Origin of the sequence: Hyphomonas sp. BRH_c22 (assembly GCF_000961795.1) — a bacterium.
In the GTDB taxonomy this organism is placed as follows: domain Bacteria; phylum Pseudomonadota; class Alphaproteobacteria; order Caulobacterales; family Hyphomonadaceae; genus Hyphomonas.
The window spans coordinates 55,579-110,067 of the sequence record NZ_LADU01000090.1; the positions used below are offsets into that span (position 1 = coordinate 55,579).

The following is a 54,489-nucleotide window of genomic DNA, read 5'->3' on the forward strand; positions in this document are numbered from 1 at the left end:
GGATACTCAGTCGCGACATGCTGACCTCGGAGCTTGGCGAAGGCACGATCATGAATGCCTGGCGCTTCCTGATGCGCTGGTTCGTGCCGCCATTCATCGCGGTCATCCTGGTGTTCGGTTTCATGGACAAGATCCAGGACCAGTATCACGTGCCACTGCCAGGCGTGTTGACCATGCTGCTGGGCCCCAACTGGGTGCCGCCTGCCGAATAACCCGTGTCCGGCCCCCGGCATCAGCCGGGGGTCACGCCTTTACAGCAGGCAGGAACTGGTCGGCCATTTCGTCCGTGGCCTGAATCAATTTGTCGACAATGCCCGGCTCCATGGACGAGTGACCTGCATCCGGAATGATGTGCAGGTCCGCCCTGGGCCATACTTTTGACAGCGCCCAGGCGGTCGATATCGGCGTCACCACGTCGTAGCGGCCGTGAACGATCACGCCTGGCACATCCTGCAGGGTGCGCTCGGCCTCTTCGAGCAGCCAGGAATCGTGGGCAAAGAAGCCGCGATTGACGAAGTAATGGCATTCGATCCGCGCGAAGGCATCGACGAAATCATCCTCGTTGAAACGCGGCGGCGTGGTCACCGGTCCCTTGATCGACAAGGTCTCGCCTTCCCAGCGGGCCCAGGCCCGGGCCGCCTCGATCCGCGCTGTCTTGTCTGCGCCGATCAGGCGCCGATGGAACGCGGTCAGCAAGTCTCCGCGCTCGTCCTCGGGAATGGGCGCGACGTAGCGGTCATAGGAATCCGGGAACAGGCGGCTGGCGCCTGACTGGTAGAACCAGCTGATCTCGGCCTTCGACACAAGGAACACGCCGCGCAGGATGATGCCCAGCACACGTTCGGTATGGGTCACTGCATAGGCCAGCGACAAGGTCGAGCCCCACGATCCGCCAAAAACCACCCATTGGTCGACGCCAACATGCTCGCGCAGCGTTTCCATGTCGTCGACCAGGTCCCAGGTCGTGTTCTCGCGAAGTTCCGAGTGCGGAGTCGAGCGGCCGCAGCCGCGCTGGTCGAACAGGAAGATGCGATAGCGGGCCGGATCAAAAAACCGTCGCATTTCAGGGTTGGATCCCCCGCCGGGGCCGCCATGCAGCGCGACAACCGGAACGCCGTCAGGATTGCCTGATTCTTCCCAATAGATTTCGTGCAGTTCGGAGACGCGCAAGCGGCCGCTGCGCCGGGATTCGTGCCTCTGGTACAATGTGCGGCGGGTTTGGCGTTTATTCATGCGTTCTTCACTATTTGTCAGCCAGTCTGGGAACTAATACTGGACTTGGCTTATTACCATTCGTAAGGATTATTACGGGTGGGGACCCGATCAGGTGTTTAGGTGGCCATTGATGCGTAGCGTTCTACTGACTGTATCCCTATGCCTTCTTGGCGGTTGTGCAACGGTATCCATGGTGCCGGGCGAAGCAACTGTCGTGAGCGGCCTCTCGCACAATCAGTCGGTCCTGCGCAAGGTTTCCAGTGAATATAGTGACGCCGTTGTCGAAGCTGGCTGGGTTCAGGCTTCCGGCGGCCTTGCAGGCCTTGCTGACACGCTGATCAATGGCCGCGGTGACGCGGTGGAAGATTATGCCGCGCGCATTGGCGCCGGCAAGAACGCACCGTCGCTGGTTCTCTCGCGTATTTCGGCCGACACGCAATCGGCCCGTACGGGCCTGTCCGGTGTCTCGAATGAGGCCATCGCCGTCCTGAAGGATTCGGGCGATGCGACTGCCACCCGTTCAGACGTGATGAGCTATGAGCGCGCGCTCGTGCGTGCCCAGATGGCTTACCGCAATTTCCAGAGTGCGCTCAGCACCGTGGCTTCGCGTCCCGACATGGACATTGACACGGCGCCGGTCGATGCGGAGCTCGCCGATTTTGCAGACACGATTGATGCGGCCCGCAAGACGGCTGACGAACTCGCCGACAAATATGCGTCGCTGAACTCCAAATCGTCCTAACGCCGCGCCGCGCCCGCCGCGACCAGAATCCAGCCTGCCAGGAATGACACGCCGCCAAGCGGTACGACGGCGCCAAGCCAGCGCGGCGCGCCAATCGCCATCGCATAGAGGCAGCCGGAAAACACGGCCGCGCCAAGCAGAAAGGCCCATCCGCCCCGCCGCACAAGCCCGGTGCGGTCTGACAGGGCAATCGCCAGCGCAGCTGCGGCATGGACCAGCGCATACAGCGTCGCTGTATGCCACCAGTCCAGCGCCTTGGCGCCAAGGTCCAGCCCGTGTGCTCCGAACGCGCCCAGCGCCACGCCGGCGAATCCGGTGATGGCGGCGGCAAATGCGAGCCGGTTCATCGTGCGGCCTCCGGCTTGCGGGGCAGGGCATAAGTCACGACTGCGTGGCTCGACGGTTTCTCCGCGCCTTCAATCCGCACGTCCACATCCATGACAGCCAGTGCCTGGCCAATCTTCATCACGCGTGCCTCAGCCACCACGACATCGCCGATGCATGGCCGCAGGAAATTGATGCTGAGATTGCTGGTCACCGTCATCGGCTCGTGACCGGTCAGCGTCATCACCGCCATATAGGCAACCGAATCGACCAGACTCATCTGCGTCGGGCCGGAAATGTATCCGCCGGGCCGCAAATGCGTTTCATCGGCGACCAGACGCATCTTCGCGCGGCCTTCCTCCATCAGGACAACCTCGCTCCGGTTGCCGCTGTTCGGGAAGGCCGCAGCGAGGAATGTATTGGCCTCGTCGGCCGTCAGGCGTGTTGTCATTCGAACGGGCTCCCTTCGCGTCACCCCTTGCTGGGTGCGCCTGCTTCGTCCACCCTAAGCCTGACTGATCACCCGCCAAGAGGTGACGCCAAGGAAGGATATCCCATGCTCAGCGCCGGTGACGAATACCCGATCCACCAGACACCCGAACCCGTTGCCTTTTCCGGCTCCGACCGCAATTTCTACGACCGCTATTTCTTCAATGGCTACAGCGCCGACGGTTCGACATTCTTTGCGGCGGCCATGGGTGTTTACCCGGCGCTAAACATTATCGACGGCGCTGTTTCCATCCTGCGCAATGGCAAGCAGTCGAGTGTCTATCTCTCGCGTCCGCTGAACATGGAGCGCATGGACACGCATGTCGGTCCGCTCTCGGTCGAGGTTGTCGAGCCGCTCAAGAAGATCCGGCTGCGCCTTGAGGAAACCGAGGGCCTCGCGCTCGACGTGGAATTCGAGGGCAGGGCTTTCCCGATCGAGGAGCCTCGCTTCACGCGCCGTCTCGGCTCGCGCATGATGATGGACCTCACCCGCATGACGCAGAACGGCCGATGGACCGGCAGCCTGCGGGTCGATGACACGCGCGTCGAGATCAAGCCGGACGATTTCACCGGTACGCGCGACCGCTCATGGGGTGTCCGCCCGATTGGCGCGCCGGATCCGCAACCGCTGATCCCCGCGCCGGTGCCGCAATTCTACTGGATATGGACGCCGACCAATTTCCCGAACCTGTCCATGTTCTACCATGTCAATCATGATGAGCATGGCATGCCCTGGAACACCCGCGCGGTGATCGTTCCGGATGGTGTCGCGCAGGGCGAAGGCATCCATCTCTCCGATGCGAAGATGAACATCACCTACGCGCCAGGAACCCGCCGCATGGCCAGCGCCCGTCTCGACATGATTGATCCGCAGGGCCGCGCCCACACGGTCTCCTTCGAGCCGATGGGCACATTCCTGATGAAGGGCATCGGCTACGGCCACGACAAGTATCGTCATGGTGCCTTCCGCGGCGACCAGCTCGCCATTGCCCGCGAGGATTTCGAGCCGTCGAAAATGCCATGGCAGGTTCCTGAAAACCTGCACATCCAGGAAATCGTCCGTGCAAGGCATGAAGGACCGGACGGTCTCGGCTCTGAAGGCATCGGCACCTTCGAACAGCTTTTCATGGGCCATCACGCGCCGAGCGGATTCAAGGAACTGCTCGACGGCGCCAAATAGAAAGCGCTTCGCTTAGGCCATCAGGCCGGGCATCGCCTGCATGGCCAGGCTGATTGCCCGCATGTCGCCTGTCGTCGTGCCTTCCATCCGGTTCATCGCATAGGACATCGTCGTGTGAGCCTGCATGTCGATCAGTGCGATGGAGCCGCCATAGCCGCCCCAGAACATGGAATGCTCGTTCAGCGCAGGCGACATCGGCCCTGACAGGCCGAAGCCAAGTCCGTAGCGTACCGGGATGCCGAGAATCAGGTCCGTGCCCTCGATCTGCGGTTCCAGCGCCTTGCGGCAACCGGCCTCGCTCAGGAACTGCTTGCCGCCCGCGGCACCGCCATTGGCCAGGATCGCATGGATCATCGCCACCGCGCGTGCATTGCCCGTGCCGCCTGCAGCCGGAATCTCGGCGCCGCGCCACTCGCGCGTGCGTGTTGCGCTGACATCAATCACCGGATTGGTCAGCGTCAGCTTCTTGGTTTCCGTCATGGTGGGATCGGCCGAAATGCTGCCATCTGGCGGCGGCTTCAATTCGGCCACGCGATTGTCTTCCGCCGCCGGCAGGCCGATATGGAAGTCTGCGGCCATCGGCTCGGCAATCTCTTCACGGAATACGGTGCCGAGCGATTTGCCGGCAATGCGCCGCACAACCTCGCCAACCAGATAGCCTTGCGTGATGGCGTGATAGCCGGCCTGCTTGCCCGGTTCCCATAAGGGCGCCTGCGCCGCCAGCAGGCTCGTCGCTTTTTCCCAGTCATACAAGTCCTCGGTCGTGAACGGCTCACGCCAGCCTGACAGGCCAGCTGAGTGGCTCATCAGATGACTGACTTTCACGTCTGCCTTGCCGCTCGCCGCAAACTCCGGCCAGTATTTGGCAACAGGCGCATCAAAATCCAGTTCGCCCCGGTCGGCCAGCAACAGGGCAGTCAGCGCCGTCATCGTCTTGGTCGTCGAATAGACGTTGACGATCGTGTCCTTCTCCCAGGGCCGTGTGCCGGCGACATCGGCATAGCCGCCCCATAGGTCGACCACGGTTTCGCCATCCTTGGTGACGCAGAAGGAGGCCCCGATATCGGCGCCTGTGTCCAGGTGCGTCTGGAACTGGTTTCGTACGCCCTCAAACTTGTCGCTTGCAACACCCTGCACTTTGGCCTGAATCATCGTCCATCCTCCCGGCTTGTCTTTCGTGCGGGGATCCTATGGGTGCCTCGCGCGCCTAGCAACGCCTGACGGTGGGGCAGGGGTCTGTGTCACCGGGAGGTCAGTTGGTCCGGCAATGGTGCGCGCGCGGAGCCGCCAAATATACTCGGCCGCAGCCAGTCCTTGATGTTCCGCGTCAGGGCAGGATCGCCTTGTACATACAGGTCGCCGGATTTGATGGCGTCACGATAGGTCCGCTCGCCCATCCATACATCATGCATGGTCCGCACCGTGCAGGTGAAATAGACATCCACGTCCTTGCCGGGATTCTTCAAGCAAAGATCAACATTGTCGTCGCGGACCAGCAGCCAGTAATCGCTCTGCTCGACAAGATCTGTAAACTTGAACTGGATCACGCTCTCACTGCCGATAAGTTTGGACGGATCGATACTGCGTTCGAGGTAGAGCATCAGGAAGTCCACATCGAAGTCTTCGTCGAGCACGTTGTGCCTTGCCCAGCACAGGCCCCATTCGCCCATGGCCACCAGAACTGGCAAAAGGGCCTGGCACGCTTCTGTCGGGAAGTATTCGTATCCCTTCTGACCGGTGATCTTGCGGCGGACAATCATGCCTTGTTGCTCAAGGGATTTCAGGCGTCCTGTAAGCAAGGCGGGCGAAATATCCCCTAGTCCGCGCTGCACGACATTGAATCGGGTGGCGCCCATCAGGATTTCACGGATGATAAGGATCGTCCATTTTTCTCCAAGGATTTCCGTTGCCTTTGCGATGGGACAAAACTGGCCGTATTGCATGAGACGCTCCCGAGGCGCTGAAAGACCGGCTGTATGGCTTTTGAAGCTGCTTACTTTACATTCTGAAGTGCTTTGGTTCAATGTCTGAACTATGGCGGCAGGCGAATTGCGCGCATGGATCTCCCGTCACCGGACAATCCGGTTACAATTCAAACAGGAGAATATCAATGCCACTCGTCACGATTGATCTTATCAAGGACGTTTTCTCGCCGGCCCAGAAGGCGGACATTATCAGCAAGGTTACCGAAACCATGGTGGCCATCGAGGGCGAAGCCCTGCGCTCGGTCACCTGGGTCCGTATCAATGAAGTGGAACAGGGCGACTGGGGCATTGGCGGCCAGTTGCTGCGGGCCGCGGATGTGCACGCCATGGCCGCAGCTGGCCAGAAGATCGCCGAGACGGCCTGACACGCAAGAGGGGGCGCCGTAATGTGCGGTGTCCCCGGTTTTGATCCATGGGAGATGAAGATGCCGTTTGATATGATCCTGCAGGATACCGCCGACACGCTCGGGGCCGACTTCGCCTCCCGGTCAGCAGGGTTTGAATGCCGTGATGCTTTCGTCCATGAAAACTATGCTGCGCTAAAAGCCCGCAAGGTCTTTTCGGCGCAGGTGCCGGAAGAGCTCGGTGGCGGAGGCGTCTCGCACGGTGAGATGTGCGCCTTCCTGCGCCGCCTCGCGCATGACTGTCCTTCCACCGCGCTGGCCGTGTCAATGCACCAGCACCTTGTCGCCGCCGCGCGCAAGAACGATCAGGACGGCAAGGCCGGGAAGGCCCTGCTGGAAAAGGTTGCAGGCGGGGAACTCGTCCTCGTCAGCACTGGCGCCAATGACTGGCTCGAATCCAATGGCGAGGCACGCAAGACCGACGGCGGCTATGTAATCAATGCCGTGAAGCCCTTCGCCAGCGGTTCGCCTTGCGGCGACATTGCCATCACATCCTGCGCCTGTGATTGCCCGGATGACGGCCCGTCTGTGCTGCACTTCCCTGTCTCACTGAAGACCGAAGGCGTGGAATTGCTCGGTGACTGGGAGGCGATGGGCATGCGCGCCACGGGTTCCCAGACGCTCCGGTTCAATGACGTTTTCGTGCCCGAAGAGGCCGTCGGCCTCAAGCGCCCGCGTGGTCCCTTCCATGGCGCCTTCAGCGTCATTGTCACCGTCGCCATGCCGCTCATCATGTCAGTCTATACCGGCGTGGCGGAATCCGCAGCAGCCATCGCGCTCGAAAAGGCCAGGGCCCGCTCCGGTGATCCGGTCACGGTCCTGCAGGTCGGCGAGATGGAAAACCTTCTCGTCACCGCGCAGATCGCCCTGGAGTCCATGATCGCGCTGTGCGACGACTTGGCTTTCACGCCCAGTGAGGCCCTCGCCAGCCAGGTCCTTGCCCGCAAGACCATCTGTGCCAATGCCGTGATCGCCGTCACGGAAAAGGCGCTCGAAATCTGCGGCGGCGCCGGCTTCATGCGCAAGGCGGGGATTGAGCGCCTGCTGCGCGATGCACATGCCAGCCAGTTCCACCCGCTGCCCGAAAAGCGCCAGCAAATGTTCACCGGCCGCGTCTCTCTCGGCCTTCCGCCGGTGGCTGCCTGACGCGCTCCCGGCTGCCTGCAATGTCAGGCGGCTGGGAGTTCATCCCCAAAGGCCGGGCAGGGGCGGCTCGACCCAGCCGTCGCGATAGACGAGGCCGCCTTCGACGTCCTCGGCCAGCCAGAGCGGCCCGTCGAGGTCGGCTGCGTCGCAAAGGCCCGCCAGCAGCACGGCTGGCGCCATCGAGATCGACCCGGCCACCATGCACCCCACCATCACGCCCATGCCGCTCGCCTTCGCCGCACGCACCATGGCCAGCGCCTCGGTCAGCCCGCCCGTCTTGTCGAGCTTCACGTTCACCGCGTCATAGCGCCGGGCAAGGTCCTGGATATCGCTCGAAGTATGCGCGCTTTCATCGGCGCAGATGGCAACCGGCCCCGGCCGGCGCTCCAGCGCGGCATCGTTGTCAGCGGGGAAGGGCTGTTCGATCAGCACGACGCCGAGGTCAGCAGCGGCCCTCGAGATCGCCGGAAACTCTGCAGGCACAAGGCCTTCATTGGCGTCGACGATCAGCCGCGCATCCGGACGTGCCAGATGCACGGCCTCTATCCGCTTCAGGTCGTCTGCCCCGCCGAGTTTCAGTTTCAGCAAACAGCCCTGAATGGCCCGTGCCGCCTCGGCCATCGCCTCAGGCGCATCGAGGCTGACGGTCACGGCGGTCTCGATCGGCTTCGGTTCCGGCAGGCCGGCCAGTTGCCAGACGGGCGTACCGCTCAGCTTGGCTTCGAGGTCCCATAGCGCACAATCGACCGCGCAGCGGGCGGCGCCTGCGGGCATGCGGATTTGCAGCTCCTCCCGCGTCAAGCCGCCCTCTATTGCATCGCGTATCGCCTCGATCGAGGCAGTGACAGTCTCCACCGTCTCGCCATACAACCCATAGGGCACACACTCACCCCACCCCGTGCCACCCCCTTGCTGCACCCTCACCCGCACCGTGTCGGCACGTGTCTTGGCGCCCCGCGATATCGCAAAGACGGCCCTCAGCGGCGTGGAAACGGGGGTGATGTCGATTCGCCGGGTGCCCATGCTCTATCCTGATAGGTGAAATTTGTTCCATTCCGGTGCCCATGCCTTAAGCATGTTTTGCTAGGCAAGTCAGGTAGTTACACACTGATGGCAGAAACAGCTTCCCCCGAATTCGCACTTGATGAAAGTGACGAACGCTCGGTTCTCCGGCTTACCGGGGACTGGACCGTCGCGCATGTGCAGGATGTCGACGAAGCCCTGCGGGAGATCCTGCCGCAATTCCCGCTCAGCATTGATGTGTCCGGCCTCGGACAGCTTGATACGGCGGGGGCTTTCGTGCTCGACCGCACGCTGCGCGCCGCCGGTTCTGTCGAGGACGGCGTGCCGGATATCATTGGGGATCATCCCACCGCGCGGCGCCTGATTGCGCAGGTCCACGCCGTTTCCGCCCCCCTTCCTCCGCCCGCCGTGCCGGACCACGGTGTCTACGCCCTTCTGGAGCGCACCGGCGAAGGTTTCATGGACCTCCTTTCCGAGACCGTCGAGACGCTGGCTTTTCTGGGTGAGACCCTCGTCACCTGCGGGCGCCTTCTCCTGCAGCCGTGGAAGCTGCGCTGGACCAGTATCGTCGCCGTGATGGAAGAAGCCGGCCTCGATGCCCTGCCCATCATCGCCTTCCTCTCCTTCTTCGTCGGCATGGTCGTCGCCTATATCGGCGCGACAACGCTCAGCGATTTTGATCTGGAAATCTACACGGTCGAACTGATCGGCTATTCGGAACTGCGCGAATTCGGCGTGGTCCTCACGGGCATCGTTCTGGCCGGCCGGACCAATTCGTCCTTCACGGCGCAGATCGGCACGATGAAGATGCGCCAGGAAATCGATGCCATGACCACGCTGGGCCTCAAGCCCATGGAAGTGATTGTCGCGCCGCGCGTCATCGCCATGGTCCTGATCACACCCGTGCTCGCCTTCGTTGCCACGCTGGCGGGGATCTCCGGCGGTATTATTGTCGGCTGGCTGTCGCTTGACATCAATCCGGCTGTCTTCATCGATCGCCTGCGCAATTCGGTGCCGATCGACCAGTTCTGGGTCGGCATGTCCAAAGCGCCGGTCTTCGGCCTGGTCTGTGTGCTCATTGCCTGCCGTCAGGGCCTGAATGTCGGCGGCAGCGTCCAGTCGCTCGGCAAGGCCACCACGACCTCCGTTGTGCAGGCCCTGTTCGCAATCATCGCCCTCGATGCCCTGTTTGCGATCTTCTACATGGAACTCGGCATATGACCGCCGAGCCCATCATCCGCATTCGCGACCTCAAGACAGCCTATGGCAGCCATGTCGTGCACGAGCATCTCGATCTCGATATTTACCGCGGCGAAATCATCGGCATTATCGGGCCGTCAGGGTGCGGCAAATCCGTGTTGCTGCGCGCCATTGTCGGCCTGAAAGAACCGGCTGCAGGCAGTATTGAAGTGTTCGGCAGCCGTCTGGAAACGCTCGACCCCGACGAACGCCGCGCAATAGAGCGCCGCTGGGGCGTGATGTTCCAGGATGGCGCCCTGTTTTCGAATCTCACGGTGCGCGAGAATGTCATGGTGCCCATGAAGGAGCACTCGGACATCAGCCCCCGGTTGCGGACCGAACTGGCCGACATGAAGATCCGCCTTGCCGGGCTTGAGCCCGAGGCAGGTGACAAATACCCGTCCGATCTGTCCGGCGGCATGCGCAAGCGCGCAGCCCTCGCCCGCGCGCTCGCACTCGATCCTGAACTGCTCTTCCTTGACGAACCGACCGCCGGCCTCGACCCGATCACTGCCGCAGGCTTTGACACTCTGGTGCGACAGCTGCAACAGGCGCTGGGTCTCACGGTCTTTCTTGTGACGCATGATGTCGATACGCTGCACGCGACCTGCGACAGGATTGCCGTGCTGGGAGAAAGACATGTGCTGGCGGTTGGCACGATTGATGAACTGCGAAAGTTCGACCACCCCTGGGTGCAGGAATACTTTGGCGGCCCGCGTGGCCGTGCCGCCACCGGACACTAGAATGGAGACCGGACATGGAAACGCGCGCTAATTATGCCCTCATCGGAGCATTCGTGCTGATTGCGGCTTTCGCAATCGCAGGCTTCGTCATGTGGCTCGGCCAGTCGCAATTCCGGCAGGATTTCAAGGTCTATGACATCGTGTTCCAGGGGCCTGTCTCGCTCGAGGAAGGGGCCGCTGTCCGCTATATCGGCATCAAGGTGGGGGAAGTCTCGACCGTGCGCATCGACCGCGCGGATCCATCGAAAGTCCGCGCCCGTATCCGCATCGACCGTGAGACACCCATCAAGGAAGATTCGACCGCCTCGATCCAGCTTGCCGGCATTACCGGCATCACCTTCGTACAGCTGACAGCAGGCACCGGCAAGGCGCTCGAAGCCCGCCCCGGAGAGCCTGTGCCCGTCATCCGGGCCGAACGGACGCAGCTCGACCAGCTCTTCTCAGGCGGGACCGAAGTGCTCGGCAACGCCAACCAAGCGATCCAGCGCGTCAACCTGATCCTGACGGATGAGAATATAGATGCACTGGCAGCATCCCTCAAGAACATCGAGACGATCAGCACCAAGCTTGCCGCCCAGGATGGCCTTGTCGACCAGGCTTCGGCCACGCTGTCCGACATGTCGAGCGCCAGCACCCGTTTCGAGGCCGCTTCGGCGTCACTGGAAAAGGCCGGCAAGACTGCAGACACACGCATAGCGGACTTTGCCGACCAGATGGACCTGCTTGTCGGTGATGTGCGGAGCGTTGCGCAGTCTGCGCGTGATACGATTTCAACGAGCAACCGCGCCGTATCGGCGGCTGCCGATGCCATCGAGGGCCCTGCGACGGAAGCCATCCAGGACGCTCGCCTCGCCAGCCAGGACCTGCGCGTCCTGATCAACCGGCTTGACCGCATCGCTCGTGAGGTCGAACAGAACCCTCAGGGCTTCGTCGTCGGCGATCCCATTCCTTATGAAGGAGGCCGTCGATGATCCGACGTTTCACCCTGATACTCGCTGCGGCCGGCCTCTCGGCCTGTGTTTCCGTCCTGCCGGAGCAGAAGGTGCCAGAGGGCCTCTACCGCTTTGGTCCGATGGAAGCGCTGCACATGATCGACGCGTCGGTTGTCATCCGAGAACCGGAAGCCTCGCGCCTGTTTGGCGGACGTGCGATTGCGGCCGAAGATTCGTCCGGTGCCTTGCGTCTGGTAAACGGCGTGGAATGGTCCGACAGTGCAACGCGCATGATGCAGGTCGCTTTGCTTGATACGCTCGGCGGCATCAATGGCGGCGTGGCCGTTGCCTCGGACACCGGCGCGCCGACCGATTACGAACTGGCCTGGCGGATTTCGGACTTTACGCTTTCAGGAACCACGGCCCGTTGCCGGATCGAAGCGACGCTCCTGGAGGGGCGTTCCCGCAAGGTGCTCGCCCAGACTAATGTGTCGACAACGGCCATTGCGCTCGATTCAAAGAACGCCGCACGTGCAAAGGCCCTGACCGATGCGGGCAGGGCCTGTGTCAGTGATATTGCGGCCTTTGTCGCCGAAAGGGCCGTCGCGCCAGAACCGAAATCCTGACGCGAAGGCTTCAGCCCGCTTTCATCTCGTCGAATGGCAGGTCCTTGTCGACGCGCACATCCTGAGGCAGGCCCAGCACGCGCTCTGCGATGATGTTCTTCAGGATTTCGTCCGTACCGCCGGCAATCCGCAGGCCGGGGGCCCACATGAAGCTTTGCTGGAAGATGCCGTCGCCCGGCATCGTCTCGGTATCGTTGATGATGCCGTAATGGTCCTGCATCTCGATCGCCGAGTTGCAGATATCCTGCAAATGGTTGGCCGTGATGATCTTGCCGATCGAGTTTTCCGGTCCGGGCGTCTGGCCGCGCGAAAGGGCCGTCTGTGTACGGAACTTGGTCAGCTTGTAACCCTGTGCCGCGACATACCAGTCGGCCAGCTTCTCGCGGAAAGCCTGGTCGGTCATCGCGCCGGACGTCTTGGCATAGTCCATGATCTCGCCCCAGTCCGGGCCGGGCGAACCGCCCACTGCCAGGCGCTCGTTCATCAGGGTCACGAGGGCCACTTTCCAGCCGGCGCCAACTTCGCCAAGGCGGTCAGAATCCGGAATGCGCACATCGGTGAAATACACTTCGTTGAATTCCCGGCCACCGGATGCCTGGTGGATCGGGCGAACGTCAACGCCCTTCTGCTTCATGTTCACGATGAACATGGTCAGGCCCTTGTGCTTGGGCACTTTCGGATCGGTCCGCACCAGAACGATGCCGAAATCCGAATAGTGCGCGCCGCTGGTCCAGACTTTCTGGCCATTGATGACCCACTCGTCGCCGTCTTTCACGGCGCGGGTCTTCAGGCCTGCAACATCCGATCCTGCCGAAGGTTCGGAGAACAGCTGGCACCAGATTTCCTCGCCCATCAGGGCTTTCTGAACGTAACGCTCCTTGTGGGCGTCAGAGCCAAACGCAATGACGGTCGGCACGCACATGCCAAGGCCGATGGCGAACGGGCCGGTCGGCGCGTCATACTTGCTCTCTTCCTGTCCCCAGATGACGGCCTGCATCGACGTGCCGCCGCGGCCGCCCCATTCCTCGGGCCAGGTGATCTGGGCAAACTTGTTCTCGGCCTTGATCTTCTGCCAGTCCTTGGCGCGTTGCAGCGCATCCTTGCCAGATCCGGGACGCGGGCGGGCCCCCGTCTTGGGCTCCAGGTGCTTGTCCAGGAACGCGCGTGCCTCGGCGCGGAATTCGGCTTCTTCCTTGGTATCGTTGAAGTCCATGTGTCTGATCCTTCCTTACGCTGCGTTCTTTGTTTCGATGGCGCGGACAAGTTTTTCTTTCCACACCTTGGGGCTGCCAGCCTGCACGGCGAGCAGCTTTGCCCGGCGATAGAAGAGGTGGCAGTCAACTTCCCACGTAAAGCCCATGCCGCCATGCGTCTGGATGTTCTCCTTCGAGGCAAACCAGAACGCTTCCGACGCGGCGACGCGTGCAGCTGCGGCCGCTTCAGGCAGTTCGGCCGCATCGGTCGATACGGCCCACGCGCCATAGAAGCAGTTGGAACGGGCCACTTCGTTCTTCACATACATTTCGGCCAGCTTGTGCTTGATCGCCTGGTTGCCGCCAATCGGCCGCCCGAAGGCATAGCGCTCCATGGCATAATCCTTGGCCATCTCGAGGCAGCGGGAGGCACCGCCCAGCTGTTCGAAGGCCAGAAGGACGGCCACCCGGTCCAGCAGGGCATCGTTCAGGCGGTCGCCGTCGCCGGCCTTGCCGAGGCGCGTTGCCGGCACCTTGTTGAAGGTCAGTTCGGCATGGCTGCGCGTCGGGTCGAGCGTCGAAAGCACCTTCTTGCTCACACCCTTTTCCGACAGGTCGACCAGAACGAGGCTCGCGCCCGCGCCTTCCTTGACCAGAACCACGGCGTGGGTGGCAATATCACCGTCCGTGACCGGCACTTTAAGGCCGCTCAGCGTCTTGCCGTCAAAGCTGGTTTTCAGCGATCCGGCATCCGGGTTGCCGGGCCCTTCGCTGGCCGCATAGCAACCGACGACTTCGCCGGAAACGATCCTGGGGAACAGGTCGGCCTGCTGCGCTGCCGACCCGGCGAGCTTGAGCGCTTCAGTAAAGAAATAGGCGGTGGAGGCGAACGGAACCGGCGCCAGGACGCGGCCCATCTCTTCGGCCAGCACACACATTTCCAGCATGCCAAGGCCGAGGCCTCCATGTTCTTCCGGGATGGCCGTGCCCAGCCAGCCCATCTCGACAACCTTCTTCCAGACGCCTTCATTGAAGGCCTTGGCGTCATCATTCAGCACAGCGCGGACTTCGGCCATGCTGCACTGGCTCTCCAGAAACTTCCGCGCCTCATTGGCGAGAAATTTCTGATCCTCTGAAAAATCGAAATTCATGTCTCATCGCTCCCTGGCTTCCGCGTGGAAGCTCGTCTTGTGCTTGGACCGCAAGATAGCGCCCTTTACGTGCGCGGAAAGCCGTGACCCAGCGGAAATTGCGATCTATGGCGCGACGTCAACCGGGGTCCGTCAAATTTCATTGATCCGCTTCAGCCGAATTAAAGCAGATTACGGCATGATGCAGCCTCAAGTTTTGGGGTTTGAGAGCATGGCCAAAGCAGTCTTCCATAAGGCTCAGCGCGTTTTCGTGAAGCCTGTCGGTACGTGGGCCCTAATCGAGCAGGTCATCCCCCATTGGGTGAAGGACGTCGATGAGCCGCTGCGCATTACCTATGACTGTGGTCTGGGCCGCCGGTTCGAGGCCTTTGAACTCGTTTCCGAGCAGGTGATGCACAAGCATCACCGCCCTGAGGACGAGGACGATGATTTCCTGTTCGAACGCTGGCGGATCGACCGCAAGATTATCAAGTGGCGCGTCGATACAACGACAGGCATGGATCCCAATCCCGGCACTTTCCCCGTTGTGGTCACCGATGATGGCGACTGGGGCGGCTGGCGTGTCACGGGCAGCGAGTATGATCGCGACTCGCGCCGCATCGAGCATCAGGCCCGGATGATCGTCCACACGCCCGAACTGATGCGCATCGCCCGGAAACTGGCGGATGCCGCCAGCGAAAGCCCGGACGAACTGCCAGCCGAATTCGCGCAACTGGCGCAGCGATGTGCCCTGATCCTGCGCCATGTCTACCAGACGGATGAAGTCAGCCTGGAGACGGCGGCCGAATAGCCCCCGATCACTGCCTGCGCGATAACCCCGCCACGATCATGGCCAGGCCCGCTCCAAGACAGGCGCCCAACAGGTTTGCCCCGCCATCCAGCAGGGACGGCGTGCGCCCGGTCCCGGCAAGCGCCTGAGCGATCTCGAGTATCACGCCATAGCTCACCGTCATCAGGATTCCGGCGAGCAGCCTCTGCCGGCCAAGCCAGAAGCAGACGCATGCTGAAAGGGCCGCGTAGGCGATCACATGCTGGATCTTGTCGCTGAGGTGAACCTCCGGCAGGTCTTCGCCCGGCAGGACCGACAAGACGGCAATTACGGCGGCGACCAGCAGGGCGGCGGCGCTGGCAAGGCGCCGGGCGAGAACAGTATTCAATCCGGACAGTATCCACGTCATGCGGCGCTCATTCCCTGTATTACCTGCAGGCATGCCTCCGTCTGCCCCTTGGAAAGGCGCGCGTCCATCCCGATCTGGATAGGCCAGACCCTCGACGCGGCCCGTTCCAGCCCGTATCGATACATCTTCCCGTTCCCGCTTCCCGGAGACATCATGCGCACTGAAACCCCCGTTGCCGTCAAACTTGCTGACTACACGCCTTATCCCTTCGACATCGAACATGTCGACCTGGCGTTTGACCTTGATCCAGACACAACCAGGGTCACGGCGACGCTCAAGGTGTCGCGCAAGGGGAAAGGCAGTGCGCCCCTCGTCCTCGATGGTGAGGCGCTGAAACTGGTCTCCATCGAAATCGACGGCCGGGCGCTCACGCCATCCGACTATGCCTTGACCGACCATGACCTGACCTTGCCTGACGTGCCGGACACGTTCGAACTCAGGACACAGGTCGAGATCGCGCCGTCTAAGAACACCGCCCTTTCGGGGCTTTACATGTCCGGCGGCCGCTTCTGTTCGCAATGCGAGTCCGTCGGCTTCCGCCGCATCACCTATTATCCCGATCGTCCTGACGTGATGAGCCGTTACTTCGTCACCATCACGGCTGACAAGGCCGCCTGTCCGATCATGCTGTCGAACGGCACACCGGGCGAGGTCACCGATGCGGGCAATGGGCGCCACATGGCGACCTGGGATGATCCCCACAAGAAACCGTCCTACCTCTTTGCCCTCTGCGCAGGCGACTATGACGTCTATCGCGACAGCTTCACGACGATGAGCGGCAAGCGCATCGACCTGGCAATCCATGTCGACAAGGGCGACGCGCCCCGCGCTGCCTGGGCCATGGACAGCCTGAAACGCTCGATGACCTGGGACGAGGGAACCTATGGCCGGGAATACGATCTCGGCGTGTTCAACATCGTGGCCGTGCGAGACTTCAATTTCGGCGCCATGGAAAACAAGGGCCTCAACGTCTTCAACTCGGCCTATGTCCTGGCCGACGAGGATTCGGCTACCGATGCCGATTTCGAAGCGATCGAGAGCATCGTTGCCCATGAATACTTCCACAACTGGACCGGCAACCGCATCACCTGCCGTGACTGGTTCCAGCTCTGCCTGAAGGAAGGCCTGACCGTCTTCCGCGACCAGAATTTTTCTGCCGACATGCGTTCACGCCCGGTCCAGCGGATCAAGGACGTCATCCGCCTGCGCGCCCGCCAGTTTGCCGAAGACGCAGGGCCTCTGGCTCACCCGGTCCGCCCCGCCAATTATGGCGCAATCGACAATCTCTATACTGCCACCGTATATGAAAAGGGCGCCGAGCTGATCGGCATGCTCCGCCGCATGATCGGACCGGACGCCTATCGCAAGGGGATGGACCTGTATTTCGACCGCCATGACGGACAGGCCGTTACGATCGAGGATTTCTACGCCTGCTTCGCCGAGGTGACGGGCAAGGATTTCGGCCCCTTCCTGGTTTGGTACGCGCAGGCCGGCACGCCGCAGGTCACGGTCGAGGAAAGCTGGAACGACGCTGCCGGGGAACTCACCATCAGGCTGGCCCAGGCCACGCCTGCCACGCCGGGCCAGCCCACCAAGCAGCCTGTCCCGATCCCGCTCGAACTTGCCCTGCTCGATGGCAAGGGCGGAACGGATGCATGGATGACCGTGCTCGACACCGCAGAGACGACAATCACGCGCAAGGCCGATGGCGGCCGCCCGCTGCTCTCGGTCAATCGCGATTTCAGCGCCCCGATCCGGGTTGAGCGCGATCTCACCCGCGACCAGCGCCTGGCGCTAGTTGTTGCCGAAACCGATCCCTTCAACCAGTGGGAAGGTGTCCAGACCCTCGTCACCGAGGAGATCCTGAAACTGTCCGAGGGCAGCCAGGCCAAGCCTGACAGCGATCTTGTCGCCGCCGTGGCCGAAGCCATCCGCAATGCATCGGGCGATCCGGCTTTTGCCGCATTGCTGACCCGTCTGCCGGAAGTCGGTGAGCTCTTCCTCGAGCGGACGCCGGCAGACCCCGTTGCGCTCCATTCGGGCCGCAAGCGCCTCCAGGCCGCCCTCGCCGCCACCCTTGCGCCCACCATTGCCACCACGCTCGCCGCCCCTTCACCCACCCCGTATCGCCCCTCCGCCGAACAGGCCGGGGTGCGGGCCCTGCGCGGCGCCTACATCCACCTCTTGGGCGCATCGGACGATGCAGATGCCCCGCAAACACTGCTCTCGCTCTACAGGAACGCCACCAACATGACCGAGCGCCTCGCCGCGATGCGCGCGCTGACCATGAAAGGCCCGTCAGCCGAACGTGACGAAGCGCTCGCTGACTTCGAGCAGAGCTGGAAGCATAATCCCATCGTGATGGACAAGTGGTTTGCTGTTCAGGCGGGGCAGGGAACTGCAGCAACCGTTGCAGAACTGGCGTCTCGCCCGGATTTCGACCTGAAGAACCCGAACCGCGTTCGCGCCGTCGTTGGCGTCTTTTCGACCGCCAATCTTGCTGCCTTCCACGCCCCTGACGGATCCGGCTACCGCGCCGTCGAAGACATCATCCTCAAGGCCGACGCGGCCAATCCGGCCCTCGCGGCCCGGCTTCTGGCTGCGTTCGAGCAATGGCGGATGCTGGAACCCAGGGCGGGCGCCGCGGCCAAGGCGACCCTGCAGCGACTACAGGATGCGAAGCTTTCCCCCAACTCGGCCGACATTGTCGGCCGCGCACTGGGGTAATCGCCGGTACGTAGTTAACGGTTTCGTCATGATCGTTAACATTTGTGCAAGGATTCCGCCTGAGAACCATAATCGGGTACATGTGCCGAATGCGCAGAGAGTGGAGCCCCCTTGGCAGGTCAACGGGTCAATGCTGAAGGACTGACCACTGCAGACCGGGCGTCTGCAACCGCGGCGGCACGACTGAAATGGACAATTCTTGGCATCATCCTGCTGATGGCCGGCGCGCTTGGCCTCAAGGGCTGGGAAGAGCGCCAGAGCGCCGACATTGCGACCCTCGCAGCCATCGAAGCTGACACGCGAGCCATCGCAGCGCGGATTGAGGGTCGTGTCGAAATGGCCGATGCCATCATTCGCCTCGTTGCGGAAACCGGCGCATCCCGCTCCGCCGTTGCAGGTGAAATCCCGGGAATTGATGCTGTCCTGACGGTAGGTGACGCCGATCAGTCGCCAGCGGGAAGCCGTCTTAATGAGGCCACCCGGGCGGCCACGCGCCTGCTTGCAAACAATCATCGCTTCGGCATTTCCAGTCAGGGCGACATCGTGATCGTCTCGAAACCGGCGACGGGTCCGCCGATAATGGCGATTGCGCCGTCGGGCACCTGGCTGCCTGCCAGGGAGTCCGGGCGAAGCATGTCGCTTGTCTTGAGCGAGGGCGCCGAACTGGGGCGGCCCAGCCTGAGCATGACGGACGGCTTCCAACGGACCGCAACTGCCTGCACACCGCTGAACGGCAGCGAGGCCGTTCTGTGTGAATCTGCCCTGCATCCGCTGTTCACGATCGACGACCTCATACACCTGCTTATCTTTGCCCTGTTGCTGGCGGCACCCGTGCTGGCGATCGTCGGATTGATGAACCGCCTGTCGCGCGAGGAGACAGCCACCATCATTGAGGAAACCCGCGATGATGAAGCCGACAGGATCATGGGCCTTGTGATGCGCGGCGCGCGGGCAGGCTATTGGGAATGGGCACCGGGCGCCTCGGCGGTCTATCTCAGCGAAGGCGCTTCGGAACTGCTCGGAACTGACCATGCAGGCCTGATCGATGCGCAGGAAATGCTCCTGCACGTTCATCCCGAGCATAAGGCGCGCATGATCGAGACCCTGGAAAAGGCCCGCGATATCGGCTGGATCCAGACGAGTTTCCTGACGGTTTCCCAGCCGCCGCGCTGGATCGAAATGCGCGGCAGCCTTTCCAATGATCCGAATGGCCAGCCCACGCTCTTCGGCGGTATCGTGCTCGATATTACCGAGCGCAAGCAGTCGGAAGATCGCGTCAAGGCGGCAGAGCGCCGGCTTCGGGCGGCCATTGAAGGCTTTGTCGGCCCTTTCGCGCTGTGGGACCACCGCAAGCGCCTCCTCTACTGGAACCGCGCATTTGCGCTTGATTTCGGGCTACAGGACATGCTGCGCCCGGGCATTGCCCACGATACGGTTATCATCGCGCGGGCCGTCGCGGTGCGCAGCGAAAAGCAATCGACGGAAGACCCGCGCACGACCCTAATCGAGTTGCAGTCCAATCGCTGGCTCAAGGTGGTCGAACGCCCGACCCCTGACGGCGGCCTGATCACGGTCGGCATCGACGTGACAGAGAACGTCCAGAATGAAGAGGCGCTTCGCCGCCAGAAGCAGAACATGCGCAAGGCCGTTCTGGATCTGGAACGGTCCGAAGGCCGGGCCGGCGAACTGGCGCGCCGCTATTCGGAAGAAAAGTCAAAGGCGGAACACGCTGCTCACACCAAGTCTGCTTTCCTCGCCAATATGAGCCACGAGCTGCGCACGCCGCTCAACGCGATCAACGGCTTCTCGGAAATCCTGGCGCATGAGCTCTACGGACCCCTCGGGGATGCCCGCTACAAGGGCTATGCCCACGACATCCTGACGTCCGGCCAGCACCTGCTCGACATGATCAATGACATTCTCGACATGGCGAAGATCGAGGCTGGCAAGATGACCATCAACCCGCAGCCGATTGACCCGGTCGATCCGGTCGATGCGGCGGTCCGGATGATAAGGCGCAAAGCCGAGGACAAGGGAATAGAGATCGTGCTCGATGCCCAGCCGGGCTTGCCGGACCTGGACGCTGACCATCGAGCCATTCGTCAGATGGTGCTCAACCTTCTGTCGAATGCGATCAAGTTCACAGACGCAGGCGGCAAGATCACGGCCACGGTCGAGCAGCGCGGCACGGATATCTATATCGGTGTCACAGACACCGGTATCGGCATTCCGATCGAGGATCTGCCGCGCCTCGCCAAACCGTTCGAGCAGGTCTCCGGATCGCGCGACCGCAACTATGAAGGCACCGGTCTCGGCCTGGCGCTGACCAAGTCATTTGCCGAAATGCATGGCGGGCAACTCAACTTGTCCTCGATCGAGGGTGAGGGGACGACCGTGTCGATCCTGCTGCCGATTTCCGGTGCCAGCGACCTTGTCGCCGCAGGCGATTCCCGCGAAGTCGCCTAGGCTTTCAGGGCCGCACATTCCAATCGAGAATGCACGTCTCAGTGCCTGAAATCTCAACCGTCCCCCACGCGCCGGTCTTGAGCTTGCGGTCCAGGTCAGCCGGTTTTTGCCCAACGACATCCGGCAGGAAGCGTGCAATGCCATTGCTGGTCACAACCAGCACGTTTGCCTCTGGCGTCAGGCTCGCCGCACGCGTCAGCAGGCTGGTCCAGGCAGATCGCAGCGCGTCCGGATCGACATGCCATCCCGGCGGAGGCGCTGCGTGCGTGTCCCATGCCGCAATGGCGTCGGCGCCGATACGCGCGATGACTGCCTCCTCGGTCTGGTTCTCATCCGGCCCGTAATCAATCTCGGTCAGAAACGGCAGGATCAGCAAGGCTGGCGCGCTGGCCTGCTGGTCCAGGATGGCGCGCGCCGTCTGCCGGGTACGTTGCAGGGGCGAACAGAAGGCAGCGGTAAACCGCGTGTCGCGAAAGTGCGTGGCCAATGCCTGCGCCTGTTGGTGTCCGGACGTCGACAGGGGGAGGTCGGTGCGGGCGCCGACGCGGGTTGGCGTATCGCCCGCATCGAACGTGTTGCCATGCCGTATAATGATCAGACGGGCCAGAACTCAGTCCTCCGCCGGGTCGCCGTATTCGGCAATCAGTCGCTCGGCGAGGGCGACGTCCTCCGGCGTATCTATGCCCGGAACGGCAATCCGGTCAGGCTCGACCTCCACACACTGGATCGACATGCCGTTCTCGAGCAGGCGCAGCTGCTCAAGCCCTTCAAGCTGTTCGTAGTAACCTTCCGGCAGGCTGACATAGCGGTGCAAGGCCTCGCGCTTGAACGCATATAGTCCGATATGGCGGCATACGGGCGACAATGGGCTGGCAGAGCGCAGGGCAGGTTCCTTGCGCATGGCAGGCAGGATGATCTTCGAAAACCACAGCGCCCGGCCGTTCACATCATGCGTCAGCGTGGTGCCGGAGAATGGCGTGTGCCGCTTGTGCTCCCGCAGCGCGTCGAGCGCTTCCCAGCTGAGCCGCACGTAGGGCGTGGCAGCGTCCGCGCTTGATGACGCAGCCGCTTCAGCCACCGCGATGATATGGGCGGGCGGCGTGAACGGTGAGTCGCCCTGCAGGTTGACGATAATCTCCGGCTCGGCCCCAAGGGCTTCAGCCGCTGCAAGCGCCCGGTCGCTGCCGGAGGGCAGGGCGGGGTCGGTCATCACAACCGGAACACCCCGCTCGCGGCAATGGGCTTCAATTCGCGAATCGTCTGTCGCCACAACGCATGCTGCGTCGGCCAGCGCCCCGGCGGCTTTCTGGGCCATGTTCGCGACACGGCTGACCATGGACCTGCCGGCAATCAGCTTCAGCGGCTTGCCGGGAAACCGGGTCGATCCATACCGGGCCGGAACAACAATGAGCGTCTTCATCTGTCAGCTACCTTGCGCGGCCTAGAGGTGGCGGGGTGCCGTCGTGTCGGCGTCACGCATGTCCTGCATCAGGCCGATCAGCGGGGCCACCCATTGCAGCGTTTCCTCGCCAACGCCCTCGTCGCGCAGGAATTCGGTGAATGCCGGCACCAGTTCGGCATCGCCGCACCGATCAAGGGCTGATTCAAGCTCCGGTACGACGATCGTCTGGAACGTGTCGGCAAATTTCCGGATCTGCTTGGTTTTTGACGCCAACTGTATGGCGACGAAAGGATCAATCTCGCCATCCTTGCCCTGAAGGCGGCGCAGGTCGTCGATCATGCCGCGATTGCTTTTGGCAAACTTGTTCAGGACCTTCTCGGTCTTGTAGTCGACCCATTCAGCGGTGCAGGGCTCTGGCTCCATCGAGGCGCAGGCTGCGAGGGCGGCAAGACCGAGGCTTGCGAGGGCAATTTTGGGAGTCATTTGGCGTGTCCATCCAGACCTGTACGAGAGCCACGCACACTAGAGGCCTCCCGTCCCGGCGCAAAGGGTGTAATGGCTGGCACACAGTATTCGGCCCCGGCGAGGTGGCTCGCCAGGGCCGTGAGGTCGAGCCGAAGGGGAAGGGCTCGTGCCTAGTGCTTGCTGATCTCGATCTTGTGCCTGGACGCCAGTTTGCTGGTGAAAGCCTGCTTTTCCTTGTCACAGAGAAGGTCGCTTTGCTTGATCGTGGCGAGCGTTTCAGGGGCGTGCAGGCGGGATTCGTCGCCTTCAACGCAGGCGACACGCAGGGTCTGCCCATTCGAGGTTTCGCTGCTCAGGATGCGGGTCTCACCCGGCGCCAGTTCGGCGTCGCGGCAAGACAATGCGAGAGTTTCGATCGACTGTGACACGTCTTCGAAATGGCTTTCCATCCCGTCGCCATAAGCCGCATCGACCTGCACATCGATTTCATTCGTCAGGGCGTCGATCCGCGCTTCGATCTCCCGGTTCGCGGCTTCGGTTTCTGCGCTGTATTTGACTTCCCAATGGGCCATTTGCGCATCGACAGTGTCTTGCCATTCGTCGGTCGATGCCTCGAACGCCTCGGCCCATGCTTCCCACTCGGCGGCGAATTTTTCGGCTTCCTCTTCATTATCCCCGAAGACGAAGACGTGCCTCTCGCCAGATTCGCCGCCGCTCAGCTCCATGTCGGCCGGCACAGGTGGCACGGCAGGCATGGGCGGTACGGGAGGCATCTCCGGCACAGGTGGCACCGGTGGAGGGACGCGCAGCTTGTGCGTTTCCGCCTCGATCAGTTTGGAGAGTTTTCGAATCTTGAGATCGGTTTCAGGGGCGACCGGACGGAAGGGCTCGCCCAGAAGCACGAACTGGCGGTCTTCCACCTTGTCGCCATCAATGAACAATGTGGAATTGTCGATCGTGATATTCGACGTCAGGCCCTTTTCCGGCTCGCCGGCGCTGGCCGAGACGGATGCCGTCGCAACCAGGGCGGCCGAGCCAAGTAAGGCTGACAGTCCGAGTCCGGCCAGACGGCGGCGTTTGGACGGGGCCGGATAGGTCATCAGCTTCATGCGTTCCTTGAGGGAGTGGGTCAGCGGAAGGCTCGCCGCAAGCGGCAGGCGCTCGGGAACCGAGATACGCACGGCTTTCAGCAGGGTGGCGCCATAGGCGTGCGGGCTGGCTGCGCCGCAGCGTAACACGTCGCTGTCGCATGCGGCTTCCTGGTCGGTTCGGAAGGCCTCGCGGGCAATATAGGCCAGCGGGTTGAACCAGAGACACGCGACAAATAATTCGGCCAGTTGCAGCGCCCACAGATCCCCGCGTTTGACATGCGTCAGCTCGTGGGCAAGCGCAGCGCGCTGTTGGGCATCGTCATAGTCGGCTTCGAACCAGGCCGGCAGCAGCACGATCGGGCGGAAGAGGCCGGTTACCAGCGGTCCGTTCGAAACCAGGCTCGTGGCGATCTGCGGTGTGCGCTTCAGGCCCACCTGCCGGGCAACCTGGTCAGCAATACCCTGAAGGCGCATGGACGGAGCGCGCCACTCGCGGCGGATGACGGCCATGAAGCTGTGCTGGGCCGCCGTGTTGCGTCCGACAACAATCAGCGCGCCGGCAAGCCAGACGCCGAGCAGGATCGTCAGCATGGCTGCGCTCATGTTGGCGCTGGCCAGGAATTCGGCCGGTGCGTCGACAGACGCCTGCGCTGCGCCAAACACGGCGCGTACGGCTTCGGTCTCGGGTGCCAGGGTCCCGACGGGGGCTTCCATGAACAGGGGCATTTCGGTGACTGCTGCCGGCGGCTCACCTGCCACTTTGGTCAGGGAAACGCTGGGAGCGAGGCCAAGCAGGCTGATCCATGACATGCCGTTTGGCAGCGGCGGAAGGACCAGCCGCGCCAACGGAATCAGCCAGAGCGCATAGGCGATGCCGGGGCCGAACTCGCGTGCCACCGCCTTGCGGGCCAGCAGAACCAGAACGATCAGGGCGGAGACCGCAAGAACGGTTTCGAAAACCGATTTCGGGTCGAGCGTGAGATAATCGGTAATCATTTCTTGAGGTCCCCTAGAAGTTTTTCAAGCTCTTCGATGTCTTGAGGTGTCAATCCGCGGCTGTCGGCCAAATATGCCACAAGCGGCGCTGCCCGGCCCGAAAAAACACGGTCGATAAACTGTCCCGCAGCCTTTGCCTTGTAGGCTTCTTCGTCGATCGCGGGGAAGTAGAGATAGCGCCGGCCATCCTCCTGCGTCATGGCCGCACCTTTTTCGACGAGGCGGGCCAGAAGGGTTTTGACCGTTCGGCTGGTCCAGTCCTTGTCGTTGGCCAGCGCGGTGTGCACATCAGTGGCGGCAATACCGGGCTGCTCCCACAGTATGCTGAGCACTTCGAGTTCTGCGGCTGATATTTTCATCCCGACTGTCTCCTCAGAATGGACTACAACCGTAGTCGTAATACAAGACTACAGATGTGGTCAAATGGTTTGTGATGACATGATGGTAAGGTACGGCTTTCATGCTGCAGCCATGTTCTTGTCCCTTCTATTCGCAGGGGGCGTCCTGTAGGGTCGCGGCAGGGTCAGGGGCAGGTAGTGGAGGAGAGGCTAATGAGGAAACTGATGTTCGGCGCACTGGCGCTGGCGGTCGTGCCGATGGGGTGCGAAACGACTGCCATTCCAGGCGATCTGGGCACGATCCTTGGTGGCGTCGCCGGTTCCACGGCTGGTCAGGGCGCCTTGTCCCAGGCTGAGATTGATGCCGGCCTTCGCGAAGCACTGACTGTCGGCACGAACATTGTCGCGGCCCGGCTTGGCAAGACCAACGGCTATTTCGGCGATCCGCGCATCCGCATTCCGCTTCCGAAAACCTATCGCGATATCCAGTCAAACCTGGCACGTGTCGGCGCAAGCGCACCGCTCGATGATCTTGAACTGCGTATGAACCGTGCGGCGGAAGCAGCCGTGCCTGAAGCCAGGAGCCTTATCCTTGGCGCCGTGCGGTCAATCACGATCGAGGACGCGCTCCAGATTCTGAATGGCGGCGACACGGCAGCGACCGATTTCCTGCGCGCCCGCACGCAGACTCAGTTGCGCGCGTCCTTCACGCCCTATGTGCGCCAGTCACTGGCGCAGTCGGGCGCGTTCACCTCGCTTGAGCAGGCAGCCAGCCAGTACGGGCTCGGCGGTGTGACCAGCAATCTGCAGGCTGACCTGACAAACCATGCCGTCGGTCTTGGCCTCGATGGCATCTTTCTTTACGTCGCCGAAGAAGAAAAGAAGATACGCGAGAACCCGGTGGCGCGTACCAGCGAGATCCTGCGCCGCGTGTTCGGGAACCGAACCTGATGCGAAGAATCAAGCGTGAATTGAAGTCCGGCGGCGAGATTGCCGGGATCGAATTCGGCGATCCTATCAAGCCGTATGCCGCCCTGTGGCTGCATGCGACCGGTTTCAATGCGATGACCTATCAGTCCCTGCTGGCGCCCCTTGGGTTGCGGGCCCGTGTCGCTGCGCTCGACATGCGCGGGCATGGCCGTTCCACGCTGCCGGCAAAGCCGCGTAGCCTGGCATCCTGGAAGCGCTATCGCGATGACGTCATAGAGTGGCTGGAAAAGGAAGCGCCGCAAGGCGTCGTGCTTGGTGGGCATTCCATGGGGGGGTGCGTAGCCCTCCTGGTGGCTGGCAAGCGGCCTGACCTGGTCAAGGGGCTCGTCCTTGTCGATCCGGTGATCCTGCCGCGCAAAGTCTATTTCTGGAACCACGTCTTCCCGCCGGTCTCGATGCTGATTGCGCGCAATGGCATGGCCAAGCAGGCCCGCAAGCGCAAACCTGTCTTCAAGTCATTCCGGGATGCGCTTGATTCCTATACCGGGCGGGGCGCCTTCAGCACCTGGCGCGAACCCTTCCTTGCCGACTATCTGCTCGACGGCATCGACCGGGTCGACCAGCAATCACAAGACAGCGCCGAGCAGACCTGGCGTCTCCTGTGTGAACCGACCTGGGAAGCCGCGACCTTCGCTGCCCAGCGTAACCGGCCCTGGGGCGCCATGCGCAAGGTCAGGAAGAACCGTATCCCGATCACGATCCTGCGTCCGAATACGGCATCCGTCATCAGTGGCAAGGTGCGGGCCCAACTGATCCAGATGCATCCGAACCTGATGATGAAGCAAGTGCGTGGTACCTCGCACTTCCTGCCAATGGAAGCGCCCTACGAAGTGCGCGACCAGCTGTCGGCATTCATCGCGCGTCTGTACGAAGGCTTCACGGTCGAGGAAGACGGCCCGGTCGCACGGTCGCTCTATGCCCGGCGCCGGCGGGTCAGCTAGTCCAAGCCTTTTGCATTAGAAAATCTGCATTATCGCTTGTGCCCCGGCAGCAAGAGACCCGTTGCGTGTGAACGCACTTCAGGTCTAATCGCAAGATATTCTGGAGCGCGTGCGCATGGTTGAGTTGCTGACATCTTCGCCGGTGCAGATCGGCGTGGTCCTGTTTCTGGTGGCGCTCGTATTTTTCGGCTTTGTCCGGGAGTCCCTGCCGGCAGACGTGATTGCCCTCCTGGCGATGGGAACGCTGATGCTGACGGGCATCATGAGCGTCAAGGAAACGCTGGGCGTCTTCTCCAACGCCGCCCCGCTTACGATCGCCGCCATGTTTGTCCTGTCAGCCGCACTGGACCGGACAGGCGTGATTGATCAGGCCGGGCGGTGGGTGACGCAGGCCACGAGGGGCTGGCCGCCCATCCTGGCCATCCTGGTCATGATGTTCGCAGTCATCTTCCTGTCGGCCTTCATCAACAACACGCCGGTTGTTGTCGTATTGATCCCTGTTGCGATCAGGCTCGCCAAGTCGCTGGATATCTCGCCATCGAAGCTGCTGATTCCCCTTTCCTTCGCGTCGATCTTTGGCGGGACGACAACGCTGATCGGTACATCCACCAACCTTCTGGTCGATGGCGTTGCCCAGAACGGGGGCCTTGCGCCGTTCGGCATGTTCGAGATCACGGCCGCAGGTTCGATCCTGGCGCTGGCGGGCATGATGTATTTCGTCGTGTTCGGGTGGTGGCTGCTGCCCAATCGCGACACGCTGGCCGGCATGCTGCCCGACCAGAAAGAGCGCCGCTTCATCGCGCAAATCCTGATTCCGATCGACTCGATTCTGATCGGACGGCCGCTTTCGGAGACGGGTTTTTCAGCCCAGCGCGGATTTTCGGTCATCGACGTGCTCCGTGAAGGCGTGTCTTTGAAGGCGTCTCTTGGCAAGCTGATTCTCCGGGGCGGCGACCGGATCGTCCTGCGCTCACCCGTTTCTGAAATGCTCAGCCTGAAGGAACTGGGCCATGTCGCCGTGGGCGCGGCGGCAGACGAAAGGGCGGCCTTCGAGCCGGTCCAGACCAGCGAAGTCATTATTGCAGAAGGTGTGATCGGTCCACAATCGCGCCTGATCGGGCGGCGCCTTCTCGGCCTCGGCCTCGCCCGCCTCTATGGTGTCTACGTGATCGCCGTGCACCGGCGGGGTGAGAACATGGCTGGGCGGCTGGACGAGATGCGGCTGGATGTCGGCGACACCGTCCTGGTCGAAGGCCCGGCCGCAGGCATGCGGCAAATGTTCGAGGATGGCGCACTGAACAATCTCACTGCGACGAGCGACCGGGCCGTGCGGCGGGACAAGGCCTGGATCGCGGTTGCGGCCCTGCTGCTCGTCATGGGTCTTGCGGCGGTGGAAGTGCTGCCGATTGCGGCGCTGGCCATCATCGGCGCAACGGCGGTTGTGGCGCTGGGCTGCCTCGATCATCAGGAGGCCTATCAGGCCATTCGCTGGGATATTCTGATGCTGATCTTCGGCATGCTGGCCCTGGGTCAGGCGATGGAAAAGACCGGCGCTGTCCAGCTCCTGATCGACGGCGTGGCCGGGCCGATGGGCCAGCTCGGGCCGCTCGCCCTGATGGCCGGGATATACCTGGTCACGTCCATGCTGACCGAGGTGATCAGCAATAATGCCGCCGCAGTGCTGCTGACGCCGATCGCCATCGGCTTCGGAACGCATCTGGGGATTGATCCGCGCCCGTTCGTGGTCGCCGTCATGTTTGCCGCCAGTGCCAGCTTTGCGACACCCATCGGCTACCAGACCAATACGCTGGTCTATACGGCAGGCGGTTACAGGTTTGCCGATTTTCTCCGGGTCGGCCTGCCGCTGAACATATTAATGTTCGCTGTGTCCATGTTCGTGATCCCGATATTCTGGCCTCTCAGCTGAGGCCTACCAGAGCGGGCGGTCTGGCTCTGACGTGCGTGCCAGCTTTTCCATCAGGCGCGCGAGCTGTTCCTGCTCGGCCGGGCTGAGCGTTGCGATCAGTTCGCGCTCGGCTTCAAGGGCAATCGGCACGATCTTGTCGTAAACGTCCTTGCCCTTGGCAGTGAGCGAGAGGATGGATCGCCGGCCATCAGCGGGAGATGCCTTGCGCGATACATGCCCGCTGTCGATCAGGCCGGAAACGGCCCGGCTGACGGCCACCTTGTCCATCGCCGTGACCTGGCCGATCTCCGTGGCCGTGATCCCGGCATTCTCGCCCAGCACGGCCATCACCCGCCACTGCCACACTGACAGGCCGAACTCGCGATCATACAGGTCCGCAATCTTGCCCGACACTGTGTTGGACAGCACCGACAGGCGATAGGGCAGGAACTCACGCAGGCGCAGTGTCGTTTTGGAAGGGTGTTCTGGCATTAATCGGGTCCGGTTCCGGGCTTGATTTTGACGGCAATATTAGTTACAAATGAAACTATATCAGTCTATCGCAAAGGAAATGAACCATGGCCGACCTGTTTGACAACCCCGCCGGGCTCGACGGTTTCGAGTTCATCGAGTTCTCGGCGCCCGAAAAAGGCCACCTTGAAAAGGTGTTCGAGACCATCGGCTTCACCAGGGTCGCGCGCCATCGCTCCAAGGATGTCGAGCTCTGGCGGCAGGGCGGCATCAACCTGATCACCAATTACGAGCCGAAATCCCCGGCCTGGTATTTCAGCCGCGAGCACGGCCCCTCGGCCTGCGGTATGGGTTTCCGCGTGCGCGATGCCCGCAAGGCCTATGACCATCTGCTGAAACAGGGCGGCGAGCCGGTCGAAGTGCGTACCGGCCCGATGGAGCTTCACATTCCCGGCATTCGCGGCATCGGCAATTCGATCATCTATCTCATCGACCGCTATGACACGGGCCAGAACGAACTGTCGATCTACGACATCGACTTCGACTACCTGCCGGGCGTTGACCGCAATCCCGTCGGCGCAGGCTTCAAGCTGATCGACCACCTGACCCACAATGTCTATGGCGGGCGGATGAAGTATTGGGCGGACTTCTACGAGAAGCTCTTCAACTTCCGCGAAATCCGCTATTTCGACATCAAGGGCGAATATACCGGTCTCACCTCCAAGGCGCTGACTGCGCCGGACGGCAAGATCCGTATTCCGCTTAATGAAGAGGGTGAAGGCGGCAAGGGCCAGATCGAGGAATTCCTGCGCGAGTTCAACGGTGAGGGCATCCAGCACATCGCCCTCATCTGTGACGATCTCATCGCCTGCTGGGACCGCCTCAAAGCCCTCGGCGTGCCCTTCATGACCGCGCCGCCGGCCGCCTATTACGACATGCTCGACGAACGCCTGCCGGGCCATGGCGAGCCAGTCGAAGAGCTGAAGATGCGCGGCATCCTGCTCGACGGCACGACCGAAGGCGGCGATCCCCGCCTCCTCCTGCAGATCTTCGCGCAGGCACAGGTCGGCCCGGTCTTCTTCGAATTCATCCAGCGCAAGGGTGACTACAAGGAAGGCTTCGGCGAGGGCAATTTCAAGGCCCTCTTCGAAAGCATGGAGCGCGACCAGGTCCAGCGCGGCGTGCTGAAAGTCGAGGAGAAGGTCTGATGGACGCGCCAAACCTCCAGGGCGTCCACCACGTCGCCTACCGCTGCAAGGACGCCCGGGAAACGGTCGAATTCTACCGGGATGTGCTCGGCATGGATTTCCAGCTCGCCATCGCGGAAGATCATGTGCCCTCGACCGGCGCCTATGACCCCTACATGCACATCTTCCTCGATGCCGGAAATGGCAACGTGCTCGCCTTCTTCGAACTGCCCGAGCAGCCCGACATGGGCCGCGACGAGAACACGCCCCAATGGGTCCAGCATATCGCCTTCAAGGTTGCCACGATGGACGACCTCCATGCCGCCAAAGCGCGCGCCGAGGAACATGGGCTCGACGTGATCGGGCCAACCAATCACGGCATCTTCCGCTCGATCTATTTCTTCGATCCCAACGGCCACCGCCTCGAACTTGCCTGCAATACCGGCACGCCGGAACAGATGGCCGAGCTCAAGCGCGTCGCGCCCGAGATGCTGGAAGAGTGGAGCCGCACGAAGAAAGCCCCGCGTCACGCCGCCTGGCTGCACGAGAAGATCGAGACGGAAAGCCACTAGAGCGCCTGTCATCCCGGACGCGAAGCGATCCGGGATCCTGCTTGAAGTTCGTGCGTGATGCGCTCAAGGTCCCGGCTCGGCGTCGCTGCGCGACTTGGCCGGGATGACTGTTTTAAAGGAACCCCACATGAAACTCGCCACCCTCAAGAACGGTGCCCGTGATGGCCGCCTCGTCGTCGTCTCGAAAGACCTCACGAAATGCACCGATGCGGCGCGCATTGTGCCTACGCTGCAGGCTGCGCTCGATAACTGGGCCGTCTATGCGCCGAAGCTCGCCGAACTGGCCGAGCAGGTCGAGATCGGCTCTGTCCCTACATTCCGTTTCCACGAGCATGATTGCGAAAGCCCGCTGCCGCGTGCCTATCAATGGGCTGATGGCTCGGCCTATATAAACCATGTCGAGCTCGTCCGCGCTGCCCGCGGCGCAGAGGTGCCGGAAAGCTTCTACGATGATCCGCTGATGTACCAGGGAGGCTCGGACGCCTTCCTCGGCCCGCGCGACGATATCCCGCTCGCCGACCAGAGCTGGGGCTGTGACATGGAAGGCGAGATTGCCGTCATCACAGACGACGTGCCTGCAGGCGTGTCGGAGAAAGACGCGGCCGGCCACATCAAGCTCATCCTCCTCTGCAATGATGTCTCCCTGCGCGGGCTGATCCCCGGGGAACTCGCCAAAGGTTTCGGCTTCTTCCAGTCGAAGCCGCCGAGTGCCTTCAGTCCCGTTGCCGTCACCCCTGATGAACTGGGCGATGCCTGGAAGGACAGCCTCGTCCACCTGCCGCTGCGTGTCGACTATAATGGCGAGCCCTTCGGCCGCGCCGAAGCCGGGCAGGACGCCACGTTCAGCCTCGCGCGCCTTGTTTCCCATGCGGCGAAAACCCGCCCGCTCAGCGCCGGAACGATCATCGGCTCGGGCACCGTGTCCAACAAGGATGCCGATGGTGGCGCAGGCAAGCCGGTCAGCGAGGGCGGGCGCGGCTATTCCTGCATCGCGGAAATCCGCATGATTCAACAATTGTTGAAAAAATCCGATCTGACCCCCTTCATGTCGCCGGGCGATGTGGTACGCATCGAAATGCTGGATGGCGAAGGCCATTCAATTTTCGGCGCAATCGAGCAGAAAGTGATACCGGCCTGATGGCAAGCAAGGTCTACAAGAACGCAAGTGAAGCCCTTGCGGGCCTCACGTTTGACGGCATGATAGTGATGTGCGGCGGCTTTGGCCTGTGCGGCATTCCGGAAAACCTGATCGCGGCCCTGCGCGACAGTGGCGCCAAGGACATTACCGCGATTTCGAACAATGCCGGCGTTGATGGCTTCGGCCTCGGCCTGCTGCTCGAAACGCGCCAGATCAGGAAGATGATTTCGTCCTATGTCGGCGAGAACAAGGAGTTCGAGCGCCAGTATCTCTCCGGCGAACTCGAGCTTGAATTCAACCCGCAAGGCACGCTGGCCGAACGCTGCCGCGCAGGGGGCGCAGGCATTCCCGGCTTCTACACAAAGACGGGCGTCGGCACGCTGGTCGCCGAGGGCAAGGAACACCGCGAGTTTGGCGGCGAGACCTATATCCTCGAAACCGGCCTCGTGGCGGATGTCTCGCTCGTGAAGGCCGAAAAGGCCGACACGCAAGGCAACCTGATCTTCAACAAGACCGCGCGCAACTTCAATCCTCCCATGGCCATGGCGGGCAAGGTGACGATCGCCGAAGTCGAGGAGATCGTCCCCACGGGCGATCTCGACCCGGACACGATCCACGTGCCCGGTGTCTTCGTGCAGCGCATCTTCAAGGGCAGCTTCGAAAAGCGGATTGAACAGCGCACCGTGCGCAAGCGGGAGAGCTTCTGATGCCCTGGACACGTGATGAAATGGCGGCCCGCGCCGCGAAAGAACTCCACGACGGTTACTATGTGAACCTCGGCATCGGCATCCCGACCATGGTGGCCAACCACATCCCGGACGGCGTCGACGTCACGCTGCAATCGGAAAACGGCATGCTCGGCATGGGCCCGTTCCCCTGGGAGGGCGAGGAAGACGCCGACCTCATCAATGCCGGCAAGCAGACGATCACCACGCTGCCGCGCTCCAGCTTCTTCGACAGTGCCATGAGCTTCGCGATGATCCGCGGTGGTCACATCAACCTCGCCATCCTCGGCGCGATGGAAGTGGCCGAGAATGGCGACCTCGCCAACTGGATGATCCCCGGCAAGCTGGTCAAGGGCATGGGCGGTGCCATGGACCTGGTGGCCGGCGTGCAGCGCATCGTCGTCGTGATGGATCATGCCAACAAGGCGGGGGAAACCAAGGTGCTGAAGACGTGCACCCTGCCGCTCACCGGCAAGAATGTCGTTGACCGGATCATTACCGATCTCTGTGTTATGGACGTCGTGCCCGGCGGTCTGAAAGTGATCGAATTGGCACCGGGCGTCACGATGGACGAAGTGAAATCAAAGACGGAAGCGACGCTCGTCGACTAAAGGCGCTACACGCCTTCGACGAAAATCACACGGTAGTCCGCCGCCTGATAGCGGTGTTCCCGCGCGGCGGTGTATTCCGGGCTGTCATACCAGGCCTTGGCGGCGGCCATGTCCGGGAAGCTGAGAATCACCACGCCGTCGGCATCGGCGCCTTCACGCACCTCATGTGCGCCATAGAAGGCCAGCGGCGTGATCTTGTGATCGCCGCGCACACCCTTGGCGGCTTCGGCATAGCGGGCCATGGCGTCTTCATCGCGCATGCGTTCTCTGATCAGGATGACATAGGCAGGCATGGTCGAACTCCCATTGATAAGCGTTTTCGGTTGGGCCATTGCATCGGGCACATCAGCACAATGTGCAAGAGTGCCCACGCGATACGGCCGCGCCATGTTGCCTGCGTGGGTGTCAGGCTCTATTGGTTACGTTTGAAACTATCCATCCCTTAGGACACGCCATGAACCCCGCATTTGAATCCCTCAACGCGCTCCCGCCGGATGCGCTGCTTGGCCTGATGACCGCCTATCGCGAAGACAAGCGCGCGGTGAAGTTCGATCTCGGTGTCGGCGTCTACAAGGACGATATGGGGCACACGCCCGTCATGTACGCGGTGGCGAAGGCTGAAGCGATTATCCTGAAGCAGCAGACGACCAAAGTGTACGAAGGCCCGCGCGGCAACCCGGATTTCTGCGCCGCCATCGAACGCTTCGTGTTCGGCGACAGTTCCCACCTGATCGAGAAGGGGCGTTTGGTTTCCATGACAACGCCTGGCGGCTGCGGCGCGCTCTATCTTGGCGTTGGCCTGATGAAACGGCTTGGCGTGAAAACCGTCTGGCTCAGCCGCCCGACCTGGCCGAACCATTCAAACCTCGTGAAGAATACAGGCCTCGATGTGGCCGAATATGACTATGCGGATTCCGAAACGGGACGCGTTGATTTCGAAAGCCTGATGGCCAGCCTGGCAAGCACACGGCGCGGTGATGGCATCATCATTCAGGGGCCTTGCCACAATCCGACCGGCATCGACCTCAGCGTTCAGCAATGGATCGATCTGGCCATGCTGACCGTCGAGCGCGGCGTCATTCCCATGCTCGATATTGCCTATCACGGCTTTGCGGGCGGCCTTGAGAGCGACATGGAGGGCGCGCGCCTCTTCCTCAAGATCGCCGAAGACTCGATGGTCTCCTATTCCTGTTCGAAGAATTTCGGCCTCTACCGCGAACGCACAGGGTGCTTCCTTGGCCAGGCCTATACAAAACGGGCCGCTGACGCCGTCATGACGCATGTGGCCGACATTTCGCGCACCAGCTATTCCATGCCGCCGGCCCATGGCGCAGCCATTGTTGCCACGATTCTCGGCGACCCGGCTTTGCGTGCAGAGTGGGAGGCGGAACTGACAGAAATGCGGGAACGCATGATCGCCCTTCGCAAGGCATTGTCAGACGCCCTCGTGGCGAAAACCGGCTCGAACCGACTTGCGGCGCTGGCCGAACAGAATGGCATGTTCAGCCAGATCCCGGTCACGCCTGAAGCGGCAAAGGACATGCGCGAGAAGCACGGTCTTTACCTTCCGGCATCCGGCCGCATCAATATTGCGGGCCTGCGCCAGGCCGACATTCCCCGCATCGCCGAGATCATGGCTGAGTATCTCTAGAGCGACAGGCCGCGCGGCGCGAGCCGTTCAAGGTCTTCCAGCATACGGGGCGGCGAGGGGATCGCCTTGCGTGCGTCCAGGTCCAGCGTGATCGCTACAACCTGGCTGGTTGCCCAGGGCAGGCCAGTCCCAGGGTCCATCATCCAGTGCACCAGCGAATGCGTTTTCTCGGCCGTCCAGCCCAGCGAGGTATGGATTTCGAATGCGTCGCCCACTTTCGGCCAGCGATGGTAACGCAGCCGGTTTTCGAGGACTGCAGCCCCCATCCGGCGTCCGCCAGCGGCGGCGGCCACCTGCTGGCGCCAATCATAGAGAAGGTTTGGCACGCTGTCGGAAATCCGCCCGATGATCCAACCCGGCGCCATCCGTCCGTTGACGTCAATATGATGCTGCGGAACCGCGCCCTTGCCTATGAGAGGTATGCCCAGTTCGCGCGGCGTCTCGATACGGATGTCTTCGGTCGCAAGTGTCGGCGCATCCGGATCAAACGAGCGCGGCGCGGCTTCGGCGGGCGGCTGATCGAGATGCGCTTCCAGGGCAAGGCGGGCCCGTGTGCTCCAGGGGAAGGCTTCGCGTCCCTTGGTATCGATATGCTCCATGCGCGTAAGGAAGGACGCTGACAGCGCGCCATCATGGTGGCGCAGTTCCTGGTAAAAGACGGCGTCATTCGTACCCACGCTCACCACACAGCCATTCATGCTGATCGGACGGCCGGGCAGCACTTCGCGGATAAACCGCACATGCTGATCCACCGGCACAAGGGTCGATGGGGCATCTTCCTGGAAAGCGTGCGGCATCGCCAGTTCATGGCTGAACGTGGCAAGCCCTTCCATCTGCTTTTCGATATAGAGGCGCACATTCATGTGCCCCATCTCGTCGCAATCCCATTGGTTGCAACTCCCCCGCCAGAGTGTGATCACGCGTTACATTCCCGGCAGGTGCCACGCACTTCGACGACCGCGCGTGTCATTTTAAATCCAGCCGCCGTCGTCTCGGCCTGCAATGCCTCATTGGTTGCGACGGCGTGCAATTCTTCTGCGCCGCCGCATGTGTCACAGATCAGGAAAACGGCTGAATGGCTGTGGCTGGTATGGCCGCACGCGACATACGCGTTGAGGCTTTCGATCTTGTGGGCGAGGCCCGACTCCTGGAGGAAATCGAGCGCGCGGTAAACGGTCGGCGGTTTGGCCGATCCTTCTCCGTCGAGATTCGCCAGCAGGTCATACGCCTTGGCCGGCTCGGCGCTCTCCAGCAGCAGCCGCAATACCTTGCGGCGGATACGGGTCATCCGCGCGCCCTGGCGCATCACCAGCGCTTCGGCGTCGTTAAGGAACGTCTCCACATCCTGGGGGCTGCAGGGCGTATTGGCGTGAACGTGATCTTGGGTATGCGCATTGGCCATGACGGCAATGTCGTGTGTTTTGCACCGAATGTGAAGGGGCAAGCGGTTAACGCCCGTTTCCGGCCTAGACGGGTTGCGCAAATCACCCGAGATTCGTTTCTGAGGCGAATCGAGAGGAATAGTAGATGGAATTGTCGGAACGCGGCGGACTGGAACTTTGGCGGCGGGCGGTCACCGCTTCCGTGCGTTCGGACGCGCCGGACCTGACGGCGCGCCAGCAGGCCATCCTGATGACCATCGCGCTTGCACCCGGCCCCCACACAGTGCGTGGCCTGGCAGACCATCTCGACATCGCAAAACCCGCCGTCACGCGCGCCCTGGACACCCTGTCGCGGCTGGATTTCATACGCCGCGTCAAGGATGACAACGACCTGCGCAATATCTTCATCGAGCGCACACCCGCCGGAATGACCTATCTTCGGGCCTTTGCCGGCCTTGTTCTGGCCGCAGCTTCAGGTGAAAGTGACGAAGATCTGGCGCCACGGCGCGGCGGAAAGTCCTCCGCAGCCGCTTAGGCGCCTTCCTGCCGGGGCCAATGCGCATGCCTGAACTGACTGACAGCCGACTGGCGCGCCCTGCGGGGCCAGCCAAGCCTTTGCAGGTCATCGTGGCCTCGGCGGCCGTCCGCGAGGCGCCTGATGCTTCAGCGCGGCTGTCCACGCAGGCGCTTCTTGGCGAGATCATTGACGTATTCGACACGAAGGGCGCCTATTCGCGGATCAGGTGCCGGCGCGACCATTATGTCGGCTGGGTGAGTACTGATTCGCTTTCGCCTGCGATCACGACGCCTACCCACAAGGTCACGGCGCTTCGAACCTTTGCCTATACCGCTCCGGACCTGAAATCACCCGTGAATGCCATGCTCAGCCTTGGCGCACAGCTCGCGATCACGGGGCAGGAGGGTGACTATGCCCGCTCTGAACAGGCAGGCTGGGTACACGCGCGCCATCTGGCGCCGCTGGGCGCGCTGGAAACCGACGCCGTCGCTGTTGCCGAACGCTACCTTCATGCCCCCTATCTCTGGGGTGGACGCGATAGTCTCGGCCTCGATTGCACGGGCCTGACCCAGCAGGCGTTCGAATCGGCAGGCGTTCTGCTGCCCCGTGACAGCGACTTGCAGTTCGCCTGGGGAGGCGATGATATTGCCGGCTGGAACGTCTCAGGCACCCTGAAGCGGGGCGACCTCGTATTCTGGAAAGGCCATGTCGGCGTCATGACCGACGCCCATCACCTCCTGCACGCCAATGCCTGGCACATGGCCGTGGCCCGCGAGCCCCTGGATCAGGCGATTGCCAGGATCAAAACGCAATACGCCGAGCCCCTAGGGGCCCGGCGCATTGATGTTGAAAAACGTGCAGGGCAGGTGCCCCACTGGATGGCTGAACCCGTCGCCTAGTTTTCCGGCGTTTCGGTTGCAGGTGCCTCGGCAGGTACTTCGGCGGGCGCGGCCTCAGCTTCCGGTTCGCCTGCAGGGGCTTCCGCCGCCTCTTCAGCAGTGGCTTCACCCTCAACAGCTTCCGTTTGCGCTGCATCGGCGGGGGCTTCATCTTCCCCTTCACCTTCGGCGGGAGCAGCTTCGCCTTCTGCCGCACCGTCCTCATCAGATGCGGCCAGTGGCGCGGGTGCTGCAGGGGCGTTCGGCGAGTTGGCGACCAGATAGGCAATCACGTTGACCCGGTCCGGATCGCGGCGCAGGCCAGCGAACGACATCGAGGTGCCGCGGGCATAGGCGGAGGGATTTTCCAGCCAGGCGTTGAGGTTCTCGTAGGACCAGTCGCCGCTCATGCCGGAAAGGGCCGCCGAATAGGCGAATCCGGCATGGGCTGCCTTGGCCGCACCGACAACGCCGTAAAGGTTCGGGCCTGTGCCATTGGCGCCGCCCTCGGTGATGGTGTGGCAGGTCGAGCATTGGGCCTTGAACGCGCGCTCGCCTTTCGACGCATCGGCGCTGGCCAGCGCCGCGCCGAGGTCGAACACCGCCTCAACGACTTCGCTTCCGCCGCCGCTGCCGGCAACTTCGACGCAATAGGCGTACTTCGCGCACATCTGTTCGCTCATCGAGGTCGCTTCTGCGTGCTCCTCGCCATGAGGTTCTGCGCCGCTTCCGTGGCTGAACACGATTCCTGAAAGCTGGTGCAGGCCCATCAGGCCCAGCGCGGTGGCTAGCAACGCGCCGAGGATCTTGTTGACACCGAGTTCTCCCATTGGGGCAATCCTTCGAATCTATCTTGTCATGTGTCTTGGCGCGCGCCTTTTGGCACGCTAACGGAGTACAGACAACATAAAGGCTGCGAGGAAGGGACGCTTCTGCTTTCTTCGCGGCGATCCGACGCATGTCGGACCCGCAAAAAAGGACGCCGAATGGCCAATCACATCGCGTATCAGGGTGAACCCGGGGCAAACTCCCATATTGCCTGCAACGAGGCCTATCCGCGCTTGTCGCCGCTTCCTTGCCGCACATTTGAGGATTGCTTCACGGCTGTCGAGAAGGGCGAGGCCGAACTCGCCATGATTCCGGTCGAGAACACGATCGCCGGCCGGGTCGGTGACATTCATTATCTGCTGCCGACCACAAGCCTTCAGATCGTTGGCGAGCACTATTTGCCGATTCGGTTCCAGCTGATGGGCCTGCCGGGCGTTAAACTGGACGAGATCACCCGGGCCCGTTCCCACATCATGGGGCTCGGCCAATGCCGCAAGTTCCTCAAGGCTCACAATATCGAACCTGTGACCGCCGCCGACACGGCAGGCGCTGCGCGTGAAGTGGCTGAAAGCGGCAACCGGTCGGTCGCGGCGATCGCCCCGCGCCTGGCCGCCAAGGTCTATGGTCTCGACATTCTGGCTGAAGATATCGAGGACGCAGCCCATAATACGACCCGGTTCATCATCATGGCGCGCGAGCCCTCTGAAATCGAGGCGGGCGAGGGGCCGACCAAGACCGCCTTCCTGTTCGAAGTGCGCAACATACCTGCCGCGCTCTACAAGGTCATGGGCGGCTTTGCGACCAATGGCATCAACATGACCAAGCTGGAAAGCTACCAGATAGGCGGCTCATTCACGGCGACCCAGTTCTATGCTGAAATCGAAGGACACCCCGACGAACGCCCGGTCCAGATCGCGCTCGAAGAACTGGGCTTCTTTTCCCAGTCGCTAAAGATTCTGGGCGTATTTCCGGCCAAGCCAACCACCGGCTTCTAGCAGGTCTGGGTCTCGAACCGCAGCGCGTCGGCAATATGGTCGGCGAACAGTTTCGCCTTGCCGCGCAGCTTGCCGGACGTCCACACGCAATGGACCGGGCTCGGCGTAGCGGTCCATTCCGGCATCACGCGCACCAGGCTGCCATCATTCACGCAGTCAGACACAAGCCAGCTCGCCGCAAGGAACAGGCCGAGGCCGGACTGGGCCGCCTGCAGCAGCAGGTCACCTGACGACGCCTTGAACCGGCCATCAACCTTCACGCTGACGGTCTCGCCATCACGGCTCAGCACCCACTCGTTCGTCGCTGTCTGCCGGAACAGGACCGCATCATGCTCAGCCAGGTCCCGGGGATGCTGCGGTGTCCCGCGCGCGGCAAGGTATTCCGGGGAAGCCCAGAGCGATCGCGGCGACTCGCCCACCTTTTTCGCCATCAGGCTTGAATCAACCAGCGTGCCGATCCTGAAGGCCAGGTCCACGCCCTCGCCGACAAGGTCAGTGTAGGTGTCGTCAGTCAGCACATCGACGCGGATATGCGGGTACATTTTCATGAAGCTGGCGATCCGTGGGCCGATCACGAGCCGGGCCATCGAGGAAACACAGGAGATCCGCAGCAATCCGACCGGTTCGTGATCGAGCCCCCGCGCCTCGGCTTCCGCATCGTCATATTCTGCGAGAATGTCGTGGGCGCGCTTATAGAACCGGTCGCCGGCTTCAGTCAGGCTCAGCGAGCGCGTCGTCCGGAGGAAGAGGGTCGCGTCGAGGCTGGCTTCCAGTTCCTGGATGCGCCGCGAAACGGTTGGCTGGCCGAGGCCGAGATCGCTCGCCGCCTTGGAAAAACTGCCTGCATCCGCAACGCGAATGAACAGGCGCATGGCATCAATACGGTCCACCCCAGTGTCTCCTATGCGTATTTCGAATGAAGCATATGGGGACTGTCCGCGTTCTGCGAAGGGGGATTGGGTCTAAATAGCTTCACATAAGGACGAAACACCCATCCCGTCCGCTCTCCAGACCGAGAAATGGTGCGATCATGAGCAAGCTGAACATTCACGATGAAGCCTCTGCGCCAGCGGCGGCGCGTCCCGCGCTGGAAGCGGTCAAGGCCGCAAACGGCATGATCCCCAACATGCTGGGCGTGCTGGCCGAAAACCCGGCCGCCCTGGATGCCTATCTCAGCCTGTCGCGCATCTTTGACACGGCCGGGTTCACCCCGCTGGAGCGGCAGGTCGTGCTTCTGACGGTGAGTATCGAAAACACCTGCCATTTCTGCGTCGCGGCGCATTCGGCTGCGTCTGCGGCAGCCGGGCTGGACATGACGGTCATCGAAGCCGTCCGTAACAACCAGCCACTGCCCGATCCGCGTCTGGAAGGCCTGCGCCTGTTCACCCGCCGCATGGTGCGCCAGCGGGGCTTTGTGTCGGATGCGGACGTCACCGTCTTCCTCAAGGCCGGATGGGACAAGAGCGCCATCCTCGGCGTCATCCTTGGTGTCGCGCTGAAGACCATCTCCAACTATACCAACCATGTCGCCGAGACACCGCTGAACCCACCCTACAAGCCGTTCGCCTGGGCGCCGTGTACCCGCGCCTGCGCCGGGGACGGCCGCTGACGCCAACTCACGTAATCGTGGGTGGTGCTCACAGGCGTTTGTTTTGCCGGAGAGGGCCTGTCCATGAGAAAACAAGGCATCAAAAGGTGAGGGACACTTTCCATGTTTGACAAGATAAAGGCCTACGCGCCGTACGTCTTCAGCCTGATCGCCTCGGCGGTCTTCCTGGACAGCCTGCGCTACAAGTTCACCAACGCGCCGGAGACGCAGGTCATCTTTGGCCGGCTTGATGCCTGGGCAGGCAGTTTCGGCGCGGGCGGCCTGTTCGCCCAGAGCGGACTGTTCAGCCAGTACGTCATCGGAACGGCTGAGCTGGTAGCCTCGGCGCTGCTCCTTCTCGGCGTGTTCCCGGCCTTTCGCCGCCTGCAGACACTCGGCGCGCTGATCGCCGTGGCCGTCATGAGCGGCGCTGTCAGTTTCCACCTTCTCACGCCGCTTGGCATCGATCCGAACAATGATGGTGGCGGCCTGTTTGCCATGGCTGTCACGGTCTGGACCGGATCGCTCCTGCTGCTCATCGCGCGGCGCAGGACGCTGCTGTCCATTCTTGGCGGACTGCGCGCCGCCATCCTGCCTGATCCGGCGTCCACAAACCCGATCGCGACAACCCGGATCCACCCCGTCTGAGTTGTTGCCCTGTCGCCGGGACCACCCTTCGAGAGCGTCCCCACCTCACCCCTCGAAGCTTCCCTACCAGGTCCCGGCGACTTCCCTTTTCCTTCCAGGAGACAGAAAGTGAATACCATCATGAAACCTCGCGCCTTGCTTCTTGCGGCCCTTCTGGCCGTTTCGCCTGCCATCACGTTTGCACCAGCCGCATCGGCAGAGCCTGCGATCTATACCGGGCGGTTCTCCAGTACGGCACTGCAAGGATATGATCCTGTTGCCTATTTCGAGAGTGGCTCGCCGGAGAAGGGCGACAAGAATTTCAGCGCCGAATACAAGGGCGCAACCTTCCTGTTCTCAAGTGCCGCGCACCGTGACGCTTTCCTGGCAGACCCGGACGCTTACGCGCCGCAATATGGCGGCTACTGCGCGTGGGCGATGGCTGACGGCAAGCATGCCAAAGGCGATGCACGCTACTGGAAGATTGTCGATGGCAAGCTCTACCTGAATTACAATTCCGACATCCAGGATAAATGGAACGCGGACATTCCGGGTTTTATATCCCGGGCCGATACCGAATGGTCTGCGCTTAACCATTAAGGCACATTTCGCCACATATCTGAATCGGTAATTGCCAACGGCCTGCCGCATTCCCGCGGCGGGCCGTCTGCTTTTTTTCGTGAATTCTCAAGACCCGGAAGGGGCACCGTTGCCCGGCCGCAACACATTTCGTCCGTCAGCAAACATGAATCAGAATTCACGCAACTTGCCACAATCAATCGCTAGATTCCGGTCTCCCGGAGACGGGATAACAAAAGGAATATCTCCCATGAAACTTGCAATCACCACGGCCATGACTCTCGCTGCGTTCGCCGCTGCACCTGCCCTTGCTCAGGACACCGGCTTTTACGGCACGATCGGTTACGGCAACTATAGTGCGGATGATGCCGACCTCGGTGCCGTCCAGCTGCGTGGCGGCTACAACTTCAGCGAATTCCTCGGCGCCGAAATCGAAGGGGCTATCGGCGTTGCCGACGAGTCCACGACGATTGCCGGTGTCAGTGCGGACGTTGAACTGGAAAGCTCCTACGGCGCCTATGCCGTCGGCCGCATTCCATTTTCCGAAAAGGCAGATGTATTCGGCCGGGTCGGATACGTAAGCACCGAGATCAAGGCATCGGCGGGCGGCGTGTCCGCTTCGGCCGACGATGACGCTGCGGCCCTTGGCCTGGGTGGCAACTACTACTTCGCCCCTAACCAGGGAATCCGCGTTGGCTACACCTATCTCGACTATGATGACTCGGTCGATGTGATCGACGTTGCCTACGTCCTGAAATTCTAGGTCGGCCAGCAATGGTCCGGTCGGGCAGGCAGCCCTTCATTTGACTGCCCGGCAGGATGGCCCCCGCGCTCGTCGCGGGCGCGGGGGTTCCATCAAGCAGCTGCAATTCCCTGATTCTCCATAAAAAAACGGGCGAGACATGCTCGCCCGTCTTTCAAAACTTGTCCGCAGACTTATTTCTTTTTGGCGGCCGGCTTCTTTGCAGCAGGCTTTTTCGCGGCTGGCTTCGCAGCGGCTTTTTTCACGGCTGGTTTTGCAGCAGCCTTGGCAGCGGGCTTTTTAACGGCCGGCTTCTTGGCAGCTGGTTTCGCAGCGGTCTTGGTCGCAGTCTTTGTCGCCGGTTTGGCAGCAGCTTTTTTCGCTGCTGGCTTTGCGGCTGGTTTTGCTGCCGGCTTTTTGGCGGCAGGTTTTTTTGCAATTGCCATTTCCGATCTCCTGTCAGTGGCATGCCAATAATATTGTGATTCGCGGGAAATCAACTCTTGATTTTCACCTGACGCGCGAGCGGAAAAAACGATCCGTATACGACTAGTCGTCGCGAAGGGCCCAAGTTCTCAATATATGATGCGCAATTGCCATCTTTGGCGGGCAGAAAAGTTCAGCATGTTGTCCGGAAATTATTTCGCGTGCTTCGGCGCGCGTGATCCATCTTGCCTCATCGATCTCGTTTTTATCGAGCGTAATCTCGAAATTTTCGGCCTCCAGAATCAGGCCGACCATGAGCGAAGAAGGGAAGGGCCAGGGTTGGCATGCGATATATTCCGCGCTCGCCGGATCACACTTGATGCCCGCCTCCTCGAACAGTTCGCGTGCCGCCGCCTGTTCGATGGTTTCGCCGGGTTCGCAAAACCCTGCCAGGCACGACATGAAACCGGCCGGCCACATGGCCTGTCGTCCGATCAGGCATTTGCCATCCTTCACGGCCAGCATGATCGCGACCGGGTCCGTGCGCGGGAAATGTTCGGTGCCGCATTCCGGGCACTGGGTTTTCCACCCGGCATCCACCACGCCGACCCGTCCGCCGCACTTGGCGCAATGGCCATGGCTTGCATGCCACAGGAACACGCTGCGCGCGGTCGAAACAAGATTGGCCTCCATGTCGGCCATGGCGCCGGCGGCCATGCGGAATTCACTGAACGTGCCGGCCCCCGCAATCAGCGACTCTTCGACGTCGAACGCGTCAGGAAGGTTCAGAGCAAACACCGGCGCGCCCTGCTTGTCTTCACCCATGAACACAGTCGGGGAGGCCGGCGACAGTTTGCGCGCTTCCGGCCCCATCCAGAACAGGCCGCGCTTTTCGACGAAGGGGTCACCCTTGCGCATCAGGAAGAACAAGGCATCGTCCTGCTGCATGGCAGTCTGAAGCCAGGCTTCGTCTGTCCGGCGATGCGCGGCGCGGTCGAGAGGCTTTGCCGCGAGCGGCATATCGTTTGAATTTGTCATGGATCGGGACACTACCGGGTTTGTGATGGATGGGAATTGCTTAGCCGCCACAAGCGATCCTGCCCATCCCCCATAGTCAAAACCCGCATATTCGGCTAGGGCGCGCACCAGACACCCGATTCCTCCTCCCGAAAGCCTATCATACCTATGTCCCAGTCCATCGAGAAAATGCGCAATATCGCGATCATCGCCCACGTCGACCACGGCAAGACCACGCTCGTGGACGAACTGCTCAAACAGTCCGGCACCTATCGCGAGAACGAGAAAACCGTCGAGCGCGCAATGGATTCCAACGATATCGAGCGCGAGCGCGGCATCACAATCCTCGCCAAGACAACCTCGGTTGAATGGAATGGCTACCGGATCAACATCGTCGACACGCCCGGACACGCCGACTTTGGCGGTGAGGTCGAACGTATCCTCCAGATGGTCGACGGCGCCATCGTTCTTGTCGATGCTTCCGAAGGCCCCATGCCGCAGACCAAGTTCGTGGTTTCCAAGGCCCTGAAAGTCGGCCTGCGCCCGATCGTGGCGGTCAACAAGATCGACAAGCCCGAACGCCGCCCGGACGAAGTCATCAACGAAGTCTTCGACCTGTTCGCCAATCTCGATGCCAGCGAGGAGCAACTCGACTTCCCGATCCTGTACGGCTCGGCCAAGCAGGGCTGGATGAACACTGAATACGAGAATCCGACCACCAACATGGATGCGCTGTTCCAGATGGTTGTCGACCACGTGCCGACACCGAAAGTTGAAGAAGGCCCGTTCCGCCTACTCGCCACCACGATTTCGTCCGACCCGTTCCTCGGCCGCATCCTGACCGGCCGCATCACGTCCGGCACGGTCAAGCCGAACCAGCAGGTCAAGGTTCTCGCCCGTGACGGTTCGCTCGTCGAACAGGGGCGTATTTCGAAAGTCCTCGCCTTCCGCGGTCTCGAGCGCATCCCGGTCGAAGAAGGCGTCGCAGGCGACATCGTCTCGCTCGCCGGCATGACCAAGGCCAACGTCGCCGACACGTTCTGCGACCCGTCCGTCACGACCCCGATCGAAGCCCAGCCGATCGACCCGCCGACCATCTCGATGACCTTCCGCGTCAATGACAGCCCCTATGCCGGTACCGAGGGCACGAAAGTGACCTCCCGCATCATCTGGGACCGCCTCGTCAAGGAAGCCGAAGGCAACGTCGCGCTGAAAGTCGACCGCGCCACCGACGCCGAAGCCTTCACCGTGTCAGGCCGGGGTGAACTCCAGCTCGCCGTGCTGATCGAGACGATGCGCCGCGAAGGATTCGAACTCGGCGTGTCGCGCCCGCAGGTCGTCATGCAGGAAGGCCCGAACGGCGAGAAACTCGAGCCAATCGAGGAAGTCGTAATCGACGTGGATGACGATCATTCCGGCATCGTCGTGCAGAAATTGTCAGAGCGCAAAGCCGACATGCTCGACATGCGCCCGTCCGGTGTTGGCCGCACGCGCATGGTGTTCCACGCGCCGACGCGCGGCCTGATCGGCTATCAGGGCGAACTCCTGTCCGACACGCGCGGCACCGCCATCATGAACCGCGTGTTCCATGAATACGCCCCGCACAAGGGCCGCATCCAGGGCCGTCACACGGGCGTTTTGATCGCCATGGAGCAGGGCGAGGCCGTGGCCTTCGCCCTCTGGAACCTTGAAGACCGTGGTCCGATGATCATCAATCCGGGCGACAAGGTCTATGCCGGCATGATCATTGGCCAGCATACGCGCGACAATGATCTGGAAGTGAACGTCCTGAAGGGCAAGAAGCTCACCAATATGCGCGCGTCCGGTACCGACGAGGCCGTGCGCCTCACGCCGCCGATCCAGATGACGCTGGAAAAGTCGCTGGCCTATATTGCCGACGACGAACTGGTCGAAGTCACGCCCAGCAATATCCGGCTGCGCAAGATCTATCTCGACCCGCACGAGCGCAAACGCCACGCCAAGTCGAACCCGGATTACTAGGGTCCCGGCGCGGTCGTAAGCGCAGCGTCTAGGCGGCCAGTGTTGGCAGCCAGAACATATGGGCAGCGAAATAGCTGCTCACCAGAACTGCTCCAGCCGCCGCGATCGCCATCGCGGCGGCTACTAGTTTGATGGCGCCTGACCGGCGTCTCTGGGCGAGCAGGTAGAATTCCAGTCCGGCCAGCGCAAAAATCCATGTGCTGGCGACCGCAATGTCTGCAGGGCCTGACAGATTGTGCGATCCTGGCATCTCTCCTGCCGTGATGAAGAAATAGAATCCGTAGCCGAGACGGAAAAACCACACGCCGCTAACCGCGATAAACATGCGCAATGCCCAGCGCCGGTGGTCGTCGAAGCGACGTTTTAGGGCGGCCCTCAGGGCGAGACATCCGAACGCGATGATTAACACACCATCCGCCGTGTTCACGAACAGCAGGGCAGGCGATCCGAAATGAGGGCGAAGGTAGGTGAGCATGAGGGCGCCTGAACTTGTGAGCAGTGCGACGGTCAGATAAAAGCGCCCATTCCAGCGGTGGAAGGTTCGGAACCGGTTGCGCACCTGCGGGATGAATTGCATCGGCCCGCTCGCGGTAATCCAGAAGGCCAGCAGCACATGCGACAGGAACAGGGCGTTGCCCAGCAAGTCGCCATTGATGAAGCCGTGGATAACTCGGCTGTCCATTCGCGCGAAGTCGCCCTGGAACGTGGAGACGTAATAGAAGGCCGCGATATACAGTACGAAGGCCAATTGGCCGATCGCGGCCGTCACGAACCACACGGCGCCCGCAAAGGACAATGCCTTGCGTGGATCAATCAGGGGACGCGAACGCGTAGTGGCGGCGCTATCGGTCATTTCGTTTTCACTCCGGCTGTTATAGGTCTTGCGACAACTTACCGGACGGGCGACCCTGCCCCCATGACACTTGGCGACATTATCATGACGCACAGTAACAATCAGGCGGCTCTCCAATGACGGCCAGGGCCACGGTGTCTGCTGGCTATGCCTCGGGCCTTCTTGATCTTGCCGTCTCGCACGGTGCGCCGCGCGAGACCCTGCTGGCGCGTGCCGGCATCACCGGTGCAGACCTCACCGATCCGGATGCACGCATTGCGCTGACCGCCTTCAAGACCCTGATGCGCGCCGGAAAGGAATTGTCCGGCGAACCCACGCTGGGGCTCCTGTTCGGATCGACCATACGGTTCGACGACCTGTCGATCGTGGGGCTGATCAGTCACGCGGCGTCCGACATGCCGGACGCGTTCCGCCAGATGAACCGCTACGGACGCCTTGTCATCGATACGACGGCACCCTCGGATGGCGACCGGTTCGTGATCTCGCGGGAAGGCCGCCGCGCATTCATCATCGACACGCGCAGGAATCCGAACGAATTTCCGGAACTCACCGAGTCGACGCTTGCCCGCTTCATCTGCGGCACCCAGTACTATTTTCCTAACACGCCGCTCTATTGCTCTGCAGAAGTCACCCATGCCGCTCCGGGCCATGCCAAACACTATGAGCGCATTCTCGGCGTGCCAGTCACCTTTGGCGCCAGTCGGAATGCCATGGAGATCACGGAGGCCTTCTTCACGCGGCGCCTGTCAAAGACGCCGCGTTACGTCTTCGGTTCGCTTAGCGTGCGGGCCGATGAATTGATGAAATCGCTCGATGCGGCGCAGGGCGTCGCCGCGCGCGTCGAGGCGATCATCCTGCCTGTCCTTCACACCGGTGACGTGACGATGGACAGCGTCGCCGCGCGCATTGGCATCAGCCGCCAGACCCTCTACCGCCAGCTCAAGGTCGAAGGCACCAGTTTCGACGCACTGCTCGATTCCCTGCGTCAAAGAATGGCGCTGCATTACCTCTCCGGCGAGAAAGTCTCCGTCAACGAGACTGCCTATCTCGTCGGCTTCTCGGATCCCTCGTCATTCTCCCGCGCCTTCCATCGCTGGACGGGCACGCGTCCGGGGCAGGTCGCAAAGGCCTGACGTCCTGGTGACGTCTTGCATGGCTTTCTGGAAAAGTTGATTGTGCGGTCGGCAATGCTAGGCTGTCCCCATCAGGAGGCCCGCATGACAACGTCCAAACAGCTCAGCCAGTACCCGATCCATCTCGGCCATGGCGCCACGGCGCACATCCTGCCGGCAATGACGGGCGGAATGGAATGGTATGAGCGCTATGGCGAGCTGCATCCGCATGACGGCATCGAGGGCCGTCTCGTGTCGATGCACACGTTCACCGAAGACTGGGCGGGCTGGGAAGTCCACCCGCAAGGTGCCGAGATCGTGCTCTGCACGGCTGGCAGCATGACCCTGTACCAGGAATACCCGGACGGGCGCACGCAATCCGTCACCCTGTCGCCCGGCGAGTATGCCATCAACCCGCCCGGCGTCTGGCACATCGCCGACGTGCCGGAGAGCGCGACCGCCGTCTTCATCACGGCCGGGGAGGGCACGGAGCACCGCCCCCGCTAGGCGCTGGCCCCTGTGATTGCGGCTTTACAGCGTTGCGGCCGCCTGCGCACGGCATCAGCCCCTGTCGAACAGGCCCTCGATCATCTGATCCAGCATGATTTCCACGGCAGGCCGCTGCGTTTCATCCTCGATAATGCTGAAGGCGCCTTCATGCAGCGCGCTGAGAAACATGCGGGAAAAGGCGCTGCCGGGCAGGCGGGCGAGGCTGCCTTCTGCCTGTGCCTCTTTCAGCGTGGCCTCGATAAGGGCGATCCCGTGTTCCCCTTCGATCCGCCGCCAGACTGCCCAGCCGAGCACGGCCGGTCCATCGATCAGCACGATCTGACGTGACACAGAGTCATTCAGTGCGTCGAGCAGCGCCCGCGCGCCTTGCCGCATGCGCTCGCGTGCGTTCGGCGCGGCGCCCACTTCTGCGGCGACGCGCGCCACGAGCCGCATTTCCTCTTCCTCGAACACGGCTTCGAACAGCGCTGCTTTTGACGGGAAGTGATGCAGAAGGCCACTTTTCGACATGCCTGCTGCCGCGGAAATGTCGTTCACCGCCGTTGAAATGAAGCCGTTTCTTCCGAACAGCTCCCGTCCCGCCTTCAGCAGGCTGGCGCGGGCGCTGTCGCTCCGGGCTTTTTGCGTGGTTTTTTCAGGCGCCATGAAACCTCTTGTGTAACAGACCAATGGTCTGTAAGTTACAGACTATTGGTCGGTAAGATCAACATTCCCGCTGCAGAAGTGTTCCGGGCGGGGCAATGGGAGAATCGCAAATGCATGTTGCCACATTTCTGGACCACCGCAGATATGTCGAAACGCCCTCAGGCCGGATTGCCTATGTGGAGATGGGGGAGGGGCCGGTCGTCCTGTTCGTTCACGGCGTTTTCCTCAACGGGCTGCTCTGGCGCCCTGTCATGGAGCGGCTGGCAGGGGAGTATCGCTGCATTGCGCTGGATATCCTCTGCCACGGCGCAACCGAAACCTCTGCGGATCAGGATGTCTCCTTCGCCGCCAATGCCCGCATGCTGGAAGAATTCTGCGCCGCACTGGGCATCGGGTCCTGTCACCTCGTCGCCAATGACAGCGGCGGCGGCATCGCGCAGATTTTCGCGGCCAATCACCCGGAGCGCATCGACAGCCTGGTTCTGACCAATTGCGATGTGCATGACATGTGGCCGCCGGAGCCCATCAAGCCGATGAAACAGATGATTGCGCAGCAGGGCTTTGCCCCGGTCGCAGGCGAACTCGGCAAGGATCCCGCCACCGCCCGGGAGGCATTCGCCGTCGGCTTCGAGGATCCCGGCATTCTGGGTGAGGAAGAACTGGCCGCCTATCTCGGCCCCCTTTCGGCCTCTCCGGAAAGGGCAGAGCTCATGACCCGCTTCTTCGCCTCCATGAACCCTGCCGATACGATGTCCGTGGAAAGCAGGCTGCGCCAGCTCCGCGCGCCCACCCTGATCGTCTGGGGAACCGCGGATGTATTCTTCGGGATCGAATGCGCAAGGTGGCTGGAAGACACCATTCCCGGCGCGCGTCCCGTTGTTCAAGTGCCCGGGGCCAAGCTGTTCTTTCCGCGCGAGCGGCCGGATGAACTTGTTCCCCTCCTGCACCGTCACTGGAAAGACGCTGGCACCCGGCCGTCCGCAGCCTCAGCCTGAGCTTCCCCGCCATTCCCCCCCGGCGGGCCAGCGCTCCCGTTTCGCCACGTGGCGGCGGGAGCGCCTTTTTCCAAAGGGCGTTGTGCGTCTCCTGTCTTTCAGCAATCGAAGCACACGCGCAGCAGCAGTGAACGCAAGACCTGTGTCGGGCGTGATCGACTGCTTCACGGATAGCTAGCCTGACTTGCCTGCGCCAGAAGGCGCGTCCAGGCCGCATCGGTCTGCGCCGTCCAGTCATCTGCGAGTGACGCTTTCACGCTGTCGCGGATCGCCAGGAAAAAGATGTCGAACAGATTGTCCGGCACGCCATAGCTTTTATGGTTCACGCGTTCCGCACCGAGTACGACCTCGGCCATGCGGCCGCCTTCGGCCACATCGATCAGGCAATCGAACGCCTGTTGCAGCATCGACCCGCGCACCCCGCCATCGGTATCCATCAGGAACAGGGCCTCCAGCTCCGGATGCGCCGCGAACAGGCGCGCATAGATCCCCGGCGCCGGGTCACCCTCGCGCGTGGCGAAAGTGTCCAGGCTGTCGAGGATCACGTTGCACTCGTTCATGGCGGACTACTCCCCGGCGTCGTCTTTTTCCTCGTTCTTCTTCGCCGGATCATATTTGGCGAACCAGCCCATGATATTGTCCGTCTTGGCAATCAGGCGGCTCGGGCGCGAGGCGATATAGTGCGGCGAGCCCGGTATGCGGATATAGGCCGTATCGACACCATTCATCTTCAGCGCGGTGTAGAACTGCTCGGCTTCCCAGGGCGGCGTGCGCCAGTCTTCCTCACCCACCATCACCAGTGTGGGTGTCACGACCTTGTCCATGTAGCGGATCGGAGAATGCTTGAGAAAGGCTTCCGGGTCCGACCAGGGCTCGGCACGTATCCAGTGGCGCCGCACCACCTGCGCAATATCGCCGGCCAGCGCCATGGTCATCCAGTTGATCACCGGCTTCACCGAAGCGGCGGCCGCGAACCTGTCGGTCTGGGTCACGATCCAGGCGGTCAGGATGCCGCCGCCTGATCCGCCGGTGACGAACAGGCGCTCGGAGTCGACATATTTGCGCGCCACCATCTCGTCGACCACGCTCATCAGGTCGTCATAATCATTGCCCGGATAGGCAAGGTCGATCTCCAGCGCGAAGTCTTCGCCATAGCCGGTCGATCCGCGCGGGTTGGACCAGACAGTGACATAGCCTTCCGCCGCATAGCGCTGAATCTCGCTCCCGAAGTAAGGCCCGTACATGGCATAGGGGCCACCATGGATTTCCAGGATCATCGGGAAGCTGCCATCGGCCTTGAAGTCCGGCGGGAACGCGACCCAGGCCTCGATCTCCTTGCCGTCATGGCTGGAGGCAACCTTCACCTCTTCCACACGCGCCATGTCGAGATAGGGCAGGACATCGGCGTTGAGCTGGGTCAGCACTTTGGCATTCTTGCCGTCCATGCCGACAGTGCCGATCTCGGCCGGCCGGTCGGTGAAGCCCGCCATGTAGGAGATGACCGGTTTGCGCCCGCCGCTGACACTGAAGCTGCCCTCTGCATAGGGACGGCCGATCGAGCCGCCGCCAATGCCGGTCATCACTTGCGTGACCTTGCCGTTCAGGTCGATGCGGAACAGGCTCAGCACGCCATGGTCTTCTGACAGGACGAGCAGGCTCTTGCCGTCCGGCGCCCAATGCGTCTGGCCGATATCACCCGGAAAGTCGGCAGCCAGTGCGCGCCCATTCGTGCCATCGGCATTCATCAGGTAGAGACCGGCCTGCTGGTAGGACAGCGTCTTGTCGTCAAAGCCGCGATAGGCAATCGTCTTGCCGTCCGGCGAAACCACCGGGGACGTGTCCGGGCCGTCGCGCGTTGTCAGCGGCCTGATCGACAGGTCCGCCAGTTCCACCGCATAGATCTCGCTCTCGATAGGGTCCATGTCGCGGTCTTCGGCAGCGTTGCCCGACACCAGCAGCGTGTCATTGTCGAGCCATTCCGGACCCTGCATGTCGGCGACGCCGAACGTCACCTGCCGCGGCGTGCCGCCATCCACCGGCAGCACGAAAACCTGCGTCGCGCCGTCCTCAAGATAACCCTCGCCATCGAAACGGAAGGTCAGCGTGTCGATCACCTTGACGCCCTCGTTCCATTCCGCACCTTCCGGCGGCGTCGGCGCCTTGGCGAAGCTGGGTGCCTCGCCCTTCACGAACATGCTGAAGGCAACATTCTTGCCGTCAGGCGACCAGGTCGCCTCTGACGGAGCTTCGAGAAACTGTGCCAGCGGAAAACTGCGGCCGCTATCCAAGTAGAGGACCCGAATCTCCGGCTTGCCGTCCGTCTGCGTGGCAAAGACCATCCGGTTGCCATCGGGCGACCAGCGCGGCGAAGAGGCGCCCGACCCGCCGGTTACCAATGGCCGGTTGCTGCCGTCGGCAAGATTCAGGATCCAGATCCGGCCTGTGTCCTTGTCGGTCATGCGGTCCATGGAATGGCGCACATAGGCGACCGTCTTGCCATCCGGCGAGACCTGCGGGTCTGTCGCATATTCCATGTCGAACACCCGGTCCGCCGTGAACCGTTTCGACGGGGCCTCATCCTCTTTCGCCGAAGCCGCGCCTGCTGCGAGCAGAGCGCAGGCGCCTGCCATCAAGATATGCCGGAATGTCATCGCTTCCCCCTTCTGGTTTTTCGCGTGCGGCAGGCCTACCAGCAGGGCTAGCCACGGACAACTGAAATACGGGCATGCCTTGCCCGCTTTGAGGCCGTCAGGGTGCATGCTAGGCTGCCTTCATGGATAGCAAGCCTGACCTGCCCGCATCCGTGCCCGCCGGGGCGCATGCGGATCATGTGCGTGAGATTGCCCTGTCGCGCAGCGCAGCCGCCCGCTCGGCCATTGCCGCCTCCTGGGCCCGATCGCTCACCACCCACGGCCTCATGCCGGATGCCCCGCATAAGCATGTACGTATCGACGAGGCCGCCCTCGCCGAACGCCGGGAAATTCTCGGTCGCATGCTGGCCATTTCCAATCCCGTCATGGACCGCCTGCATGCCAGCCTCGGGCTTGCCGGGTGCAGCATCCTCCTGTGCGACACAGGCGGCATCGTGCTCGACCAGCGCACGCCGGGCGCAGATGAGGGCACGTTCCGCTCCGCCGGTCTCTGGCAGGGTGCCGACTGGTCGGAGGCGACGCAGGGCACCAATGGCATCGGCACCTGTATCGCCGAGGAGCGTGTCGTCACGATCTATCGCGACCAGCATTTCCACGACAGCAACACCGTCATGACCTGCATGGGCGCGCCGCTCTTCGACGAGCATGGCGAGCTTGCGGCCGTGCTCGATGTCTCCTCCTGCCGGTCAGACCTCACCCAGCCCTTCGCCACGCTGATCGCCCAGACCGTGGCCGATGCCGCGCGCCAGATCGAGGCCGATCATTTCCAGAGCGCCTTTGCCGGCCGGCGCATCGTTCGGGGGCAGGGCGACGGCCAGCGCGGGGCTGTCCTTTTTGCGGTCGATGCGGATGATCTCGTCATTGGTGCCACGCGCGCGGCCCGCCAGGCCTACAAT

At 62.1% G+C, this 54,489-nt stretch carries 59 protein-coding genes (2 of these 59 cut by a window edge); 33 read left to right on the top strand and 26 right to left on the bottom strand.

Annotation, left to right across the window (positions count from 1 at the left end; genetic code table 11):
• Positions 1-212, top strand: the 3' end of a protein-coding gene (locus tag VR74_RS12055; protein WP_045697111.1) for a sodium-dependent transporter. 1,204 nt of this gene lie to the left of the window's left edge; only the last 212 of its 1,416 coding nucleotides appear in the window; the start codon falls outside the window, past its left edge; it ends in the stop codon at positions 210-212.
• A 31-nt stretch (positions 213-243) separates the two neighbouring features.
• Here the strand turns inward: VR74_RS12055 and pip are convergent, their stop codons facing one another.
• The gene (pip, locus tag VR74_RS12060; protein WP_045697113.1) at positions 244-1,233 is read right to left on the bottom strand and encodes a prolyl aminopeptidase; all 990 of its coding nucleotides are present in this window, start codon (positions 1,231-1,233) and stop codon (positions 244-246) included.
• Positions 1,234-1,345: 112 nt separating this feature from the next.
• Here pip and VR74_RS12065 point away from each other — a divergent pair, with 112 nt between their 5' ends.
• Complete coding sequence (locus VR74_RS12065) at positions 1,346-1,957, top strand: hypothetical protein (protein ID WP_299950345.1); 612 nt, start codon at positions 1,346-1,348, stop codon at positions 1,955-1,957.
• Here VR74_RS12065 and VR74_RS12070 read toward each other — a convergent pair.
• Positions 1,954-2,304, bottom strand: coding sequence for a DUF423 domain-containing protein (locus tag VR74_RS12070; RefSeq protein WP_045697116.1), 351 nt, complete (start codon positions 2,302-2,304; stop codon positions 1,954-1,956). The two genes, VR74_RS12065 and VR74_RS12070, sit on opposite strands and share 4 nt — an antisense overlap.
• A complete protein-coding gene (locus VR74_RS12075) occupies positions 2,301-2,732 on the bottom strand; it encodes a PaaI family thioesterase (RefSeq protein WP_045697117.1) in 432 nt (143 codons plus the stop codon). The genes VR74_RS12070 and VR74_RS12075 overlap by 4 nt, the downstream gene beginning before the upstream one ends.
• A 105-nt stretch (positions 2,733-2,837) precedes the next feature.
• On the opposite strand from VR74_RS12075, the gene VR74_RS12080 reads away from it, so the two are divergent.
• Positions 2,838-3,950: a hypothetical protein gene (locus tag VR74_RS12080; RefSeq protein WP_045697119.1), complete on the top strand. Its 1,113-nt coding sequence runs from the start codon at positions 2,838-2,840 to the stop codon at positions 3,948-3,950.
• Positions 3,951-3,962: 12 nt separating this feature from the next.
• Here the strand turns inward: VR74_RS12080 and VR74_RS12085 are convergent, their stop codons facing one another.
• Together VR74_RS12085 and VR74_RS12090 are read right to left on the bottom strand one after the other, a co-directional pair.
• Positions 3,963-5,102, bottom strand: a complete 1,140-nt coding sequence (locus VR74_RS12085) for an EstA family serine hydrolase (RefSeq protein WP_045697120.1) — start codon at positions 5,100-5,102, stop codon at positions 3,963-3,965.
• Positions 5,103-5,191: 89 nt separating this feature from the next.
• On the bottom strand, positions 5,192-5,893 hold the full coding sequence (locus VR74_RS12090; RefSeq protein ID WP_045697122.1) for a winged helix-turn-helix transcriptional regulator: 702 nt from the start codon (positions 5,891-5,893) through the stop codon (positions 5,192-5,194).
• Positions 5,894-6,060: 167 nt separating this feature from the next.
• On the opposite strand from VR74_RS12090, the gene VR74_RS12095 reads away from it, so the two are divergent.
• Both VR74_RS12095 and VR74_RS12100 read left to right on the top strand, forming a co-directional pair.
• Positions 6,061-6,300 (top strand): tautomerase family protein, encoded by a 240-nt coding sequence (locus VR74_RS12095; RefSeq protein WP_045697124.1) that lies wholly within the window; start codon positions 6,061-6,063, stop codon positions 6,298-6,300.
• A 60-nt stretch (positions 6,301-6,360) separates the two neighbouring features.
• The gene (locus VR74_RS12100) at positions 6,361-7,485 is read left to right on the top strand and encodes an acyl-CoA dehydrogenase family protein (protein ID WP_299950347.1); all 1,125 of its coding nucleotides are present in this window, start codon (positions 6,361-6,363) and stop codon (positions 7,483-7,485) included.
• 39 nt (positions 7,486-7,524) lie between these two features.
• Here the strand turns inward: VR74_RS12100 and dgcA are convergent, their stop codons facing one another.
• Positions 7,525-8,508, bottom strand: a complete 984-nt coding sequence (gene dgcA / locus VR74_RS12105) for an N-acetyl-D-Glu racemase DgcA (protein ID WP_045697126.1) — start codon at positions 8,506-8,508, stop codon at positions 7,525-7,527.
• Positions 8,509-8,595: 87 nt separating this feature from the next.
• Between dgcA and VR74_RS12110 the strand changes: the two genes are divergently transcribed.
• Genes VR74_RS12110 through VR74_RS12125 form a run of 4 tightly spaced genes read left to right on the top strand, consistent with a single transcriptional unit; the run spans position 8,596 to position 12,048 of the window.
• A complete protein-coding gene (locus tag VR74_RS12110) occupies positions 8,596-9,729 on the top strand; it encodes an ABC transporter permease (RefSeq protein ID WP_045697128.1) in 1,134 nt (377 codons plus the stop codon).
• Complete coding sequence (locus VR74_RS12115) at positions 9,726-10,490, top strand: ATP-binding cassette domain-containing protein (RefSeq protein WP_045697130.1); 765 nt, start codon at positions 9,726-9,728, stop codon at positions 10,488-10,490. Before VR74_RS12110 ends, VR74_RS12115 begins: the two co-directional genes overlap by 4 nt.
• A gap of 14 nt (positions 10,491-10,504) precedes the next feature.
• Complete coding sequence (locus VR74_RS12120; RefSeq protein WP_045697132.1) at positions 10,505-11,461, top strand: MlaD family protein; 957 nt, start codon at positions 10,505-10,507, stop codon at positions 11,459-11,461.
• Positions 11,458-12,048: an ABC-type transport auxiliary lipoprotein family protein gene (locus VR74_RS12125; RefSeq protein WP_045697134.1), complete on the top strand. Its 591-nt coding sequence runs from the start codon at positions 11,458-11,460 to the stop codon at positions 12,046-12,048. Before VR74_RS12120 ends, VR74_RS12125 begins: the two co-directional genes overlap by 4 nt.
• A 10-nt stretch (positions 12,049-12,058) precedes the next feature.
• Here the strand turns inward: VR74_RS12125 and VR74_RS12130 are convergent, their stop codons facing one another.
• Positions 12,059-13,261 carry an acyl-CoA dehydrogenase family protein gene (locus VR74_RS12130; RefSeq protein ID WP_045697136.1) on the bottom strand — a complete coding sequence of 401 codons (1,203 nt, stop codon included), beginning with the start codon at positions 13,259-13,261 and terminating at the stop codon, positions 12,059-12,061.
• A 15-nt stretch (positions 13,262-13,276) separates the two neighbouring features.
• Positions 13,277-14,392 carry an acyl-CoA dehydrogenase family protein gene (locus VR74_RS12135; RefSeq protein ID WP_045697138.1) on the bottom strand — a complete coding sequence of 372 codons (1,116 nt, stop codon included), beginning with the start codon at positions 14,390-14,392 and terminating at the stop codon, positions 13,277-13,279.
• Positions 14,393-14,603: 211 nt separating this feature from the next.
• On the opposite strand from VR74_RS12135, the gene VR74_RS12140 reads away from it, so the two are divergent.
• Positions 14,604-15,182 (top strand): hypothetical protein, encoded by a 579-nt coding sequence (locus VR74_RS12140; protein WP_045697140.1) that lies wholly within the window; start codon positions 14,604-14,606, stop codon positions 15,180-15,182.
• Between the two features lie 7 nt (positions 15,183-15,189).
• On the opposite strand, the gene VR74_RS12145 is transcribed toward VR74_RS12140, so the two are convergent.
• Complete coding sequence (locus VR74_RS12145) at positions 15,190-15,570, bottom strand: VanZ family protein (protein ID WP_045697142.1); 381 nt, start codon at positions 15,568-15,570, stop codon at positions 15,190-15,192.
• Between the two features lie 153 nt (positions 15,571-15,723).
• Here VR74_RS12145 and pepN point away from each other — a divergent pair, with 153 nt between their 5' ends.
• Positions 15,724-18,297 carry an aminopeptidase N gene (gene pepN / locus VR74_RS12150; RefSeq protein ID WP_045697143.1) on the top strand — a complete coding sequence of 858 codons (2,574 nt, stop codon included), beginning with the start codon at positions 15,724-15,726 and terminating at the stop codon, positions 18,295-18,297.
• Positions 18,298-18,408: 111 nt separating this feature from the next.
• The gene (locus VR74_RS12155) at positions 18,409-20,763 is read left to right on the top strand and encodes a PAS domain-containing sensor histidine kinase (RefSeq protein WP_045697145.1); all 2,355 of its coding nucleotides are present in this window, start codon (positions 18,409-18,411) and stop codon (positions 20,761-20,763) included.
• Between the two features lie 4 nt (positions 20,764-20,767).
• Here VR74_RS12155 and VR74_RS12160 read toward each other — a convergent pair whose 3' ends face one another.
• From VR74_RS12160 to VR74_RS12180, 5 genes are all read right to left on the bottom strand, one after another.
• Positions 20,768-21,370 carry a histidine phosphatase family protein gene (locus VR74_RS12160; RefSeq protein ID WP_045697147.1) on the bottom strand — a complete coding sequence of 201 codons (603 nt, stop codon included), beginning with the start codon at positions 21,368-21,370 and terminating at the stop codon, positions 20,768-20,770.
• A 3-nt stretch (positions 21,371-21,373) separates the two neighbouring features.
• Positions 21,374-22,183, bottom strand: coding sequence for a manno-octulosonate cytidylyltransferase (locus VR74_RS12165; RefSeq protein ID WP_045697148.1), 810 nt, complete (start codon positions 22,181-22,183; stop codon positions 21,374-21,376).
• 21 nt (positions 22,184-22,204) lie between these two features.
• On the bottom strand, positions 22,205-22,648 hold the full coding sequence (locus VR74_RS12170; RefSeq protein WP_045697150.1) for a hypothetical protein: 444 nt from the start codon (positions 22,646-22,648) through the stop codon (positions 22,205-22,207).
• Positions 22,649-22,800: 152 nt separating this feature from the next.
• Positions 22,801-24,717, bottom strand: coding sequence for a M56 family metallopeptidase (locus VR74_RS12175; protein ID WP_045697152.1), 1,917 nt, complete (start codon positions 24,715-24,717; stop codon positions 22,801-22,803).
• Entirely contained in the window at positions 24,714-25,076 is a 363-nt protein-coding gene (locus tag VR74_RS12180; RefSeq protein ID WP_045697153.1) for a BlaI/MecI/CopY family transcriptional regulator, read from the bottom strand. The genes VR74_RS12175 and VR74_RS12180 overlap by 4 nt, the downstream gene beginning before the upstream one ends.
• 192 nt (positions 25,077-25,268) lie before the next feature.
• On the opposite strand from VR74_RS12180, the gene VR74_RS12185 reads away from it, so the two are divergent.
• The 3 genes from VR74_RS12185 (at position 25,269) to VR74_RS12195 (ending at position 28,913) form a co-directional block, all read left to right on the top strand.
• Positions 25,269-26,006: a DUF4197 domain-containing protein gene (locus VR74_RS12185; protein WP_299950349.1), complete on the top strand. Its 738-nt coding sequence runs from the start codon at positions 25,269-25,271 to the stop codon at positions 26,004-26,006.
• Complete coding sequence (locus VR74_RS12190) at positions 26,006-26,986, top strand: alpha/beta hydrolase (protein ID WP_045697155.1); 981 nt, start codon at positions 26,006-26,008, stop codon at positions 26,984-26,986. The genes VR74_RS12185 and VR74_RS12190 overlap by 1 nt, the downstream gene beginning before the upstream one ends.
• Before the next feature lie 115 nt (positions 26,987-27,101).
• Positions 27,102-28,913 (top strand): SLC13 family permease, encoded by a 1,812-nt coding sequence (locus VR74_RS12195; protein WP_045697157.1) that lies wholly within the window; start codon positions 27,102-27,104, stop codon positions 28,911-28,913.
• Positions 28,914-28,916: 3 nt separating this feature from the next.
• Here the strand turns inward: VR74_RS12195 and VR74_RS12200 are convergent, their stop codons facing one another.
• Complete coding sequence (locus tag VR74_RS12200) at positions 28,917-29,384, bottom strand: MarR family winged helix-turn-helix transcriptional regulator (protein WP_045697159.1); 468 nt, start codon at positions 29,382-29,384, stop codon at positions 28,917-28,919.
• An 86-nt stretch (positions 29,385-29,470) separates the two neighbouring features.
• Between VR74_RS12200 and hppD the strand changes: the two genes are divergently transcribed.
• The 5 genes from hppD to VR74_RS12225 all read left to right on the top strand — a co-directional run bounded on the left by hppD (position 29,471) and on the right by VR74_RS12225 (position 33,596).
• Complete coding sequence (hppD, locus tag VR74_RS12205; RefSeq protein WP_045697160.1) at positions 29,471-30,571, top strand: 4-hydroxyphenylpyruvate dioxygenase; 1,101 nt, start codon at positions 29,471-29,473, stop codon at positions 30,569-30,571.
• Positions 30,571-31,122, top strand: a complete 552-nt coding sequence (locus VR74_RS12210; RefSeq protein WP_045697162.1) for a VOC family protein — start codon at positions 30,571-30,573, stop codon at positions 31,120-31,122. Before hppD ends, VR74_RS12210 begins: the two co-directional genes overlap by 1 nt.
• A gap of 127 nt (positions 31,123-31,249) precedes the next feature.
• Positions 31,250-32,260, top strand: coding sequence for a fumarylacetoacetate hydrolase family protein (locus VR74_RS12215; RefSeq protein WP_045697164.1), 1,011 nt, complete (start codon positions 31,250-31,252; stop codon positions 32,258-32,260).
• The gene (locus tag VR74_RS12220; RefSeq protein WP_045697165.1) at positions 32,260-32,967 is read left to right on the top strand and encodes a CoA transferase subunit A; all 708 of its coding nucleotides are present in this window, start codon (positions 32,260-32,262) and stop codon (positions 32,965-32,967) included. Before VR74_RS12215 ends, VR74_RS12220 begins: the two co-directional genes overlap by 1 nt.
• Complete coding sequence (locus tag VR74_RS12225; RefSeq protein WP_045697167.1) at positions 32,967-33,596, top strand: CoA transferase subunit B; 630 nt, start codon at positions 32,967-32,969, stop codon at positions 33,594-33,596. Before VR74_RS12220 ends, VR74_RS12225 begins: the two co-directional genes overlap by 1 nt.
• Positions 33,597-33,601: 5 nt before the next feature.
• On the opposite strand, the gene VR74_RS12230 is transcribed toward VR74_RS12225, so the two are convergent.
• The gene (locus tag VR74_RS12230) at positions 33,602-33,889 is read right to left on the bottom strand and encodes a DUF1330 domain-containing protein (protein ID WP_045697249.1); all 288 of its coding nucleotides are present in this window, start codon (positions 33,887-33,889) and stop codon (positions 33,602-33,604) included.
• A gap of 161 nt (positions 33,890-34,050) precedes the next feature.
• On the opposite strand from VR74_RS12230, the gene VR74_RS12235 reads away from it, so the two are divergent.
• Positions 34,051-35,247, top strand: a complete 1,197-nt coding sequence (locus tag VR74_RS12235; protein ID WP_045697169.1) for an amino acid aminotransferase — start codon at positions 34,051-34,053, stop codon at positions 35,245-35,247.
• Here the strand turns inward: VR74_RS12235 and VR74_RS12240 are convergent.
• Together VR74_RS12240 and VR74_RS12245 are read right to left on the bottom strand one after the other, a co-directional pair.
• The gene (locus VR74_RS12240) at positions 35,244-36,167 is read right to left on the bottom strand and encodes a thioesterase family protein (protein WP_299950351.1); all 924 of its coding nucleotides are present in this window, start codon (positions 36,165-36,167) and stop codon (positions 35,244-35,246) included. The two genes, VR74_RS12235 and VR74_RS12240, sit on opposite strands and share 4 nt — an antisense overlap.
• On the bottom strand, positions 36,164-36,649 hold the full coding sequence (locus VR74_RS12245; protein WP_045697173.1) for a transcriptional repressor: 486 nt from the start codon (positions 36,647-36,649) through the stop codon (positions 36,164-36,166). Before VR74_RS12245 ends, VR74_RS12240 begins: the two co-directional genes overlap by 4 nt.
• A gap of 125 nt (positions 36,650-36,774) precedes the next feature.
• Here VR74_RS12245 and VR74_RS12250 point away from each other — a divergent pair, with 125 nt between their 5' ends.
• Both VR74_RS12250 and VR74_RS12255 read left to right on the top strand, forming a co-directional pair.
• Positions 36,775-37,164 (top strand): MarR family transcriptional regulator, encoded by a 390-nt coding sequence (locus tag VR74_RS12250; protein ID WP_045697175.1) that lies wholly within the window; start codon positions 36,775-36,777, stop codon positions 37,162-37,164.
• Positions 37,165-37,190: 26 nt separating this feature from the next.
• The gene (locus tag VR74_RS12255; protein ID WP_299950353.1) at positions 37,191-38,045 is read left to right on the top strand and encodes an NlpC/P60 family protein; all 855 of its coding nucleotides are present in this window, start codon (positions 37,191-37,193) and stop codon (positions 38,043-38,045) included.
• Here VR74_RS12255 and VR74_RS12260 read toward each other — a convergent pair.
• The gene (locus VR74_RS12260) at positions 38,042-38,854 is read right to left on the bottom strand and encodes a c-type cytochrome (protein ID WP_045697178.1); all 813 of its coding nucleotides are present in this window, start codon (positions 38,852-38,854) and stop codon (positions 38,042-38,044) included. The genes VR74_RS12255 and VR74_RS12260 overlap by 4 nt on opposite strands.
• A gap of 156 nt (positions 38,855-39,010) precedes the next feature.
• Here VR74_RS12260 and VR74_RS12265 point away from each other — a divergent pair, with 156 nt between their 5' ends.
• Positions 39,011-39,847 carry a prephenate dehydratase gene (locus VR74_RS12265; RefSeq protein WP_045697180.1) on the top strand — a complete coding sequence of 279 codons (837 nt, stop codon included), beginning with the start codon at positions 39,011-39,013 and terminating at the stop codon, positions 39,845-39,847.
• On the opposite strand, the gene VR74_RS12270 is transcribed toward VR74_RS12265, so the two are convergent.
• Entirely contained in the window at positions 39,844-40,737 is an 894-nt protein-coding gene (locus tag VR74_RS12270) for a LysR family transcriptional regulator (protein ID WP_045697182.1), read from the bottom strand. The two genes, VR74_RS12265 and VR74_RS12270, sit on opposite strands and share 4 nt — an antisense overlap.
• A gap of 140 nt (positions 40,738-40,877) precedes the next feature.
• Between VR74_RS12270 and VR74_RS12275 the strand changes: the two genes are divergently transcribed.
• The 4 genes from VR74_RS12275 (at position 40,878) to VR74_RS12290 (ending at position 43,404) form a co-directional block, all read left to right on the top strand.
• Entirely contained in the window at positions 40,878-41,456 is a 579-nt protein-coding gene (locus tag VR74_RS12275) for a carboxymuconolactone decarboxylase family protein (protein WP_045697184.1), read from the top strand.
• A 102-nt stretch (positions 41,457-41,558) separates the two neighbouring features.
• On the top strand, positions 41,559-42,083 hold the full coding sequence (locus VR74_RS12280; RefSeq protein ID WP_045697185.1) for a hypothetical protein: 525 nt from the start codon (positions 41,559-41,561) through the stop codon (positions 42,081-42,083).
• 120 nt (positions 42,084-42,203) lie between these two features.
• Positions 42,204-42,662, top strand: coding sequence for a YHS domain-containing (seleno)protein (locus VR74_RS12285; protein WP_045697250.1), 459 nt, complete (start codon positions 42,204-42,206; stop codon positions 42,660-42,662).
• Between the two features lie 229 nt (positions 42,663-42,891).
• Complete coding sequence (locus VR74_RS12290; protein WP_299950355.1) at positions 42,892-43,404, top strand: outer membrane beta-barrel protein; 513 nt, start codon at positions 42,892-42,894, stop codon at positions 43,402-43,404.
• Positions 43,405-43,577: 173 nt separating this feature from the next.
• On the opposite strand, the gene VR74_RS12295 is transcribed toward VR74_RS12290, so the two are convergent.
• Both VR74_RS12295 and nudC read right to left on the bottom strand, forming a co-directional pair.
• Entirely contained in the window at positions 43,578-43,829 is a 252-nt protein-coding gene (locus VR74_RS12295; RefSeq protein WP_045697187.1) for a hypothetical protein, read from the bottom strand.
• Between the two features lie 103 nt (positions 43,830-43,932).
• Entirely contained in the window at positions 43,933-44,847 is a 915-nt protein-coding gene (gene nudC / locus VR74_RS12300; protein ID WP_299950357.1) for an NAD(+) diphosphatase, read from the bottom strand.
• A gap of 147 nt (positions 44,848-44,994) precedes the next feature.
• On the opposite strand from nudC, the gene typA reads away from it, so the two are divergent.
• Positions 44,995-46,827 (top strand): translational GTPase TypA, encoded by a 1,833-nt coding sequence (gene typA / locus VR74_RS12305; protein WP_045697190.1) that lies wholly within the window; start codon positions 44,995-44,997, stop codon positions 46,825-46,827.
• A 28-nt stretch (positions 46,828-46,855) separates the two neighbouring features.
• Here typA and VR74_RS12310 read toward each other — a convergent pair whose 3' ends face one another.
• Positions 46,856-47,680: a DUF2306 domain-containing protein gene (locus VR74_RS12310; protein ID WP_299950359.1), complete on the bottom strand. Its 825-nt coding sequence runs from the start codon at positions 47,678-47,680 to the stop codon at positions 46,856-46,858.
• A 116-nt stretch (positions 47,681-47,796) separates the two neighbouring features.
• Between VR74_RS12310 and VR74_RS12315 the strand changes: the two genes are divergently transcribed.
• Both VR74_RS12315 and VR74_RS12320 read left to right on the top strand, forming a co-directional pair.
• Positions 47,797-48,813 (top strand): AraC family transcriptional regulator, encoded by a 1,017-nt coding sequence (locus VR74_RS12315; RefSeq protein WP_045697192.1) that lies wholly within the window; start codon positions 47,797-47,799, stop codon positions 48,811-48,813.
• A gap of 84 nt (positions 48,814-48,897) precedes the next feature.
• The gene (locus VR74_RS12320; RefSeq protein WP_045697194.1) at positions 48,898-49,299 is read left to right on the top strand and encodes a cupin domain-containing protein; all 402 of its coding nucleotides are present in this window, start codon (positions 48,898-48,900) and stop codon (positions 49,297-49,299) included.
• Between the two features lie 54 nt (positions 49,300-49,353).
• On the opposite strand, the gene VR74_RS12325 is transcribed toward VR74_RS12320, so the two are convergent.
• Entirely contained in the window at positions 49,354-49,947 is a 594-nt protein-coding gene (locus tag VR74_RS12325) for a TetR/AcrR family transcriptional regulator (RefSeq protein ID WP_299950360.1), read from the bottom strand.
• Positions 49,948-50,057: 110 nt separating this feature from the next.
• On the opposite strand from VR74_RS12325, the gene VR74_RS12330 reads away from it, so the two are divergent.
• A complete protein-coding gene (locus VR74_RS12330) occupies positions 50,058-50,942 on the top strand; it encodes an alpha/beta hydrolase (protein WP_045697196.1) in 885 nt (294 codons plus the stop codon).
• Positions 50,943-51,106: 164 nt separating this feature from the next.
• Here VR74_RS12330 and VR74_RS12335 read toward each other — a convergent pair whose 3' ends face one another.
• On the bottom strand, positions 51,107-51,502 hold the full coding sequence (locus tag VR74_RS12335; RefSeq protein WP_045697198.1) for a globin: 396 nt from the start codon (positions 51,500-51,502) through the stop codon (positions 51,107-51,109).
• A gap of 6 nt (positions 51,503-51,508) precedes the next feature.
• Complete coding sequence (locus tag VR74_RS12340; protein WP_299950362.1) at positions 51,509-53,701, bottom strand: S9 family peptidase; 2,193 nt, start codon at positions 53,699-53,701, stop codon at positions 51,509-51,511.
• Positions 53,702-53,715: 14 nt separating this feature from the next.
• On the opposite strand from VR74_RS12340, the gene VR74_RS12345 reads away from it, so the two are divergent.
• Positions 53,716-54,489, top strand: the 5' portion of a protein-coding gene (locus VR74_RS12345) for a GAF domain-containing protein (RefSeq protein ID WP_045697200.1). 216 nt of this gene lie beyond the right edge of the window; 774 of the gene's 990 nt are visible here — the first part of the coding sequence; its start codon is at positions 53,716-53,718; its stop codon lies beyond the right edge, outside the window.

What these genes read in the sequence shown, in the direction of transcription:
- pip (WP_045697113.1), bottom strand. Translation starts at nt 1,233, where the DNA reads ATGAATAAACGCCAAACCCGCCGCACATTGTACCAGAGGCACGAATCC.
- VR74_RS12065 (WP_299950345.1), top strand. Translation starts at nt 1,346, where the DNA reads ATGCGTAGCGTTCTACTGACTGTATCCCTATGCCTTCTTGGCGGTTGT.
- VR74_RS12070 (WP_045697116.1), bottom strand. Translation starts at nt 2,304, where the DNA reads ATGAACCGGCTCGCATTTGCCGCCGCCATCACCGGATTCGCCGGCGTG.
- VR74_RS12075 (WP_045697117.1), bottom strand. Translation starts at nt 2,732, where the DNA reads ATGACAACACGCCTGACGGCCGACGAGGCCAATACATTCCTCGCTGCG.
- VR74_RS12080 (WP_045697119.1), top strand. Translation starts at nt 2,838, where the DNA reads ATGCTCAGCGCCGGTGACGAATACCCGATCCACCAGACACCCGAACCC.
- VR74_RS12085 (WP_045697120.1), bottom strand. Translation starts at nt 5,102, where the DNA reads ATGATTCAGGCCAAAGTGCAGGGTGTTGCAAGCGACAAGTTTGAGGGC.
- VR74_RS12090 (WP_045697122.1), bottom strand. Translation starts at nt 5,893, where the DNA reads ATGCAATACGGCCAGTTTTGTCCCATCGCAAAGGCAACGGAAATCCTT.
- VR74_RS12095 (WP_045697124.1), top strand. Translation starts at nt 6,061, where the DNA reads ATGCCACTCGTCACGATTGATCTTATCAAGGACGTTTTCTCGCCGGCC.
- VR74_RS12100 (WP_299950347.1), top strand. Translation starts at nt 6,361, where the DNA reads ATGCCGTTTGATATGATCCTGCAGGATACCGCCGACACGCTCGGGGCC.
- dgcA (WP_045697126.1), bottom strand. Translation starts at nt 8,508, where the DNA reads ATGGGCACCCGGCGAATCGACATCACCCCCGTTTCCACGCCGCTGAGG.
- VR74_RS12110 (WP_045697128.1), top strand. Translation starts at nt 8,596, where the DNA reads ATGGCAGAAACAGCTTCCCCCGAATTCGCACTTGATGAAAGTGACGAA.
- VR74_RS12115 (WP_045697130.1), top strand. Translation starts at nt 9,726, where the DNA reads ATGACCGCCGAGCCCATCATCCGCATTCGCGACCTCAAGACAGCCTAT.
- VR74_RS12120 (WP_045697132.1), top strand. Translation starts at nt 10,505, where the DNA reads ATGGAAACGCGCGCTAATTATGCCCTCATCGGAGCATTCGTGCTGATT.
- VR74_RS12125 (WP_045697134.1), top strand. Translation starts at nt 11,458, where the DNA reads ATGATCCGACGTTTCACCCTGATACTCGCTGCGGCCGGCCTCTCGGCC.
- VR74_RS12130 (WP_045697136.1), bottom strand. Translation starts at nt 13,261, where the DNA reads ATGGACTTCAACGATACCAAGGAAGAAGCCGAATTCCGCGCCGAGGCA.
- VR74_RS12135 (WP_045697138.1), bottom strand. Translation starts at nt 14,392, where the DNA reads ATGAATTTCGATTTTTCAGAGGATCAGAAATTTCTCGCCAATGAGGCG.
- VR74_RS12140 (WP_045697140.1), top strand. Translation starts at nt 14,604, where the DNA reads ATGGCCAAAGCAGTCTTCCATAAGGCTCAGCGCGTTTTCGTGAAGCCT.
- VR74_RS12145 (WP_045697142.1), bottom strand. Translation starts at nt 15,570, where the DNA reads ATGACGTGGATACTGTCCGGATTGAATACTGTTCTCGCCCGGCGCCTT.
- pepN (WP_045697143.1), top strand. Translation starts at nt 15,724, where the DNA reads ATGCGCACTGAAACCCCCGTTGCCGTCAAACTTGCTGACTACACGCCT.
- VR74_RS12165 (WP_045697148.1), bottom strand. Translation starts at nt 22,183, where the DNA reads ATGAAGACGCTCATTGTTGTTCCGGCCCGGTATGGATCGACCCGGTTT.
- VR74_RS12170 (WP_045697150.1), bottom strand. Translation starts at nt 22,648, where the DNA reads ATGACTCCCAAAATTGCCCTCGCAAGCCTCGGTCTTGCCGCCCTCGCA.
- VR74_RS12175 (WP_045697152.1), bottom strand. Translation starts at nt 24,717, where the DNA reads ATGATTACCGATTATCTCACGCTCGACCCGAAATCGGTTTTCGAAACC.
- VR74_RS12180 (WP_045697153.1), bottom strand. Translation starts at nt 25,076, where the DNA reads ATGAAAATATCAGCCGCAGAACTCGAAGTGCTCAGCATACTGTGGGAG.
- VR74_RS12185 (WP_299950349.1), top strand. Translation starts at nt 25,269, where the DNA reads ATGAGGAAACTGATGTTCGGCGCACTGGCGCTGGCGGTCGTGCCGATG.
- VR74_RS12190 (WP_045697155.1), top strand. Translation starts at nt 26,006, where the DNA reads ATGCGAAGAATCAAGCGTGAATTGAAGTCCGGCGGCGAGATTGCCGGG.
- VR74_RS12195 (WP_045697157.1), top strand. Translation starts at nt 27,102, where the DNA reads ATGGTTGAGTTGCTGACATCTTCGCCGGTGCAGATCGGCGTGGTCCTG.
- VR74_RS12200 (WP_045697159.1), bottom strand. Translation starts at nt 29,384, where the DNA reads ATGCCAGAACACCCTTCCAAAACGACACTGCGCCTGCGTGAGTTCCTG.
- hppD (WP_045697160.1), top strand. Translation starts at nt 29,471, where the DNA reads ATGGCCGACCTGTTTGACAACCCCGCCGGGCTCGACGGTTTCGAGTTC.
- VR74_RS12210 (WP_045697162.1), top strand. Translation starts at nt 30,571, where the DNA reads ATGGACGCGCCAAACCTCCAGGGCGTCCACCACGTCGCCTACCGCTGC.
- VR74_RS12215 (WP_045697164.1), top strand. Translation starts at nt 31,250, where the DNA reads ATGAAACTCGCCACCCTCAAGAACGGTGCCCGTGATGGCCGCCTCGTC.
- VR74_RS12220 (WP_045697165.1), top strand. Translation starts at nt 32,260, where the DNA reads ATGGCAAGCAAGGTCTACAAGAACGCAAGTGAAGCCCTTGCGGGCCTC.
- VR74_RS12225 (WP_045697167.1), top strand. Translation starts at nt 32,967, where the DNA reads ATGCCCTGGACACGTGATGAAATGGCGGCCCGCGCCGCGAAAGAACTC.
- VR74_RS12230 (WP_045697249.1), bottom strand. Translation starts at nt 33,889, where the DNA reads ATGCCTGCCTATGTCATCCTGATCAGAGAACGCATGCGCGATGAAGAC.
- VR74_RS12235 (WP_045697169.1), top strand. Translation starts at nt 34,051, where the DNA reads ATGAACCCCGCATTTGAATCCCTCAACGCGCTCCCGCCGGATGCGCTG.
- VR74_RS12245 (WP_045697173.1), bottom strand. Translation starts at nt 36,649, where the DNA reads ATGGCCAATGCGCATACCCAAGATCACGTTCACGCCAATACGCCCTGC.
- VR74_RS12250 (WP_045697175.1), top strand. Translation starts at nt 36,775, where the DNA reads ATGGAATTGTCGGAACGCGGCGGACTGGAACTTTGGCGGCGGGCGGTC.
- VR74_RS12255 (WP_299950353.1), top strand. Translation starts at nt 37,191, where the DNA reads ATGCCTGAACTGACTGACAGCCGACTGGCGCGCCCTGCGGGGCCAGCC.
- VR74_RS12260 (WP_045697178.1), bottom strand. Translation starts at nt 38,854, where the DNA reads ATGGGAGAACTCGGTGTCAACAAGATCCTCGGCGCGTTGCTAGCCACC.
- VR74_RS12265 (WP_045697180.1), top strand. Translation starts at nt 39,011, where the DNA reads ATGGCCAATCACATCGCGTATCAGGGTGAACCCGGGGCAAACTCCCAT.
- VR74_RS12275 (WP_045697184.1), top strand. Translation starts at nt 40,878, where the DNA reads ATGAGCAAGCTGAACATTCACGATGAAGCCTCTGCGCCAGCGGCGGCG.
- VR74_RS12280 (WP_045697185.1), top strand. Translation starts at nt 41,559, where the DNA reads ATGTTTGACAAGATAAAGGCCTACGCGCCGTACGTCTTCAGCCTGATC.
- VR74_RS12285 (WP_045697250.1), top strand. Translation starts at nt 42,204, where the DNA reads ATGAAACCTCGCGCCTTGCTTCTTGCGGCCCTTCTGGCCGTTTCGCCT.
- VR74_RS12290 (WP_299950355.1), top strand. Translation starts at nt 42,892, where the DNA reads ATGAAACTTGCAATCACCACGGCCATGACTCTCGCTGCGTTCGCCGCT.
- VR74_RS12295 (WP_045697187.1), bottom strand. Translation starts at nt 43,829, where the DNA reads ATGGCAATTGCAAAAAAACCTGCCGCCAAAAAGCCGGCAGCAAAACCA.
- nudC (WP_299950357.1), bottom strand. Translation starts at nt 44,847, where the DNA reads ATGACAAATTCAAACGATATGCCGCTCGCGGCAAAGCCTCTCGACCGC.
- typA (WP_045697190.1), top strand. Translation starts at nt 44,995, where the DNA reads ATGTCCCAGTCCATCGAGAAAATGCGCAATATCGCGATCATCGCCCAC.
- VR74_RS12310 (WP_299950359.1), bottom strand. Translation starts at nt 47,680, where the DNA reads ATGACCGATAGCGCCGCCACTACGCGTTCGCGTCCCCTGATTGATCCA.
- VR74_RS12315 (WP_045697192.1), top strand. Translation starts at nt 47,797, where the DNA reads ATGACGGCCAGGGCCACGGTGTCTGCTGGCTATGCCTCGGGCCTTCTT.
- VR74_RS12320 (WP_045697194.1), top strand. Translation starts at nt 48,898, where the DNA reads ATGACAACGTCCAAACAGCTCAGCCAGTACCCGATCCATCTCGGCCAT.
- VR74_RS12325 (WP_299950360.1), bottom strand. Translation starts at nt 49,947, where the DNA reads ATGGCGCCTGAAAAAACCACGCAAAAAGCCCGGAGCGACAGCGCCCGC.
- VR74_RS12330 (WP_045697196.1), top strand. Translation starts at nt 50,058, where the DNA reads ATGCATGTTGCCACATTTCTGGACCACCGCAGATATGTCGAAACGCCC.
- VR74_RS12335 (WP_045697198.1), bottom strand. Translation starts at nt 51,502, where the DNA reads ATGAACGAGTGCAACGTGATCCTCGACAGCCTGGACACTTTCGCCACG.
- VR74_RS12340 (WP_299950362.1), bottom strand. Translation starts at nt 53,701, where the DNA reads ATGCACCCTGACGGCCTCAAAGCGGGCAAGGCATGCCCGTATTTCAGT.